Genomic DNA, 57671 nt, shown 5'->3' with positions numbered 1-57671 from the left:
CTCTCCTGCATGGAGCTGCGACAGCAGGAAGAAGGTCGCATGCCCACACGGATCGCGAGGATGAGGGTAGAAACGCGGTTCACGCATGAGCGCTCGCCTCCCGCCGAATCCTGTCACCGTACCGGCGCAGGGCCACCGAGGTCAGGACGCCGGCCGCGAAGACCAGGCCGAACGCGAGTAGATATTCAAGAGGAGAAGGATAGGTGGGCATCGCGGCTCCCGGGAGGTTCGCCAGCACGGGATTGCGCGGGCGGAGCGGGCAGGTTGCTGCCGTGCTCGGAGCGGTGATATATGTCTAATGCTGTTTTCAATCGCTGCCGTGCTGGCATGCCTTAAAATTCAGGGCAAACCGGCACCTGAGTTGTCGTTCAGGTACCGACCCACGTTCCAACCCAAGCCTATGGCAATCAAGAAATCCGACCTTTACTCGTCCCTCTGGGAGTCTTGCGATCTGTTGCGCGGAGGGATGGATGCGAGCCAGTACAAGGACTACGTGCTGGTCCTGCTGTTCATCAAGTACGTCAGTGATAAATACGCCGGCCAGCGCTATGCTCCGATCACGATCCCGGAAGGCGCCAGTTTCGTGGACATGGTGGCCCTGAAAGGCAAGCCGGACATTGGCGACCAGATCAACAAGAAAATCGTCGGGCCGCTGGCGGCAGCCAACAAGCTGTCCGACATGCCTGATTTCAACGATAGTGGCAAGCTCGGCACTGGCGCGGAGATGGTCAGGCGTCTAACCGACCTGATCTCCGTGTTCGAGAGCCCCGATCTCGATTTCTCGAAGAACCGCGCTGACGGCGATGACATTCTCGGCGACGCGTACGAATACCTGATGCGCCACTTCGCCACCGAAAGTGGCAAAAGCAAAGGCCAGTTCTATACGCCAGCGGAAGTTAGCCGCATCATGGCGCAGATCATTGGCATCAGCAGCACGCGCACGAGCAGCGAGACGACCGTGTACGATCCGACGTGCGGTTCGGGCTCACTGCTTCTGAAAGTCGGCGACGCCGCGCCCACGTCAGTCACACTGTACGGCCAGGAAAAGGATTCCGCGACCAGTGGCCTCGCGCGCATGAACATGATCCTGCACGACAATCCCACGGCGCTGATCGGCCAGGGTAATACGCTGACCGATCCGAAGTTCAGGGATGGCGACAGACTAAAGACGTTCGATTTCGTGGTGGCCAATCCTCCATTTTCTGACAAGCGATGGAGCACGGGCTTGGACCCGTTCAACGACCCCTATGGCAGATTCGATACGTTCGGCGTGCCACCGGCCAAGCAAGGCGACTACGCCTACCTGCTGCACATCGTTCGCTCACTCAAGAGCACGGGCAAAGGTGCCTGCATCTTGCCGCACGGCGTGCTGTTCCGTGGAAACGCAGAGGCGGAAATCCGCAAGAATCTGATTCGCCACGGATACGTCAAGGGCATCATCGGTCTGCCGGCCAACCTGTTTTTCGGTACGGGTATTCCGGCCTGCATCATCGTCATCGACAAGAAAAACGCCCAGGCTCGCAAGGGTATCTTCATGGTCGATGCCAGCCAGGGATTTATCAAGGATGGTCCCAAGAATCGCCTGCGCGAGCAGGACATCCATCGCATCGTGGACGTGTTCAACCGCCAGGACGAGAGCGATCCGCGCTACGCCCGAATGGTGGGTCTGGCCGAGATCGAGAAGAACGACTTCAACCTCAACCTGCCACGCTACATCGACAGCAGCGTGGCCGAGGATATTCAGGACATTCACGGCCACCTGCAAGGCGGCATCCCTCTGGCAGACGTGGAAGCCCTGAGCGACTACTGGGCGGTCTGCCCGCAGTTGAGAGGCGCACTGTTCGATCCGCTGCGGGAAGGCTATGCCACGCTGGCCGTGGACAAGACCGCCATCAAGCTCGCCATATTCCAGCACCCGCAGTTTGCTGCTTATCTCGAGAAGATGGGACAACACTTCGGTGCCTGGCGGGCGCAGGCAATTCCCGAGCTGAAGGCGCTGGACAAGGGCTTCCACCCGAAGCAGCTCATTGTGGAGCTGGCCGATGGCCTGCTGAACCACTACGAAGGAAAGCCGCTGATCGATGCCTACGACGTGTACCAGCACCTGATGGATTACTGGGCGGAAACCATGCAGGACGATGCCTACCTGCTGGCAGCCGATGGTTGGGTGGCGGAGACCTATCGCGTCATCGAAAAGATCAAGAAAGGCAAGGGTGAAAACGCAAAGGTAGTCGAAAAGGACAAGGGGTGGGCGTGCGACCTGGTGCCCAAGCAATACATCGTGGCGCGTTATTTCGCTGCCGAGCAAAAGGCGATTGATGAGACGAGCGCCGCGCTGGAAGCTGCCAGCAGCGCTCTGGCCGAGCTAGAAGAAGAGCACAGCGGCGAAGAAGCTGTGTTCAGCGGCTTCGAAAAAATCAATGCGGCGGCAGTGAAGGAGCGCATCAAAGAGATCGGCAGGGAAGAAGACGCTGCCGAGGAACTTGCGGTGTTGAAGCAATGGCAGTCGCTGTCCGATAAGGAAGCCGGGCTGAAGAAGACGCTTAAGACCCTGGAAACCGAGCTGGATGCCAAGGCTTACGCGCAATATCCCAAGCTCACTGTCGAAGAAATCAAGACGTTGGTGGTAGAAGACAAGTGGCTCGCGGCCCTGTCTGCTACCGTGTCGGACGAATTGGAGCGCGTATCGCAAATGCTCACCAGCCGTGTGCGCGACTTGGCATCGCGCTACGAATCCCCGCTGCCAGTGTTGGTTGATGAAGTCGCGGTGTTGTCCGCTCGTGTTGAGGCGCATTTGCGCAAGATGGGGGCGGCATGGAACTGAAGCCGGGCTATAAGCAAACGGAAGTTGGCGTAATTCCTGATGATTGGGGTGTTCGTTGCCTTGGCGATTTGGGAAAATTGGAAATGGGCAAGGGGTTGCTCAAGGATGACATTTCACCTCAGGGAGAAATCCCAGCTATTCCGTATACGAGCCTGTACACTGATTTTTCAGAGGTCATCGATTCGGGCCGCATCAAGTGGTTTGCGGCCGAGCAGGCTGCCCCCTATATTGTGAATTCTCCATGCGTTCTTTTTGCTAGCTCATCCAATGTTTCGGCGAACACTGGAAAAGCTTGCGCACTGATTGACGGGTTTCCAACAGCGGTTGGGAGGGAGGTTATATCCCTCAATACTAAGCAAAACGTGGTTTTTATCTCGTACTTGCTTGGTACAAGAAACTATCGAAAGAAAACGCTTGATCTGGCTAAGGGCATCACAATCAAGCATGTGTACCCGACGACATTTGTCAAATATGCAATTGCAGTTCCATCTATTTCGGAACAATCCGCCATCGCCGAAGCCTTGGGCGATGTAGACGCGCTGCTGTCCAGCCTGGACACCCTCATCGCCAAGAAGCGCGACCTCAAGCAGGCTGCCATGCAGCAGTTGCTCACGGGCAAGACGAGGTTGCCAGGGTTTAAGGGGGAGTGGGCGGTGACACGCCTAGGTGATCATGCGACGCTTATTCGGAACGGCGTGTATAGTCGTGCGGAATTGTCCATCGATGGCAGCATCAAGTATCTGCACTATGGCGATATCCATACTTCCGGGGCTGTTCATCTGAATCCGTCGGAGGCAATCATGCCGTTCCTTCGCGCGGACAAAGCTGTTCGCCTGGGACGGCTGGTTAGTGGTGATCTTGTTTTCGTCGATGCTACTGAAGACTTGGCAGGTGTTGGCAAGTCGGTGGAGGTTGTCGGTGCGGAAGGGACAGAAGTAGTCGCGGGACTGCACACCATCGCTGTGCGTTTCGACAAAAGAATTCTTGCTGATGGATTTAAGGCCTACCTTCAATTCATTCCGGCATTCGGCGCGCATCTGCGCAGTTTGGCTGCTGGAACGAAGGTGCTTTCCACGAACCGTAGTCACATAGCGAGTGCTGAGATCGCGTTACCGTCCATTGCTGAGCAAGCTGCCATCGCCCAAGTCCTCTCCGACATGGATGCCGAATTGGCCGCACTGCAAGCTCGACGCGATAAAACTCGTCTGCTGAAGCAGGGCATGATGCAGGAACTACTGACGGGCAAAACAAGACTGGTGTAGGGGACCCACATGACCGACGAAATCGGCAAGTCAGAAAAAGCCACGCAGAACCGCGTGATCAAGCTGTTCACCGAGCAGTTAAAGTACGACTATCTGGGCGACTGGACCGATCGCGTCGGCAACAACAACGTCGAAGAGGGGCCGCTGACGGCCTACCTGACCGAAGCGGGCTATCGTCCCGCACAGATCAGTCAGGCCATCTATCGGCTCAAAACCGAAGCAAACCACGCGCAGCGCGACCTGAACGCCAACAACGAAGCCGTCTATCAACTTCTTCGCTACGGCATTCCCGTCAAGGTCGAAGGCAACAAGGTCGCGCAGACCGTGTGGCTCATCAACTGGTCGCAGCCAACGCGCAATCATTTCGCGATTGCCGAGGAAGTCACCCTGAAGGGCGAATACGAGCGTCGCCCGGACCTCGTGCTCTACGTGAACGGGATCGCCATCGGTGTCCTGGAGCTAAAAAACAGCCGCGTGAGCATTGGCAACGGCATCCGTCAGAATCTATCGAACCAGAGCCCCGAGTTCAATGCCTGGTTCTTCAGCACCGTGCAATTTATCTTTGCCGGTAACGATTCAGAAGGGCTGCAATACGGCACGACCGGCACGCCGGAAAAATTCTTTCTCCGGTGGAAAGAAGACGAGGCGGATAACAGCGGTTACAAGCTCGACAAGTATCTGTTCAGGATGTGCAGCAAGGCCCGGCTCATCGAGCTAATGCACGACTTCGTCTTGTTCGATGGCGGCGTCAAGAAGCTACCGCGTGTGCATCAGTATTTCGGCATCAAGGCCGCACAAGAACATGTGCGCAAACGTCAGGGCGGGATCATCTGGCACACCCAGGGCGCGGGCAAGAGCATCCTGATGGTGCTGCTGGCTCGATGGATTCTGGAGGACAATCCGCGCGCCCGTGTCGTCGTCATTACCGACCGCGATGAACTCGACAAGCAGATCAAGCGCGTATTCGAGGACAGCGGAGAGACGATTCACCGTACCAATAGCGGCCGTGACCTGATGACGCGGTTAGGTCAGCCGACACCGCGCCTGCTGTGCTCGTTGGTGCATAAGTTCGGTGCGGGTAAGGGACTTGGTGATGGTGACTTCGATGCCTTCATCAAGGAACTCGAGTCGCGGCCCGGGAGTGCCGTAGGCGATCTTTTCGTGTTTGTCGATGAATGCCACCGCACGCAAGGCGGGCGTCTGAACCGCGTGATGAAGGCGATGATGCCGTCGGCCGTGTTCGTCGGTTTCACCGGCACACCGCTGCTCAAGCGCGACGCCGCTACCAGCCTCGAAGTGTTCGGCAGCTACATTCATACCTACAAGTTCAGCGAGGCAGTGGAAGACGGGGTCGTACTTGATCTCGTCTACGAGGCGCGCGACATTGATCAGCAGCTCGGCTCCCAGGACAAGATCGACAAATGGTTCGAATCGAGAACCAAACCGCTGAACGACTGGCAGAAAAACGAACTGAAAAAGCAATGGGGCACGATGCAGCAGGTGCTCAGTTCGCGCTCTCGCATGGATCGCGTTGTCGAGGACATCATCTTCGATTTCAGCACCAAGCAACGACTCTCCAACGAACGCGGCAATGCCATGCTGGTGGCGTCAAGCATCTACGAGGCATGCAAGTATTTCACGCTATTTCAGAAGACGCCGTTCAAGGGAAAGTGCGCGGTTGTTACGTCGTACAACCCGCTAGCCAAGGACGTGACGCTAGAAGAAACCGGCGCAAATACCGAGACCGACAAACAGTTCATCTACAACACCTACACCGAATTGCTAAAGGAGGTGCAGGCCAAGGCGGGGATGTCGAAGACCGAGACGTACGAAGAGCAGGCTAAGGCCCGGTTCATCAACGAGCCGGCCGGCATGAAGCTGCTGATCGTCGTGGACAAGCTGCTGACCGGGTTCGATGCACCGCCCTGCACTTATATGTATATCGACAAGTCCATGCAGGATCATGGACTGTTCCAGGCCATCTGCCGTACGAACAGGCTGGATACCGCTGATAAGGATTTCGGCTACATCGTCGATTACAAGGACCTGTTCAAGAAGGTCGAGAACGCCATCGCGGTATATGCGTCCGAGCTGGACCACAGTGCCGGTGGTGCAGATCCCGAAATCCTGCTCGAGAGCCGGGTCCAGAAGGGTAAGGGGCGTCTGGATGCGGCGCTGGAAGCGATGGCGCTGCTGATGGAGAACGTTGAGCCGCCCAAGGGCGAGCTGGAACACATCCATTATTTTTGCGGCAATACTGAGATAGGCGACGACCTCAAGGCCCGCGAGCCGCTGCGCGTTGCCTTCTATACGGGCGTCGTCGGCTTGCTCCGTGCCTATGCGCTCATTGCTGATGAACTGGATGAGGCAGGCTACAGCGCTTCTCAACAAGTCATCATCCGCCAGGATCTCGATCAGTATGTGAAGCTGCGCGAGTTGATTCGCCTGGCGAGCGGCGAGACGCTTGATCTCAAGCCGTACGAAGCCGACATGCGCCATCTGATCGACACGTACATCGCGGCTAGCGAACCGCGCAAGATTTCCGACTTCGAGAACGTCGGTTTGCTCGACCTCATCGTGAAGACCGGCATCGCCGATGCGATCGCGAAGAAGCTTGGCAGCATTAAGGATAGACAGTCAGTTGCTGAAGCCATCGAGAACAACGTGCGCAGCAAGATCGTCAAAGACCATCTGACCGATCCAGCATATTTTGCAAAAATGTCGGCGCTGCTCGATGAGCTCATTAAAAAGCGCAAAGAGAAAGCCATTGAGTACGAGGAATACCTGAAACAGATGGCCGATCTTGCGGCCCGGGTGCAGGCAGGTAAGTCGGACGATATCCCTCTTACGCTCGATAATGCGGGCAAGCGTGCGTTGTTCAATAACCTGAAAGTTGGCAATAACTGCTCGCCGGAACATGCGTTGGCCCTGTCGCTCGAACTGGACGCCGCCATCAGGCGTGTCCGCCCAGCCGACTGGCGCGGTGTGGTGCCGCGTGAGAATGTCATTAAGCACGCGATGTGGGAGATCCTGAAGGACGAGCAGGAGGTCGAACGGCTGTTTCTCATCGTCTTCGAACAGAAGCAGGAGTATTGAACGTGGAAGTGGGCGAGGTCATCGATCTCGGTGATATTCATGTCGATCTGATAAGGAAGGACATTAAGCATGTCCATCTGAGCGTCTACCCGCCGGACGGGCGTGTGCGGATTTCTGCGCCCTTGCACATGACGCCCGACATCATCCGCGTGTATGCCATCACGCGGCTGGACTGGATCAGGCGACAGCAGCGCAAACTACTTTCGCAGGAACGGGAGACGGCCCGTGAATATCTGGACCGGGAGAGCCACTATGTCTGGGGAAAGCGTTACCTGTTGCGCATTGTGGAGGCCGACTCGGCACCGGCCGTGCGGCTGAAGCATTCGACGCTCGAACTCAGCATACGCGCCGGCAGTGACGCGAGCCGCCGCCGTGAAGCGCTTGACGCCTGGTACCGAGACCAGGTTCGTGCAGTCGTGCCGGCGTTGCTAAAAAAATGGGAGCCGCTCCTGGGCGTCAAAGCCCACCGTGTCCTCGTGCAGCACATGAAAACGCAGTGGGGAAGCTGCAACCCGGTGTCGGGCAACATCCGCCTGAATACGGATTTGGCTCGCAAGCCGTCAGATTGCCTGGAATACATTCTCGTGCATGAACTGCTGCACCTGATCGAGCCGACCCACAATGCACGGTTCCAGTCGTTGATGGATCGGTTCATGCCGCAGTGGCGGCAACTGAAGGATGAATTAAATCGCTTGCCGGTGCGCCATGAGGAATGGGCGTATTAATGCACGACAATCGCAGTCGCGACGTGTGGGTACGTCGCTTGTTTGAAAAGGCAGTACTCGGTTTTGCGTGCGTTGAGCTGCAGCCCATCGGGTGGCGTGTCCGTGGTGGCGCGCATATTGACTGGCAGATGTCGGCGGCGTCCGATGGGATTGCCGAGATTTTGCCGGGCATGATCACCGACATCATCATGGATGATCTCGGCGCCGGTCGCAGACTCGTCATCGACACCAAGTTCACATCGGTTCTCGGTTCGAGCCGTTTTGGCGGTGCGAGTCTGAAAAGCCAATACCTGTACCAGATGTACACGTATTTGCGATCGCAAGAGGGGCTCGACTCGCTATGGGATCAGGCGTCAGGGCTGTTCCTGCATCCAGCAGTCGATGTCCGCATTCGCGAATCGGTCACAATTCAGGGGCATGCCATCGCGTTTGCCACTGTGGACCTGGCGCAGGGAGCGCGAACCGTCCGGGCTGAGCTTTGCGACATATTGTCGGGTACTGACTGGGGAGGTGCCCTCGAACGAGCGAATTGACTACGATCACAGCCAGTTGCGCATAAACGCGACCGTGGCTGGAACGGTCTGCGCCAGATGCTCGAACTGGACGTTTTGGGCTGGACGCTGCATGGACTTTTTACCGTCCTGCTCGTCGTCACCGCAACCGCATTCGGCCCTATCTGAAGCGCGGCCGTATGGTTCGGTGTGGATTAACGTAGACCCAAAATGCCTACGCGGTGCCTACACGAAACCCAGAAAGCAAAAAGCCCAGCCGTGTAGGCTGGGTTAAGTGCTTGATAAATATGGTGGCGAATCAGGGATTCGAACCCGGACCTGCGGATTATGATTCCGCGGCCGACCAGACATCGCGCCAGACAGATAGCCTAGTCGCACCAACTTAGTCGCCCAGTCGCAAAACTGTGGCGCCAGTCGCACTTACTCTGGCGCCCTACGCTACGAGCAAAAATTAAACGTCAATATTCCCCGCCCGCAACGCATTCGACTCAATAAACGCCCGCCGCGGCTCGACGTCATCCCCCATGAGGGTAGTAAAGATCCCATCCGCGGCAATAGCATCCTCGATCTGCACACGCAGCAGTCGCCGCACTGCCGGATCCATCGTCGTTTCCCACAGCTGCCCGGGGTTCATCTCGCCGAGCCCCTTGTAGCGTTGTTTCGAGACGTTCCGCTCAGCATCCGCCAGCAGCCACTTCATCGCGCTCTTGAAGTCGCTCACAGCCATACTGCGCTCACCACGCTTGATGACCGCACCTTCCCCAATAAGCCCCTTGAACGTATTCGCGGTGGTCACGAGCTGTTGATAATCCGCGGTGTGCTGGAATTCCTGGTCGATGACCGAGACCCGCACGTTGCCGTGGTGCGTACGCTCGACATGCAGCGACCGCTGTTCGCGAACCGGGTCATACGAAGGCACGACGCGCACGTCGTTCTTCAAAGCGTCGTCATGCAACGCAGCGTGCAGCGCCTTCGCCGAAGCCTCGGTCGAAGCTTCATTGGAGAGATCGATCGCCACGCCGTCCATGACCGCTTCCAGCGCAGCCGGGTCATACAACCGGCTCAACCGCTCGATCACGCTCTTCGACAGCAGATACGACCGTGCCAGCTCGCCAAGCGCATCACCCGAAATCGGCGCCGCATTCTCCTCAGGCACCAGCTCCGACCCTTGCAGCGCCAACCGCAGCATATGCGCGTTCAGCTCCACGTCGTCCTTCAGATACCGCTCGTCCTTGCCCGCCTTGATCTTGTAAAGCGGCGGCTGCGCGATATACACATAGCCGCGCTCGATCATGTCCGGCATCTGGCGATACAGGAACGTGAGCAGCAGCGTGCGGATGTGCGCGCCGTCGACGTCCGCGTCGGTCATGATGATGATGCGGTGATAGCGGAGCTTGTCGAGGTTGTAGTCTTCCTTGCCGATCCCGCACCCAAGCGCGGTCACGAGCGTGACGATCTGCTCCGACGAAAGCAGCTTGTCGTAGCGTGCCTTCTCGACGTTCAGCACCTTGCCGCGCAGCGGCAGGATCGCCTGGAACTTACGATCACGCCCTTGCTTCGCCGACCCACCTGCCGAGTCACCCTCGACGATGTAGATTTCGCACTTGGCCGGATCCTTCTCCTGGCAGTCCGCGAGCTTGCCCGGCAGGCCGACGCCGTCGAGCACGCCCTTGCGGCGCGTCATCTCACGCGCCTTCCGCGCAGCATCACGCGCTCGGGCAGCCTCAACGATCTTCCCGCAGATGATCTTCGCGTCGATCGGCGTTTCGAGCAGGAACTCTTCCAGCGCCTTCGCGACGACTTCCTCAACCGGCGCACGCACTTCCGACGACACCAGCTTGTCCTTCGTCTGCGAGCTGAACTTCGGCTCCGGCACCTTCACGGACAGCACGCACGACAGCCCTTCGCGCATGTCGTCGCCGGTCGTCTCGACCTTCGCCTTCTTCGCGATCTCGTTGTCGGTGATGTACTTGTTCATGACGCGCGTCATCGCGGCCCGCAGGCCGGTCAGGTGCGTGCCGCCGTCGCGCTGCGGAATGTTGTTCGTGAAGCACAGCACGTTCTCGTTGTAGCTGTCGTTCCACTGCATCGCGACTTCCACGCCCACGCCGTCCTTCTCGCCGGTGGCGAAGAAAATCGTCGGGTGCAGGTTGGTCTTGGTCTTGTTGATGTACTCGACGAAGCCCTTCACACCGCCGGCGAACGCGAAATCGTCTTCCTTGCCCGAGCGCAGGTCGGTGAGACGAATCCGCACGCCGTTGTTCAGGAACGAGAGCTCGCGCATCCGCTTCGCGAGGATGTCGTAGTGATACTCGACCGTGCCGAAAATGGTCGGATCGGCCATGAAGTGCACTTCGGTGCCGCGGTTCTCGGTATCGCCGGTCACGAGCATCGGCGACACTTCCACGCCGTCCACCTGTTCGAGCACGCGCTCCTGCGCGACGCCGCGATGGAACTCCATGTAATGCTTCTTGCCGTTGCGGCGCACGGTGAGGCGCAGCCAGCTCGACAGCGCGTTCACGCACGACACGCCCACGCCGTGCAGGCCGCCCGACACCTTGTAGCTGTTCTGGTCGAACTTGCCGCCGGCGTGCAGCTCGGTCATCACGATCTCGGCGGCGCTGCGCTTCGGCTCGTGCTTGTCGTTCATCTTCACGTCGGTCGGAATCCCGCGGCCGTTGTCGGTCACGGAAATCGAGTTGTCGGCGTGAATCGTTACGTGGATGTCGTTGCAGTAGCCGGCCAGCGCTTCGTCGATCGAGTTGTCGAGCACCTCGAACACGAGGTGGTGCAGACCGGTGCCGTCCGACGTGTCGCCGATGTACATCCCGGGGCGCTTGCGCACCGCCTCCAGACCTTCGAGGATCTGGATCGACGAAGCGCCGTAGCTGCTGTTATCGGGTTGCGAATTGTGCTGTTCACTCATGGATATCTTCCGGTTCTGCGAGGCCACTCTCGTGGCGGCGCGGTGCGTTTCAGCGAGAAATCGCCGGGCCGCTCCAGTTTCCTGGCCCGTCAAAGGTGCCGAAAAGGCACCAAAGGGACGGGTTGTCGGTTCGCCATAAAAACGCCAAAGGGGCTTGTCGCCCCCTGGTGTGTGTCGCGATGTCGAGCGCGTCAGATGCGCATCGGCATCACGACATACTTGAACTCTTCGTTCTCGGGCACGGTGATCAGCGCGCTCGAGCTGGCGTCGCCGAGGCTCACCTGCACGGTGTCGACCTTCAGGTTCGCGAGCACGTCGAGCAGATACGTGACGTTGAAGCCGATGTCGACGGTGTCGCCCTGGTAAGCGATTTCGAGTTCTTCCTGCGCCTCTTCCTGATCGGCGTTGGTCGACATGATCTTCAGCTGGCCCGGCGCGATGATGCAGCGCACGCCCTTGAACTTGTCCGAGGTCAGGATTGCCGCACGTTGCAGCGAACGCTGCAGCTCTTCACGGCCGATCTCGAAGGTGTTCTTGTGCGCCTTCGGGATCACGCGCTGGAAGTCGGGGAACTTGCCCTCGACCAGCTTCGACACGAGCTCGACCTGGCCGAACGTGAACTTGGCCTGGGTTTGCGCGATGTCGATGGTGACGGTGTCGTCGATATCCTCGAGCAGGCGCTGCAGCTCGAGAATCGTCTTGCGCGGCACGATCACTTCCTGGCGGCCGAACGTGCCGCCTTCGAGCTTCATCGACGAGAACGCGAGGCGGTGGCCGTCGGTGGCCACGGCCATCAGCTGGTCGCCGTCGACGACGAGCAGCATGCCGTTCAGGTAGTAGCGGATGTCCTGCTGCGCCATCGCGAAGTGCACCATGCCGAGCAGCTGGCGGAACGACTTCTGCGGGACGGTCAGCGTGGCGCCGAAATCCTTCGCTTGCGCGACGGTCGGGAACTCGTCTGCGGCGAGCGTCTGCAGTGCGAAGCGGCTCTTGCCGGACTGGACGGTGAGGCGCTTGTCGGCGAGCGACAGCGTGACCTGGCCGTCAGGCATCGCGCGCAGGATGTCGAGCAGCTTGCGGGCCGCGACGGTGGTGGCCACCTGGTCGCCGCCGACGCCGAAATCGGCGCGCGTGGTGATCTGCAACTCCAGGTCGGTCGACAGGAATGAAACGTCCGGGCCGTTCTTGGTGATCAGCAGGTTGGCAAGGATCGGCAACGTATGGCGGCGTTCGACGATGCCGCTGACCGTTTGCAGCGGCCTGAGGAGTGTGTCTCGTTCGGTCTTGACCAGTTGCATAGAGTTCCTTCGTTGAGTAACGGCCTGCAGCGCAGCAGCCTCGCAGCGCCCCGTCGGCCGGGCTCTTGGCCCGCCACCACCGGGGCGGTCAAACCTGTATTGTGCCTTAAAACCGAACCGCCCCCCTTAATTTGGGGCGGATGCCGAATTATCAAGCGCGCCCGCGCGCTCAGCCCTTCAACGTCTGTTCCAGCACGTGCAGCTCGTGGTTGAGCTGCGCGTCCTTGCTGCGCTCGTCGGCGATCTTGCGCACCGCGTGCAGCACGGTGGTGTGATCGCGCCCGCCGAACAGCTCGCCGATCTCCGGCAGGCTCTTCTGCGTGAGTTCCTTCGCGAGGTACATCGCGATCTGCCGCGGCCGCGCGATGTTCGCGGGACGCTTCTTCGAATACATGTCGGCGACCTTGATGTTGTAGAAGTCGGCGACGGTCTTCTGGATGTTCTCGACCGAAATCTGCCGGTTCTGCACGGTCAGCAGGTCCTTCAGCGCTTCCTTGGTCAGCTCGATCGAGATCTCGCGGCCGTGGAACTTCGAATACGCGAGGATCTTGCGCAGCGCGCCTTCGAGTTCGCGCACGTTCGAGCGCAGGTGCTTCGCGACGAAGAACGCGACGTCCTCCGACAGGTTCACGCCTTCGGACTGCGCCTTGCGCATCAGGATCGCGACGCGCATTTCCAGCTCGGGCGGCTCGATTGCGACGGTGAGGCCGGAGTCGAAGCGCGAGATCAGGCGATCGTCGATGCCCGAAATCTCCTTCGGATACGTGTCGCTGGTGATGATCACCTGCGCCTTGTTCGCGACGAGCGCCTCGAACGCGTAGAAGAATTCCTCTTGCGTGCGCGACTTGCCGGAGAAGAACTGGATATCGTCGATCAGCAGCAGGTCGAGCGAGTGGTAGTAGCGCTTGAAGTCGTCGAACGCCTTGCGCTGGTACGCCTTCACCACGTCGGACACGTATTGCTCGGCGTGGATGTAGCGGATCCGCGCGCCGGCCTTGTCGAGCAGCAACTGGTTGCCGATCGCGTGGATCAGGTGGGTCTTGCCGAGGCCGACGCCGCCGTACAGGAACAGCGGGTTGTACGAGATGCCGGGGTTGTCCGCGACCTGGATCGCGGCGGCGCGCGCGAGCTGGTTCGCCTTGCCGGTCACGAAGTTGTCGAACGTGAGCACGGGGTTCAGCTTCGAACGTTCGTACATCGAATCGGCTTCGCCGCCGTTCGCGGGTGCCGCACCAGGGCCCGGACGCCACGTGCGGCGGCCGGCCGCCGCTTCGTGCGCGGGCAGGCTCGGCAGATCGATGTCGGCATCGTCGGCGTTCAGGTGATGCGCGGCGGCTGCCGACGGCGTCATCGGCACGTCGGCCGGCGCGCTGGGCGCGGCGCCGGCATTCGCGGCCAGGTTGGCGGCGATCGCGGCGACCGTCGCGGCGGGGCCGGTCGGGGCCAGCGGCGCGCGCGGGGCGGCCGGCGCGGCGGCGGTCGCCGCGCTGCGCATGCCGGCCTTCGGATCGAGGACGAACTGGACTTCGATCGGCTGGTTCCAGAAATCCCGGGCCAGATCGGAGATGCGGCCCGAAAACTGGCTCTTGACCCAGTCCAGCTTGAAGCGGTTCGGCGCGGCGATGGACAGCGTGTTCGCCGACGCATCGAAGGCCACCGGGGCCAAGGGTTTGATCCACGTCACGTACTGCTGGGGCGTCAGCTCGCGCTCCAGCAGTGCGGAACAGTGTTGCCAGAAATCATTCATCAAGTAACTGTCGTTTTTTGCATGCACAGCGCGGCTCGCCGGCGCCCTTGTGGCGGTTGCGCAACAAGGCCCGAAGCGGTCGTGCGAGCGTGCCTCGGACGCCTGCATCACAGTGTTGGAGGGGCAGGCGCGGGCCGAGGCGGCGTGCGGGATTCTTGGAGATAAGGCGAGATTCTACCGCCAAACGCGGCCACAGCGGGACTTATCCACAGGCTCCGGCTGTGGGCCGCGGGGCCGGATCGGACGAGGCCGGCACAGGGGAACGACTCGTAAAGTATTGACCGTCAAGAGAAAAACGGTTTAAATAGCGGGTTCCGCGAAAACCAATCCTGTATTCCCGGCGATTGCGTTCGCCCGAATGCCTCCGGTTAAGGGCACGCGGTCCCCTGAATTTCGACATTCTCGAACAAGTGAGAACATCATGAAACGTACTTACCAACCGTCCGTGACGCGCCGCAAGCGCACCCATGGCTTCCGTGTCCGCATGAAGACGGCAGGTGGCCGCAAGGTCATCAACGCTCGCCGCGCGAAGGGCCGCAAGCGCCTCGCCATCTAAGGCAGGTTGCGCGCTGTGTCCGCCGTCCGCAGTTCTGCGGAAGGTACCGTCGAGCCGGGTGCGAATCCGTCGCAGACGAAAGCCGCCTTCCCGAAAGCTGCGCGACTTCTGAAAACGGATGAATTTTCATCCGTTTTTCGTTTGCGCCCTTGGCGGCGCTCCGCGCACTTCGTGATCTACGGCAAGCCGACCGGCCAGCCTGCCCGCCTGGGGCTCGTCGTCGGCAAGAAGTATGCGCCGCGTGCAGTCACACGCAACCTCGTGAAGCGGCTGGCGCGCGATGCATTTCGCCTGCGCCGGGCCGAATTCGCCGGTTACGACCTGCTGCTGCGGCAGCACACGCGCTTCGACAAGAAAGCGCTGCCGAGCGCGGCTTCCGCCCCGCTCGCGGCGATGTGCGCGGCCGAAATCCGCGAACTGCTCGACAGGGCAGTTCGGGAGATCGCGCGCCGGGCGTCGAAGCCCGCGTCCGAGTGACGCATCCGTCCGTGGTGCGGCGTGCGCGCCTGCCCGGCCGGTTTTGACGCGGCGTCGAACGGCGCCGCCCAAGGTATGGAAACGGTACTGATCGCCTTGCTGCGCTTCTACAAGGTTGCCGTGAGCCCTATGCTCGGCAACCGTTGCCGTTTTTATCCTTCCTGTTCGGATTACGCGCGCGAGGCAATCCAGTATCATGGCGCCGCGCGCGGCACGTATCTCGCCGTCAGGCGCGTGTGCCGATGCCACCCGTTTTCCGCGGGCGGCATCGACCTCGTCCCGCCGCCCACCTCCGACACTCGCGCTCGCGGCGAAGCCGACGCGCGGTCCCATCGACTCTGAGACAACGCATGGATATCAAACGCACCGTCCTATGGGTGATCTTCTTCATGTCAGCTGTCATGCTGTACGACAACTGGCAGCGCGACCATGGACGCCCGTCGATGTTCTTCCCGAGCGCCACGCACACGGCCCCCGCGGCTGCGGGCGGTGCATCGGGCACGGGCGCGACGACGACGACCGCAGGTGACGCACCTGCCGCCGCGGCAGGCGCCGCACCGGCGACGACGGCCCCGGCCGCGCAGGCGCAGCTCGTGAAGTTCTCGACCGACGTGTATGACGGCGAAATCGACACGCGCGGCGGCACGCTCGCAAAGCTGACGCTGAAGAAGCAAGGCGACGGCAAGCAGCCCGACCTGTACATCACGCTGTTCGACCACACGGCCGGCCACACGTACCTCGCGCGCACGGGCCTGCTCGGCGGCGACTTCCCGAACCACAACGACGTCTACTCGCAGGTCAATGCGGGCCCGACGTCGCTGACGGGCGACCAGAACACGCTGAAGCTGTCGTTCGAATCGCCGGTGAAGGGCGGCGTGAAGGTGGTCAAGACCTACACGTTCACGCGCGGCAGCTACGTGATCGGCGTCGACACCAAGATCGACAACGTCGGCACGGCACCGGTCACGCCGACGGTCTACATGGAACTGGTGCGCGACAACACGGCCGTCGAAACGCCGATGTTCTCGCATACGTTCCTCGGGCCGGCGGTCTACACGGACGCGAAGCACTTCCAGAAGATCGACTTCAGCGACCTCGACAAGAACAAGGCGAACTTCGAGAAGGCCGCCGACAACGGCTGGGTCGCGATGGTGCAGCACTACTTCGCGTCGGCATGGATTCCGCAGCAGGGCGCGAAGCGCGACATCTACGCTGAAAAGATCGATCCGACGCTGTACCGCGTCGGCGTGAAGCAGCCGGTCGCCGCGATCGCGCCGGGCCAGTCGGCCGACATTCAGGCACGCCTGTTCGCCGGTCCGGAAGAAGAGCGCATGCTCGAAGGCATCGCGCCGGGCCTGGAGCTCGTGAAGGACTACGGCTGGGTGACGATCATCGCGAAGCCGCTGTTCTGGCTGCTCGAGAAGATCCACGGCGTGGTCGGCAACTGGGGCTGGGCGATCGTGCTGCTGACGGTGCTGATCAAGGCCGTGTTCTTCCCGCTGTCGGCTGCGAGCTACAAGTCGATGGCGCGCATGAAGGAAATCACGCCGCGCATGCAGGCGCTGCGCGAACGCTTCAAGAGCGATCCGCAGAAGATGAATGCCGCGCTGATGGAGCTGTACAAGACCGAGAAGGTCAATCCGTTCGGCGGCTGTCTGCCGGTCGTGATCCAGATTCCGGTGTTCATCTCGCTGTACTGGGTGCTGCTGGCTTCGGTCGAAATGCGCGGCGCGCCGTGGATGCTGTGGATTCACGACCTGTCGCAGCGCGATCCGTTCTTCATCCTGCCGGTGCTGATGGCCGTGTCGATGTTCGTGCAGACGAGCCTGAACCCGACCCCGCCGGACCCGGTCCAGGCGAAGATGATGAAGTTCATGCCGATCGCGTTCTCGGTGATGTTCTTCTTCTTCCCGGCCGGTCTCGTGCTGTACTACGTCGTGAACAACGTGCTGTCGATCGCGCAGCAGTACTACATCACGCGCAAGCTCGGCGGCGTCAAGAAGAAGCCGGCCTGACGCTCGCGGCACACGCGGGCGCCGAGCCGCCCGCGATGCACGTAAAAGAGCCGCATGGTGCGAACCATGCGGCTTTTTCATTTCATGCGGACGCTGCGGGCGTGCGGCGACGTATGCGTACGTTGGCCGCTGCCGGTCAGGCTTTTTTCGCTTCGACTTTCGCGTCGCCGCCGTAGAACTGCTCGATGAGTTCCTGAACGAGGTAACGCTGATGCGGCGCCAGCGCCTCGATCTTCGACGCGAGTTCGATCGTTTCGGGCGTCGGCGGATAGCGCTCGTCACGCGGCAGCGGTTGCGGCGTGATGTGCTCGGTCACGCTCGGCGACGGGCCGTAGTGCAGCCAGTGCAGTTCGACGCGCAACCACTCGGCGAGCGTTTCGAGTTTGTCCGGCGTCGGAATCGTGCGGCCCGTCAGCCACTTGTGCGCGGTTTGCGGCGAAACCGGCTGCGCGCCGCGATGACGCAGATTGAACCGGTTCGCGAGCTCCGTCGCGCCGGTGACCTTGTCCGGGCTGCGCCGCAGGGCGAACTTCAGGCGTTCCGAGAACGCTGCTTTTTCTTCGGGTGTCGGCATGGGGGTGATTGTGCAAGTTCACCAGCACGTCTCAGACAACCATCTAAGCTAAACGTAGCTTATTCGGATGAATCCCAACCTGTCGCGGAGTGTGCGGCACAATTGAGGGCCCCAGTGTCGGGCCACTCCAACAGGCATACTCGTCCGAAACGGGCAGGTCGGGTTCCGCTCGGATTGATACGCGACTTATCCCCGTCGGGATAAATTCGGGCGAGTTCGAAGCCGATGCGGCGTCCGATGGCATGCGGGCCGGCACGCTACAATGCCGGCGTCCCGACGCCAGAACTGTTGCGCGGGCGCACCATTCACCGTCTGCTTACCTGATTCATCCGATTCCCATGCTCGCTACCGATTCCGATCCGATCGTCGCCATTGCCACTGCTGCCGGCCGGGGTGGCATCGGCGTCGTCCGCGTGTCGTTCGGGCGGAGCGGCGAGGCGGCCGCGCTGCCGCTGATCGACGCGTTGTGCGGGCAGCGGCTCGCGCCGCGGCATGCGAGCTACGTGCCGTTCCTCGACGCGCACGGCGCGCCGCTCGACCGCGGGATCGCGCTGTATTTCCCCGCGCCGCATTCGTACACCGGCGAGCATGTGCTGGAGCTGCAGGGGCATGGCGGGCCGATCGTGATGCAGCTGCTGCTGCAGCGTTGCCTCGATGCGGGGCGCGGCTTCGGGCTGCGGCTCGCGGAGCCGGGCGAGTTCACGCGGCGGGCGTTTCTCAACGACAAGCTCGACCTGGCGCAGGCCGAGGCGGTGGCCGACCTGATCGAGGCGAGCACCGAAGCAGCGGCGCGCTCGGCCGGGCGCTCGCTCGACGGCGCGTTCTCGCGGCAGATCCACGCGCTCGTCGAGGACGTGATCACGCTGCGGATGCTGGTCGAGGCGACGCTCGATTTCCCGGAAGAGGAGATCGACTTCCTGGAAGCGGCCGATGCGCGCGGCAAGCTCGGGAGGATCCGCGAACAACTGGCGCACGTGCTCGGCGATGCGCGGCAGGGCGCGCTGCTGCGCGAGGGGCTGTCGGTCGTGCTCGCGGGGCAGCCGAACGTCGGCAAGTCGTCGCTGCTGAATGCGCTCGCCGGCGCGGAGCTGGCGATCGTCACGCCGATCGCGGGCACGACGCGCGACAAGGTTGCGCAGACGATCCAGGTCGAAGGGATTCCGCTGCACATCATCGATACGGCCGGGTTGCGCGAGACGGAGGACGAGGTCGAGCGGATCGGGATTGCGCGCACGTGGAGCGAGATCGAGCGCGCGGATGTCGTGCTGCATCTGCTGGATTCGCGCACGGGGATGACGGCGGACGACGAGACGATCGCGGCGCGGTTTCCGGATGGCGTGCCGGTAGTTCGGGTGTTGAACAAGACGGATCTGACCGGCGTGCCGGCGTGCGTCGAGCATCCGGCGGCGGAAGGCGATCTGACGGAGGTGCATCTGTCGGCGAAGCGCGGCGACGGGATCGACATGCTGCGCGCGGAGCTGCTGCGGATCGCCGGGTGGCAGGCGGGGGCCGAGGGCGTTTATCTGGCGCGGGAGCGGCATCTGATTGCATTGCGGGCTGCGCAGGAACATCTCGCGCAGGCGGCCGATCATGCCGAGCAGAGGGCGCAGTCGCTCGATCTGTTCGCGGAGGAACTGCGGCTCGCGCAGGAGCAGCTCAATGCGATTACGGGAGAGTTCACTTCGGATGATTTGCTGGGGGTGATTTTCAGCAGGTTTTGTATTGGGAAGTAATACGTCACGCGAAAAACCGGCCGGGTTATCGCGGCGATTGCCGCCGCGATCGACCGACTGATCCGGGCCCGGTTTTACCGCGTTATCCCGCCGTATAAAAGACTGGCATTCCCCCGGCCGATCGCGCCGGGATTTGCGCCACCAGCGGGCTGCCGTCTGAATACGCCATGCGTCCGCTGAAACGAGCGGCCATCGTCCCGGGTTGTCAAAATATTTCGCTCCAATTACTGTCTTGTCGACAGCTAATTGTCAGGCGTTATGTCGAGATTTCGTCGCTTCCCATTCCGAGGGGCCGAGGGCGCGTTGCGCGACCGCAATTCGCGCGATGCCGACAAAGCCGTCAATAAAATCAATAAACCCGCAAATAATGGAGACAGCTTTGACTACGCGACGGGCATTTCTTGGGACGCTAGCCCTTTCTCCCTCGATTTTGGTTTCAATGTCGGCCGATGCTCGCTCGGGCGAGCTCGACAAGATGTACATCACCGCGGTCGCCATGGCGACGACCGGGCGGGCGCCGACTGCGGGCGAGAAGGAAAAATGGCAGCGCACGCTGAACACTGGCGGGAAAGAGGCGCTGCTGCGCACTGCGCTGGTCAGCCCGGATTGTTGCCGGTATCTGGTCGCGAATTGCTACCGTTGTTTGCTTGGACGAGAACCCGACGAGGGTGGCTGGCAGACGTTGAGCGAAGTGGCACGCACGAGCGGCCTTGACGATGCTATCGTCGCGATCCTGTCCTCCGACGAGTATTTTCAGGTCCGGGCCGGCAGCAGCAATCGCATGTACGTGACGGCACTCGCGTGCGATCTGCTCGACCGATCGAGCATCGGTGGCATGGACGCAATCGTCGGCAAACTTGACGGAGGGGCGAACCGCGCCGATATCGCCCGACAACTGCTGGGTAGCCGGGCCGCCGTTTCGGCGAAGGTTGCGCACGCAGTCGGTGCCTACCTGTCGCGCGCCACGGTTCCCGCGGATGCCGCACAATTCGGCGGCGAGGGCTCCACGGCGCGCGTGATCGCCGCGGTACTCGCGAGCGATGCGTTCTATCAACGAGCGACGCGCACGTCGTTCGTCGCCGACGACGACAGTGCGCGCATCGTCGGCAGCCTGATGGCCGCCGCGGGCGTCGACTCGCTCGAGCCTGCCGTGCGCGTACGGCTGCAGCATCGCGCCGCACAATACATCAGCGGCGACATCGGCCTGAATGTCGTCGCGTACGAGTTGCTGACCGCAGTGCGGCCGCTGGCGTCGCGATCGTCGCCCCGGCGTCTGAAGCTGGCTGAGCGCGTTGCGTCCGTCAGTCGGCGCGACGCATCGAACGCGCACGCAGCGCGGGCGCCGACCGGCGCACGGATGGTGCGTGCCGCGCAGGTGGCCGAAAGCCGGGCGTCCCGCGCGAAGACGGCAGCCTATCTCGCATCGACAGAGTGCCTCGGATGGGATCCATCGGTCCTGCGCCGGGCGCCGCCAGGCTGGCGGGGCGCGTCGGGCGATCTCAACGTACCGGTCGACACGCAAGGCCCACCGCCGAGCTATCGCAGCGACGAGCGGGTCGTCTGCACGACGTATTTCTACTGGTACGACGTGATCAAGGGCGCAGACTATCTGAAGAACCCGGACGGCGCGCAGGCGAGCGGCGACGAGTATGCGTTCGCGGTTACGCCCAGCGACCTGAAGGGTTTGAGCTATACGTTGCCGGCCTGGCACGACGAGCAACTGCGCGACATCGTGAGCTCCGGCATCGACGTGATCCTTCCGGTGTACTTCGGCTCGCCGTTCGCGAGCGCGGATGACCTGACGCAAGCCGAAGCCGGTGCGAACCGGCCATCGCGCTTCAGCGATCCCGGGCTCGTTCAGATCGTTGCCGCGCTGAACCGGCGCAAGCAGAGCGGGCAGACGGTGCCGCGAGTCGGGATGTTTTACGACACCACGACGCTGACGCCGAACAATGCGAAGTCGTGGCACGTGGATTCGGCGGTGTATGCAGGCAAGGCGTGGTTCTACGAGACGGTCCGAAACTTCTTCTCGATCGTGCCGACCGAGCACTGGGCGTGCATCGACGGACGTCCGGTGATCTACGTGTATCACCCCAGCTTCGCGGCGCGCGTAGGCGAGGATCTCTATCCGTTCGTGCGCCACCGGTTCCAGCTCGAGTTTGGCGTGGATCCCTATATCGTGTCGGCTGCTGAAGAGGAGGCGCCGCGCGTCACAGATCCGCGCGGCCTGAAGTCGATCGCGTCGCGTTTCGTGAACGCGTCCTATCTGGATCAGCTCGCCGAACTGCTCGGTGCGAACGAGTTCTATGGCCGGGCCGGCCAGTCGACGGCCGGCTTCGTCAATCGCCTGTACGAAAAGATCTATCGCCGCGCGCCGACGCAGGATGAGTTGCGGGGGCTTGCGCCGGTCGCGACTGCACAAGGACGTGCCGCGGCGGCGCGCATGCTGTTGAGCACGGCGTCTGCGCGCGTGGCGCTCGCCGCCGATCTCCATGAGCGGTTGATGCCGATCGGGCAGTCGTTCGATTCGCTGCAGAGGCAGCTCGCGTCGCGCGGCTCGGTCCGCCGCTTCGTGCAGGGCGGCGACTACTACGCGCTGCTCGCCGATATCCTGGCGTCGGACGCGTTCTACCGATTCAGCGGTTCGAGCGCCGATGCGCTGGTTGAAGGGGTCTTGCAGCGAGTGTTGTGGCGGTGCACGAATCCCCAGTGCCGAACCTGCTCGACCACGTCGACTGACGGCGCCATGCGTGACGAACTGCGGGTCCGTTTGAAGATGCGGGACCGACGGTCGGCGCTGCTCGCGTTCGTGAAGGAGTATCCGACCGCGGAGGCGCTGGTGTCGTATGTGCTGTTCTACTATCTCGGCCGATTCTATCCCGGCTCGTTCGACAGCACGTTTTACTGGAGCGCGGCGATCTGTCCGACTTTCCGCGGCGTCGTGTCGATCGGGCCCGGCTACAGCCAGAAAAACTTGTCGTCACGTCATCCGATCGAAGTGCCGCGCGAGAAGGGCGCGCTATATCGACGGAACTGGGAGCGCATCCTCGCGATGGATCCGCGGCCGGGGATGGTGCACATCGAGACGTGGAACGAGTTCTTCGAGGGGACGGCGATCTGCGAGAGCAAGGAGTACGGCCGACAGTACATCGAACTCACGGCGGAGTACGCGAAACGGTACAAAGCAATTTGAGCCGGTCGGTGGTCGCAGGCATCGCACGCACCCGTCACCCGGCGATGCCCAGCGACCGGCTTCGGTGGGAACGGGGACAGTCGAAGCGTTCCTCACGCGGTTCCAAGCATGCGGGACGCGAAGGCGAGAACCGGCACCCTCAATCCCAACCCCGATGATGATGGTGGTAATACCCGCCATCACCGTAATACCCGCCACCATCCGGCACCACGATGCAGCCGCTCAGCAACACGGCCACACCGGCAATCAGCAAAAGGGTTTTCTTCATCGCGTTCACCTGCTTGGGGTTCAATATGAAACCCAGCATAGCGAGCACCCACAACACCGGCTGTAAGCGATCGTTTCCCTGCCCCGCAATCCGTAACGGCGGATTATTCCGGTCACAATGACCGTAACAAATCCCCATTCCACAGACGTTTCACGCGACGACGACCCGGTTTCGCCCCGCATCCTTCGCACGATACAGCGCGGCATCGGCGGCTTCGATCAGTGCATCGGGCGTCGATAGATCATCGGGCGACACGGTCGCGCAGCCGACGCTGACGCTCACGCGTCCCGCCGGCGACCCAGGCATCGCGAGATCGAGCCGCAGCACCCCTTCGCGCGCTTCTTCGGCAACCAGCCGCGCACCCCGTGCGCCGGTGTTCGGCAGCACGATCGCGAATTCCTCACCGCCATAGCGCGCGACCATATCCGCCGGGCGCCGCACCGCGCCCGCCAGCGCATGCGCGACCGCGATCAGGCACGCATCGCCCTTCACGTGACCGAACGCGTCGTTGTACGCCTTGAAGTGATCGACGTCGACCATCAACAGCGACAACGGCTCGCCCTGGCGCCGCGCCTGAAGGAACAGCGTGTGAAAGTGATCGTTGAAGTGACTGCGGTTGAACGCGCCGGTCAGACCGTCGCGGGCGGACGAATGAATCAGCGTCGCATGAGCTTCGGACAGTTGCTGATACAACCGGGTCACTTCCCAGGCGAGCACGCACACCAGCACGCCGGGCGTGAACATGCTGAACACGCGCGCAAGATACCAGCCGATCGTGAAGCGGTTGCTGGTCAGCAGGTTCAGCGTGGTGTCGGTGAGGCACGCGAGCACCGCGATCGCGAGCCAAAGGTCGAGCGTCGTGCGCAGCCGGCCCGTTGCCACCACGGTGACGAGCGCGAGGGCATTGAGGACCCACACGGCCAGCGCGATTCCGTCGACGGGCAGCGCGGCCGCATCGCCCGGTTGCTGGAACGCGGGGGGCAGCGCGACGTTGAGCGCGACCACGCACAGCAGCGCGGCCGCGACGGCCGGACCGCCGACCAGCGCGACCGCCCACCTGCGTGTCTGCGTCGCGCCGACCGGCGCACGCGTGAGCCGCTCGCGCGCAACGAGCGCGGCCATCACGAAGCACGGAAAGCCGGCATGCCAGAAGATCCACATCCATGCGGCGGTTTGCGGACGCGCGCCGAACAGTCCATGCGGCGCGAACACGCCGGGAAAGGTGAGCAGCTGCAGGGCGACGGCGAGCGCGGTGAACGCATAAGCGCCGCCGAGGGCGCCAAGCACGGGCTGGCGCGTGACGGTGAACTGCGCAGCGAGGAAGAACGCGGCGATGCTCGCGGTGGTGAACACGGTCAGCGCGCACATCGGCATGAACGGTTCGACGGCCGGCAGCGCGACGTTAGCGCGGGGCACGGCGATCCCGAGCGCCAGCAGGATGACGAGCGCGGTCAGCGCGCCGAACCACAGCTGGCGACGCGTCGTGTGCTGGATCAGGATGCCTTCCATGGATTCCCCCGAGCGCTCGTACGGTCATTCCCGGTCTTGGCGCCGGGCACCATGCGTCCGGCCGCGGTGCGACCGGTGCGGCCCGATCCTATCCTGTTATTGGCCGGCGCTCAAATGCCGAGGCCCGGGCCGAAATTGCCGGCGACCCAACGCGTGACGGCGTCGACGTCCGCGTAGTCCTGTTCGGGCAGGCCGTCGAGCATCGACAGCACCTCGTTGCTCGCGCCCGCGTCGCGCGCGGCGTCGACGAGCGCATCCTTGTTCGCGGGATAGCGGACAGCGGCCAGCACGTCGGCGATCTGCAGATCGATCGCTTCGCCGGGAATGTCGTGGGGAGGGAGCGCGGGTTTGTCGTTCACGTCGGTGTCTCGCGGGTTGGGCGGGAATCGGGTCGTAACGGTTCGTGAGGAGGGCGGTTGCACCGCCCGGAGCGACCCGCATGGGTCGCGATCGCGTCAGTGCCCGCGCCGCACCCGCCGCCACGGATGCTTCCAGTCGATATGCGGTGCGTTTTCGTCGCGCGGATGCTGGCGCCGATGTTCCTGCCATAGTTCGTCGGAGAACAGCGCAGCCACGATCACGAGTGGCAGTACGAGGAAAATGCCGAGTATGACTTGCTCGATCACGATAGCCTCCTTGCGGTGGCAGGAACCCTTGCTCCCATTCTAGGCTCTGAACCTGGCCCGCGGTGAACTTCCTGCAGCGCGGAATGCACCGGTTCGCGGCAGTGCCGCACGGTTGTTTCACGCGCGCGCGGGCCTAAAAAGGACATGAACATGCAACTCCAGAACGACAAGCACACGCTCGCACTCCGGCCGCTCGAGCGCCAGGACCTGCGCTTCGTGCACGAACTGAACAACGACGCAAAGATCATGCGCTACTGGTTCGAGGAGCCGTACGAAACCTTCTCCGAGCTGTCGCAACTGTACGACCGCCACGTGCACGACCAGCGCGAGCGCCGCTTCGTCGCGGTCGATGCGCAGGACGAACTGGTGGGCCTCGTCGAGCTGATCGAGCTCGACTATATCCACCGCCGCGGCGAGTTCCAGATCATCATCGCGCCGCAATGCCAGGGGCGCGGCTATGCGGGTCAGGCAACACGCCTCGCGATCGAATACGCGTTCAAGGTGCTGAACATGCGCAAGCTGTACCTGATCGTCGATACGTCGAATGCAGCGGCGATCCACGTATACGAGAAATGCGGATTCCAGCACGAGGCCGAATTGAAGGAAGAATTTTTCGGAAACGGCGCGTATCACAACGCATATCGCATGTGCATCTTCCAGCGCGATTATTTCGAGCGACCGCAATCGGCGTGAATTACGCCGGGTAAAAAAGATACCAACGAGACATTAACGACAACGCCCGACGGCCCCGCTGCCGCGGGCGTCCGACCGCCTCGGGAAAATACGGGTAAATACGCACGCGCTTATACCTGGCATTTTTCTTGTATCAGGTAAATTCGCTTCCGCACTGCGGTAAATTCATATCGTTTCAAGATGACTTTGTGTGCAATGCATCAAAACGGTTCCGATATTGAAGTGAATTATCCAAACCGTACAGCCGGCGCAATGCAACTTTCCTGAAAGGCTTGCCGGACAACGCTTTGCGCGCGGCGGCGCAGGCTTGTCCGGCGACGGGCATACGCCGCCGCGCGTGCGCGGAGCGCGAAAAACCGGGTGCGCGTGAGGTGCGACAATTCGCCGCTATTGCGATCGCACAACAAATGTGCTTGCTATCGCTTGCCGGTCTTCTAAAGTGAAAAACGCGGGTTCACGATCACCTTTAAACACATAGCTAACCCAGCCTGGTGCCCGCAAGCCTGGAGACAGAACATGATGAAGCGAACCGGTGTCCTCTTTGCCCTTGTCGGTGCATTTTCCGTGGTGTCGATCGCGCAGGCGGGCGGCGATGCGGCTGTCCAGCCGAAGCAGGAAATCCAGCTGACGAAGAATGCGTGGGGCTGTCTGTCGAAAGACAATCTGGACTCCGTACTGAGCCACGAACGTGACGGCAAGTCGCAGGCGAAGCAGCAATACTTCGACGACTACCGTTGCCTGTCGGTGCCGGAAGGGCAGCGTTTCCGCGTGGTGTCGGTCGACCAGGGCGACGTCCAGTTCGTCAGCGCCGACAACAGCGACCAGCAAGGCCTGTGGACCGATTCGCGCTTCGTCAAGCAGTAACGCGCAGCTCTCGCCGACGCACGCCGGCCTGAACGGCCGGCGTTGCGGCCTGAACGCGGCCCGGCCGATGCCGGGCCGTCGTGCTGTGGAGTGCCCGGCGCACGCCGGGCGGCGCGCATTCGGTATCATCACGGCCCGACCGAACCGAATGCCCGCCCGGGCCGTATCCGCATGGCGCTGAAATCCACCATCTACAAAGCCGAGCTGCAAATCGCCGACATGGATCGGCACTACTACGCCGATCACGCGTTGACGGTCGCCCGTCACCCGTCGGAAACCGACGACCGGATGATGGTGCGCATCGTCGCGTTCGCGCTGTTCGCGCACGAGCGGCTCGAATTCTGCAAGGGGCTGTCGGACGTCGACGAGCCCGATCTGTGGCAAAAGGACCTGACGGGCGCGATCGACGTGTGGATCGAGGCCGGCCAGCCCGACGAACGGCGCATCTCGAAGGCGGCCGGCCGCGCCGGCCGGGTCACGGTGATCGCGTACGGCGGCAAGACCTCGGATATCTGGTGGCAGGGCGTGCGCAGCAAGGTCGAGCGGCTGCGCAACGTGCAGGTGCTGTCGCTGGCCGACGGCGTCGCGGCAGCGCTCGGGCGCCTCGCCGAACGCACGATGCGCCTGCAGTGCACGGTGCAGGACGGCGCCGCCTGGATCTCGAGCGCCGACCACGATCCGGTCGCGGTCGAATGGACGGTGGTGAAGCCGTTCGCCGACGCGTGACGGCCGGCGCTCAGCCGAGCGCGGCGGGCGGCCCCTTGAATTCCAGCATGTTTCTTTCGGGATCGAACAGGTAGATCGACGGCCCGTAGCCGCCCGCGCCGTAGCGTTCGGCGGGCGGCTCGGGCCGCGCGCCGAATGCGGCGAAATGCTCGATCAGCGCATCGGGATCGAACGGCTCGACGCGCAGGCACAAATGATCGACGTTGCGTCCGGCGCCGGGCGGCCCGCTGTCGGGACGATCGATCGGGCCGCCGACGGCCAGCAGGTCGATCAGCGCGTCGCCGGCGCGCAATTGCACGAGGCCCAGATCGGGCTGTTCCTTCTCGACGTGGCAGCCGACGGCATCGCAGTAAAAGCGCGTCATCGCAGCCATGTCGCTCACACGCAGCACGACGTGATCGATCGCGCGGATGGTCGGTTTCATGAGCGGGCACTCCCTTCGCGGTGGGTGTGCACCGAGTGTAGCCCTCACCGGCGGCGGATGCCGGAACGCTACACGATCGACGGACGAAAAAAAGCCCGTTCACGCAGAGCGGAACGGGCTTAATCCATATCAGGAGGAGACATGGAGGAGACAGTTCCAACTATACACACGGCGATGGTGCGTTGCAATATTCCGAGTGTAAAAAATGGTCAGGACGGCGATTGGTCGCAGCCGCACTGCAGCAAAACGGTGACGCAATGATGGCGAAAACGGCGTTCCCGCAGCGCTCGCGTGGATTTTCGTCAGATTGATCGATTTCATGCGCGATTTCGGTGCGCGCCCGCGATGTGTCCCCGCGATGTCGCGATATCGGCGGCCCGAATCACAGAGCAAGAATCAGGGCGCGACGGCCCATGCCGATGGCTAGAGTAGGCACCATCTACACTAGAGAGTGCGAGGTTCAGATGAAAACCCCCTATCCGACCGACGATGCCCGCTGGGGCGCCGTGACCGCCCGCGATCAGCATGCGGACGGCGCGTTCTTCTATGCCGTGCGCACGACCGGCGTGTTCTGCCGCCCGAGCTGCGCGTCGCGGCTGCCGCGGCGCGAGCATGTGTCCTTCTTCGCCAGTCCGGCCGACGCGCGCGCGGCCGGCTTCCGCCCGTGCAAGCGCTGTCAGCCGGAAGGACTGCCGCGCGAGCTCGAGATCGTCAATCGCGCGTGCGCGGTGCTCGATGCGCATTCGGAGCGGCTCACGCTGCAGCAGCTGAGCGATGCCGTGCACGTGAGCCCGTTCCATCTGCAGCGGCTGTTCAAACGAGTGGTCGGCGTGTCGCCGCGGCAGTACCAGGCCGCGCAGCGCGGCGCCGCCTTGCGCGACGCGCTGCAAAGCGGGCAGCCGGTCACGCAAGCGGCCGTCGACGCCGGGTTCAATTCGCCGTCGCGGCTCTATGCATCGGTGCCGCGCGAGCTGGGGATGGCGCCGTCCGCGTTCCGTCGCCAGGGCGCCGGCCTGCGGATCGACTATGCGACCGCAGCGACACCGCTCGGCGCGGTGCTCGTCGCCGCGACCGGACAGGGCATCTGCCGGATCGCGTTCGGCGACGCACCGTCGGTGCTGGTCGACGAGCTGAAGGATGCGTTCGCGCGCGCCGAGCTGGTTGAAGCGCCGTCGCGGCTCGCGCCGTTCGTCGCGCAGATCCACGCGTACCTGGACGGAACGCGGCACGCGTTCGACCTGCCGCTCGACATCGCGCCGACCGCGTTCCAGCAGCGGGTGTGGGAAGCGCTCACGCACATCCCGTACGGCGAAACGCGCAGCTACTCGGAGATCGCCGAGGCGCTCGGCTCGCCGCGTGCGGTGCGGGCCGTCGCATCGGCGTGCGCCTCGAACCCGGTCGCACTCGCCATTCCGTGCCACCGTGTCGTGCAGAAGGGCGGCGCGCTGGCCGGCTATCGCTGGGGCGTGCGGCGCAAGGCGACGCTGCTCGCGTCCGAGGCGCGTCATGTGCGCGACGATGAAACCGAAGCCGTTGCGGAGGGCAACGCAGTTTGAGCATCGATAACACCGAGATCACGTCGATCGAAGACGGCGGCCGCGTGCCGCCGTCCGCGCAGATGGAGCTGCGCTTCAAGGCGCCGTACGACTGGGCGCGCGTGCTGCGTTTCTTCAGCGGCCGGGCGATTCCGGGCGTCGAGCAGGTCGCGGACGGCGCGTATCGCCGCATCGTCGACCTGAACGGCGACGCGGGCCGGCTTACCGTCACGAAGCATCCGCGCCGGCATTGCCTGATCGCCACCGTCGAAGGCGCGGCCGCGCGTCACGTCGACGATGCGTTCGCGCGCCGCGTCGCGTCGATGTTCGACCTCGGCGCGGATCCGGCCGCGATCGGCGGCGGGCTCGCGCGCGATCCGTGGTTCGCGCCGCTCGTCGAAGCCGCGCCGGGGCTGCGTGTGCCGGGCGCCTGGTCGGGATTCGAGCTGGCGGTGCGTGCGATCGTGGGTCAGCAGGTGAGCGTGAAGGCGGCGACGACGATCGTCGGCCGGCTCGTCCAGCGCGCAGGCGAGCGCGTCGTGCACGGCGACGACATGCCGGCGCCGGATGGGGCCCCCGCGTGGCGTTTCCCGACGCCGGACGCGCTCGCCGCATGCGATCTCGAGAAGATCGGGATGCCCGGCAAGCGGGCCGCCGCGCTGACGGGCATGGCGCGCGCGGTGGCGGCCGGTCACGTGCCGCTCGATCCGGCGCACGCCGATCTCGCGACACTGCGCAGCGCATGGCTCGATCTGCCCGGCATCGGCCCGTGGACCGTCGAATACATCGCGATGCGTGCGTGGCGCGACCCCGACGCGTGGCCGGCGTCCGATCTCGTGCTGATGCAGTCGATCACCGCGCGCGATCCGTCGCTCGACCGGCTCGCGAGCCAGAAGCGCCGCACCGAAGGCTGGCGGCCGTGGCGCGCGTACGCGGCGCTGCATCTGTGGAACGACGTGGCGGACCGGGCCGGCGGCGCGCGCGGCGGATGAGGATCGACGTCGCCGGCCGGTAGGCGCGACCGGGCAGGGTCGCGATGCGGGCGCGGGCCCGAGTGTGATCCCGAGCGCGATCGGTCGGTGGTCCTCATGGTTGCGACGTTTGATGGCGATCGATCCGCGTCGGCTTCCGTCGCCTTTGGTGGACGGTCGGCTCGACCGCGACGGTGCCGCATCACGGGTTCAATTGCGCGGGTTGCACCCGCCGGTGCGACTGCGCGTAGCGTGCCCTTCCTTCGGACGAATTCGCTCTGATCGCCACATTTGGCGCTGCCCATGGCCGCCGGCCGCGCACGCGTCGATCACCGCGATTGGCCTCCCCCAGCGGGCCGCCCGGCGGCCCGCAGCGGCCGTCAGGCACCGCGCTGAGCCACCTCAAGCGCGTGTGACGGCGAGATGTTAAAGTGCCCGCTACCAACGAAGCGACCAATAATCCAGCCGGCCGTGCGCGGCATTCCGCGCGCGGCCGTCACGCACTTGCGTCTCCATGTCGAACACCATGACTCACCGCCAGTCCGAACTGCTGCTGAATCGTCTCGAAGCGCTGAGCTCGGGCCCGACGCGGCAGCATCTGCCCGACGGCCTGCGCGGCATCGAAAAGGAAAGCCTGCGCGTGACGCGCGACGGGATGATCGCGTTCACGCCGCATCCGCGCGCGCTCGGTTCGGCGCTCACGCACCCGTCGGTGACGACTGACTATTCCGAAGCGCTGATCGAACTGATCACGCCGGCGGAACCCGACGCGTCGATCACGCTCGAACGCCTCGACGATCTGCACCGCTACGTGTATGCATCGCTCGGCGACGAGATGCTGTGGAACGAGTCGATGCCGGGCCTGCTGCCGGCCGACGATGAAATCCCGATCGCGAACTACGGCACGTCGAACATCGGCCGCCTGAAGACGGTGTATCGCCGCGGCCTCGCGTATCGCTACGGCCGCACGATGCAGTGCATCGCCGGCATTCACTACAACTACTCGCTGCACGAGGAAGTGTGGCGGCGGCTGCATGCGGAAGAGGGCTCGACGGCCACGCTCGTCGATTACCAGTCGGAGCGCTATCTCGCGCAGATCCGCAACTTCCGTCGTCGCAGCTGGCTGCTGATGTACCTGTTCGGCGCGTCGCCCGCGCTCGATACGAAATTCCTGCGCGGCAAGCCGCACAAGCTCGACACGTTCGATGCCGACACGCTGTACCGCCCGTATGCGACGAGCCTGCGGATGAGCGACCTCGGTTACTCGAACACGACCGCGCAGGCCGCGCTGCACGTCGACTACAACACGCTGTCCGGCTATCTCGATGCGCTGTCGAAGGCCGTGAGCGAACCGTATCCGGCTTACGAGGCGATCGGCACGCATCGGGACGGCGAGTGGATCCAGATCAACACAAACGTGCTGCAGATCGAGAACGAGTTCTACTCGACGATCCGGCCGAAGCGCATCACGTATTCGGGCGAACGGCCGCTGCATGCGCTCGCGTCGCGCGGCGTGCAGTACATCGAAGTGCGCTGCCTCGACATCGATCCGTTCGAGCCGACCGGCATCGCGCTCGACACCGCCCGCTTCATCGACGCATTCCTGCTCGCATGCGCGCTCGACGAGAGCCCCGCGCTCGACTGCGACGCGTACAAGGAAGCGAATGCGAACTTCGGCAGCGTGACGATGGACGGGCGCAAGCCGGGGCTCACGCTGACGCGCGACGGCCAGCCGGTGACGCTGCAGGCGTGGGCGGACGACCTGATGACCGATATCGAAACGGTCGGGCGCCGTCTCGACGAGATTCGCGGCGGCGACGAGCATGCGCGTGCGATCGCCGCGCAGCGCGAGAAGCTCGCCGATCCGGAACGCACGCCGTCGGCGCGCGTGCTGCGCACGATGCGCGAAAACGGGCAGTCGTTCCTCGCGTTCGCGCTCGCGCACAGCGAAGCGCATGCCGCGCACTTCCGTGCGAACCCGCCGTCGGCGGAGACGCTGCGCACCGAGCAGGCGCTCGCGGCGAAGTCGCTGGCCGAGCAGGCCGACCTGGAAGCAAAGGAGGCCGGATCGTTCGATGCGTTCGTCGCGGCCTATCGTGCCTATACGCTGAACCGCTTCAGCGTGTGATCGCCGCCGCCCGCTGCGCGGCGCGCGGCGGGCATGCCGGCTGCGGGACGGATCGTCGCGCGTTCACGCGCGCGGCGCCGGTTTCACCCGCTTCAGTGATGTCCTTCAGTGATGCGCGTACGTGTCGCGATCGACCGCGTGCGGCAACGCCGGCTTGCCCGATTCCCCGTTTGCATGGCCATCGCTGCCGTAGCCGGCCGCGTCGCCGCGTGTCTGTGCGGCACGCTGCATGATTGCCTGCATGTTCTGCGGAAAGTCGGGACTACTGGCGAGGCTGGCCCGGTAGCCGGCAGCCTGCAATTCCACGAGTTCCTGGCGAACGTCCGCACGCGTCAGCGTCGACGCGGCGTGGGCCTGGGCGGCGACGGCCGAGCCGATCAGCAGTAACGTGCAGGCCGCAAGTTTCATGGTTTTCATCGTGTGTGCTCCGTGAGGTTTCCGGCGCCGCGTCTGCGTTTGCGTCTGTGTCGCCGCGGGCGGAATCGATGCAGGCAGTCTAGGCTTCGGCCGCCAGACGAAACACCCCGCTCGCCGTCAGTCACCTTTGCCTGCTGCGCAACATTGCACCTCACCTGCACCTGCGCCTTTCCTGGCGTGCGCGCCAGCCGGCCGCCTGTTGCCGTTCAACGTGCGGCGGAGGCGTTGTATCGACGACGCGCGCATCGGGCTTGCCCTCCTTGTGAAAGCGCGATGCGCCTCCTAACCTTTTTTAAGCGACCGATCGGTCGGCGCTGCCGCATGGTTGCATGCGCAAGCGTCGGCCCGATCCTTGCCGCCGTGGAACGCACGTTTGATACGAGACCGGGCAAGCGCCGAAGCGCCGACTCCGATCCACAACGGAGACACGACACACGATGAATCCCACCGCAGCCCTGCCGCCCGGCATCCTGTTCGCGCAGCCGTTGACGCCCGTCGCCAACTCGCTCTTGCTGTCGTTCCTCGTCGCCGTGATCCCGATCGCGGTCGCGCTGATCGCGCTCGGCGTGCTGCGCCGGCCGGCGTGGCAGGCGTCGCTGGCCGGTCTCGTCGCCGGCCTCGCGGTCGCGATCGGCGCGTGGGGCATGCCGGCCGGCCTCGCATTCGACGCGGTCGGCGCCGGCATGGCGCTCGCGGTCGTGCCGGTGATGTGGATCGTGTTCAACGCCTTGCTGCTGTACAACATCGCGGTGAAGTCGGGCCGCTTCGACCAGTTCCGGCAGTGGATGCTCGACAACCTGCCCGACGACCGCCGCCTCGTGCTCCTCGTCGTCGCGTTCTCGTTCGGCTGTCTGCTCGAAGGGATCTCCGGGTTCGGCACGCCGGTCGCGATCACCAGCGCGCTCCTGATCGCGCTCGGCTTCCCCGCGCTCGAAGCGCTGACCTACACGCTGCTGTTCAACACAGCGCCGGTCGCGTTCGGCGCGCTCGGCGTGCCGATCACCGTGCTCGGCGCGGTCACGTCGCTGCCTCCCGCGACGCTCGGCGCGATGGTCGGCCGGCAACTGCCGTTCTTCGCGCTGCTGCTGCCGTTCTACGTGGTCGGCACGTACGGCGGCCTGCGCTCGATCGCGAAGTTGTGGCCCGCGCTGCTCGTGTCGGGCGGCAGCTTCGCGATCGCGCAGTTCGTCACGTCGAACTTCCTCGGCTACCAGCTCACCGACGTGCTGTCGTCGCTCACGTCGCTGATCGTCACGATCGGCTTCCTGCAGATGTGGAAGCCGCAGCCCGATCCGGAATTCGCGCTCACGCGCAGCGTGCCTGCGACGGCCGGCGCCGCGCGCGCGGGTTTCGGCGGCTGGCTGCCGTGGATCGTCGTGTCGGTGATCGTGATCGTCTGGGTGCACGCGAACATCGCGGCGATCGGCGACGTGAAGATCAAGTGGCCGGGCCTGCACAACACGGTGTTCGTGTCGCTGTATCACAAGCCGTATGCAGCGATCTGGGACTTCCAGCCGCTCGGCACCGGCACCGCGATCCTCGTGTCGGCGATCATCACGGCCGTGCTGACGCGCACCGGCATCGGCGCGTTCTTCGAATGCGTGGTCAAGACGTGGCGGCAGACGTGGATCGCGATCGTCACGGTGATGATGATCGTCGGGCTCGCGTACCTGCTGAACTACTCGGGGATCAGCTACACGCTCGGCACCGGCGTCGCGTCGACCGGCGCGCTGTTTCCGCTCGTGTCGGCGTCGCTCGGCTGGATCGCGGTGTTCCTGTCCGGCAGCGACACGTCCGGCAATGCGCTGTTCGGCAACCTGCAGGTCGTGGCCGCCCGGCAGCTCGGCTTCGATCCGGTGCTGATGGCCGCGACCAACTCGTCGGGCGGCGTGATGGGCAAGATGATCTCGCCGCAGAACATCGCGACGGGCGTGTCGACGACCGACCTGAAGGGGCAGGAAGGCGTCGTGTTCGCGCGCACGTTCTGGCACAGCGTGATCCTCACGCTGCTGCTCGGCGTGCTCGTGTTCCTGCAGCAGCACGTGTTGACGTGGATGATTCCCGCGCTGCCGAAGTGAACTCGGGTGGGGCGGCGGGCAGCAACAGCGAAACCGCTGAACGCTCGGCGGCTCAGCGCGCGTTCACCGGCGACGTGGCGCCAGTCGCGGTCGCGGTTGCACGCGCCACTTCGCCCGCCGCCTGCTGCGCTGGCAGGATGCACGCGAGGAACGCATCGATCGCGGGGCTGTGGCGGCGCGCCTTCAGGTAGTACACGTATTCGTCGATCGTCGTGTCGACGCCGCGCAGCGCGACGACCCGCAGGTCCGGATGGCGCTCGGCCTCGCCGCGTGGAAAGAGGCTCCCGCCCACGCCGTGCAGGATCGCCTCGCGGATCGCTTCGCGGCTGCCGATTTCGGCGACCGACGTGGCCGCGACGCCGGCCGCCGCGAGGATCGTCTCCGTGCAGCGGCGCGTGACCGACCCTTCCTCGCGGATCAGGAGCCGCACGTCGGCGAGCTGCGCGGCGGCGATCGCGTCGAAGCGCGCGAGCGGATGATCGCGGTGCACGACGAGCACGAGCGGATCGGTCGAGATCACCTTGCGCTCGAGGCCGTCCGCATCATTGCGCTGCGACGACACCGCGAGGTCGATGCGGAACTCCTGCAGCGCCTGCAGGATTTCCTCGGAATTGCCGATCCGGCACGTGAGCGCGATCGACGGATGCGCATGCGAGAAGCGGCCGACGGCGTCCATGATGTAGTAGGGCCCCGTCGCGCCGATCCGCAGGTGCCCTTCGAACAGGCCGCCGACGTTGCGCAGCATGATGTCGGCCTGCGCCTCGAGCGCGATCATCTTCTCGACGAGCGGCAGCAGCTCGATCCCGGTCTCGGTGACCTCGAGCTTGCGGCCGCTGCGGTAGAACAGCTCGACGCCGTACAGCTGCTCGACCTGCCGGATCTGCGCGGCAATCGTCGGCTGGCTCACGCCCAGGTGGCGCGCGGCGCGCGTGATGCTGCCCTGCCGGACGGTCGCGTGGAACGCCTTCAGCTGATCGAACACGGCTCGGCTTCTCCCCCCTCTTCATCGCGCGTCAGCGTAGCGTATGCATGTGTCGGCCGGATGAAGGGCGCTGCGTGCGCCGCTTCGAAAAAAAGCTGGGGGTGAGCGCAAGAAACCTGCTGGAACCGGTCACGGTGGGGACACGCCGATGCGGAGTAATAACGGCAACCCACCGACCGCCGGCCCCGCTCGACCGGCGCCACCCTCATCGACCCACAGGATCCTCTTCATGTCCGCCACCAATCGACGCGATTTCCTGCGCCTCGCCGCCCAGTCGGCCGGCGCGATGGCCGCCTATGCCGGCTTTCCGCCGGCGATCCGCAAGGCCCTCGCGATGCCGGCCGCGTATCGCACCGGCACGATCCGCGACGTCGAACACGTCGTGATCTTCATGCAGGAAAACCGCTCGTTCGACCACTACTTCGGCGGGCTGCGCGGCGTGCGCGGCTTCAACGACCCGCGCCCGCACCTGCTGCCGAGCGGCGCGCCGGTGTGGCAGCAGCCGCCGGCATCGGTGTTCACGAAGAACTACCATTCGCGCGGGCTCGACCCGGCCGCGCCGTACGTGCTGCCGTTCTACCTCGATCCGAAGCAGACGACCGAATTCCAGCCCGGCACCAACCACGGCTGGAGCAGCGGCCACCTGTCCTGGAACAACGGCCAGTGGGACCAGTGGGTGAACCAGAAGCAGGACGTGCTGACGATGGGCTACCTGAAGCGCCAGGACCTCACGTACCACTACGCGCTCGCCGACGCGTTCACGATCTGCGATTCGTACTTCTGCTCCGCGCACGCCGACACGGCGCCGAACCGCATCTATCTGTGGACCGGCACGATCGACCCGCGCAACATCTACGGCAACCCGCCGAACGGGCCGGGCATCGGCGAGCGCGACGACGTGAACGGCTACACGTGGACGACCTACGCGGAACGCCTCGAGAACGCGAAGATCAGCTGGAAGGTGTACCAGGGCGGCACCGGCATCCCGGGCGACCCGACCGACAACTACACCGACAACTCGCTGATGTTCTTCAAGCGCTTCCAGGTGAAGGAAGGCGCGAGCGGCCCGCTGGTCGACAAGGGTGCGTCGGACCACACGCTCGCCGAGTTGAAGGCCGACGTGCAGGCGAACCGCCTGCCGCAGGTGTCGTGGATCGTGTCGCCGTACAAGTACAGCGAGCACCCGCAGGCGTCGCCGACCGACGGCGCGTTCTACATCAACATGGTGCTCGAAGCGCTGACGTCGAACCCGGAGGTATGGGCGAAGACGGTGTTCATCCTCAACTACGACGAGAACGACGGGCTGTTCGACCACGTCGTGCCGCCGGTGCCGCCGGTCACGAGCGGCGTGGGCGGGCAGGGCATCGTGTCGTCGAACCTGCTGTCGAACCTGGGCGACGAACTGCTCGACCTGAACAAGTACCCGGGCGAGATGAGCCCGCTGGTGCCGGGCGCGGACCCGGGCGGCATCCAGCCGATCGGCCTCGGGCCGCGCGTGCCGCTGATCATCATCTCGCCGTGGACGAAGGGCGGCTGGGTCTGCTCGGAGACGTTCGACCACACGTCGGTGCTGCGTTTCCTCGAAGCGCGCTTCGGCGTGCAGGAGCCGAACATCAGTGCGTGGCGCCGGTCCATCTGCGGCGACCTTACGTCGGCGTTCGATTTCTCCGCGCGGCCCGATACGCGCACGGTGAGCTTCACGGTGCCGCAGCACATCCAGACGGCCGGCCACGCGTATCAGGTGCCCGCGCAGCAGTCGATGCCGGCGCAGGAGCCGGGCACGCGTCCGGCGCGCGCGCTGCCGTACGAGCTGTTCGTGCATGCCCGCGTGAACGGCCGCGACGACAGCGTGTCGCTCGATTTCGCGAACTCGGGCGACGCGGGCGCCGCGTTCTACGTGTACGACCGCCGCAATCCGGCGACGCCGCCGCGCCGCTACGCAGTCGCCTCGCACGACCGCTTCGCCGATACGTGGAGCACGTCGGCCGCGCGCGGCGACTACCATCTCGCCGCCTATGGCCCGAACGGCTATCTGTGCGAATTCCAGGGCAACACGCGGCTGGCCGCGGACGGCCGCCACGCGAACCCCGAAGCGAAGATCGGCTACGACGTGCGCAACCGCCACGTGTACCTGCAGCTGCGCAACAGCGGCCGGGCAACCTGCCGCGTGGTCGTCGACAACGCGTACAGCCATGCGCAGGCACGCACCTACACGCTGGAGCCGGGCGAACGCGTCGAGGATCACTTCGAGCTGTCGTCGAGCCACGGCTGGTACGATCTGACGCTCACCGCGACGACGCTGCGCGGCGGCGACGACAAGGTCGTGCGGCGCTTCGCGGGCCACGTTGAGACGGGCCGGCCGAGCCAGAGCGACCCGGGGCCGGTGAAGCAGACGGCCTGACGAACCGGCTCGCGTCGTGCGGCACGGTGTGCTCATGCGGGCCGCACGACGCCCCGTTTCACGCACGTGGAACGGGTTTTTGGAAACTGAAAACTGTTGACAATGTGTCGGGCCGAGGGTATATAACGATCATTCGCCGATATGGCGCCCTCGTTTTCACCGCGGCTTCGCTGCCTGCCCGACCATGACTGCCCCGAACGCGCTCAACGCCATCGAACTCCTGCAAAGCCAGTCGCTCGCGATGATTGTCCAGGACATGCTCGAGCGCGCGATCGTATCCGGCGAATACGCGCCGGGCGAAAAGCTCAACGAAGTCGACATCGCGACCAGGCTGAACGTGTCGCGCGGCCCCGTGCGCGAGGCATTTCGCGCGCTCGAGCAGGCCGGTCTGCTGCGCAACGAGAAGAACCGCGGCGTGACGGTGCGCGTCGTGCCGCTGCGCGAGGCCGAGGAAATCTACGAAGTGCGCGCAATGCTCGACGAGTCGGTCGCACGCGCGCTCGCGAAGCGCATTTCGCCCGACACGCTGAAGGTGCTGAAGGGCATCATCCAGTCGATGAAGGATGCGGCGAAGACGCGCGACGTCACGCGCTACACCGAGCTGAACGTGCAGTTCCACGACGCGATGGTGGTCGGCGTCGGCAATACGCACCTCACCGATACCTATCGCCGGCTCGTGCGCCAGCTCGGGCTGCTGCGCCAGGCCGCGATCGAGGCCGAGGAGGATGCGATCGCGGTGTCGGCGGCCGAGCACGACAAGATCGTGCAGGCGCTTGCGAGCGGCGACGAGGAGAAGGCCGTCGCGCTCGTGCGCGAGCACGTCGCGCACGGCCTCGCGCGGATGCGCCGCACGCACGAGCAGGGGCTGCCCGGGACGGGCAAGGCAGCGCGGGAGAAAGCCGAGCGCGTGTAACGCCGCTGCACGGGCCGCCGCGGCAACAGCAAAGGGACGCTTCGCAGCGTCCCTTTTGCATTGCGCGTCACGTCATCGCATCGGCGCGTCGTTACGTCTATGCGGCGTCACGCCTTGTCGGCCTTGCCCGCCGCGCTCGCGAATTTAGCGAGCCACGTGTCGACCATAGCCGGCCGCCGGCTCTCGTCTTCCGCACGCTCCTTGCGGCGGATCGCATTGCGCACGACGTGCGCGCCGACATAGCGGATCGGCTCCGGCGGGAAATGGCCGAGCGGGCCGCGTACGATCGGGCTGCGTGTCCATGCGTTGTCGAGGCCGAGCACCAGCGACGACAAAATCTGCCCGCCCATGTAGGTCGGCCCGACGCCGTTGCCTGAATAGCCGAAGCCGTAGAACACGTTCGGCGCGTCGTCGAGGCGGCCGAAGAACGGGAAGCCCGTCACCGATCGGTCCGACGGGCCGTTCCAGCTCGCGGTGACCGGCACGCCCGCGAGCGACGGGAAGAACTCGCGCAGGCTCTGCGTGAGCTGCGCCTCGTACGGCGAGCGCCGGTCGAACACCGGTGCGATGCGGCTGCGCCACGAGAACGTGTTGCCGCCCTTGCCGAGCATCAGCCGGCCGTCGGCGGTCGTGCGGTAGTAGTACACGAAGATCCGCGAATCGAGCACCGATACGCCATCGACGAGCCCCGTCCTTTCCAGCAGCGCCGGGCATTTCTCGGTGATGACCATGTCGCTCGACACGACCGCGATCGTGCGCTCGAACTGCGGAAAGCGGCTCGCCATCCACGCGTTGATCGCGAATACCAGCTTGCCTGCGCGCACGCTGCCGGAGGGCGTTTGCACGACGGCCGGCTGACCCGGCGTGAAGTCGACGAGCGGGGTGCGCTCGTAGATCCGGATTCCCATGTCGAGCGCGACGCGGCGCAGCCCGCGCACGAGCTTGCCCGGATGCACGGTCGCGGCGATCGGCGAGTACACGCCGTCGAGATTGCGGGTGGAGCCCGAACGGCGTACGACTTCGGCGGCCGGCAGCGGCTCGTAGCTGTGGATGCCGCACGCGGCGAGCGCGTCGAGCACCGGCGCGAGCGTGCCGACCTGCGCGCGCGACGTCGCGGTGTACAGCGTGCCGTCGAGCCGCAACTCGGCATCGATGCGATGCGCGCGGCAGAAGTCGGCGATGTGCTGGACCGCCGCTTCCGACGCCTTCACGAGCCGGATCGCCTCCGCTTCGCCGAACAGGCGGCGCAGCGTCAGGAATTTCGCGGACCACGTGAGCAGGCAGCCGCCGTTGCGTCCGCTCGCGCCGGCGCCGCACAGGTCGGCCTCGAGTATCGCGATGTCGAGCGCCGGGTTCTGCTGTTTCGCCTGGATCGCGGTCCAGAGCCCGGTGAAGCCGCCGCCGACGATACAGACGTCGGCCTGGGTCGCGCCCTGCAGCGCGGGTGCGAGATCGCCGTCATTGAACAGCGCTTGTTCGATCCAGAAGGGTCGCATCGGATGTCGTGCCAGTAAGGGTCGAAGATTGCCGTGCCGCACACACGGCGAAAAACCAGCTTCACCACGACGCGCGGCGGCGGGGCCGCGCACCGTGGTGCGGCTGGGTTGGTCGCGTCAGGCCGCTGCTTGCGCGGACACGCGCCGCACGCCCATCGCCTTCAGCGTATCGGCGATCGCGGCGACCGCGCCCGGAATGCCGGCTTCGCCGAAGTGGCCGATGCAGCCGACCCGGAACGTGTCGACTTCGGTCAGCTTGCCCGGATACAGAATGTAGCCGCGCTTTTTGACCTCCTGATAAAAGCGCTTGAAGTCGTAGTTCGGATCGTCCGGCGCGTGAAACGTGACGATGATCGGCGCCTGGATCGCCGGATCGAGGAACGGCCGGAAACCGAGCGCGCGCATCCCGTCGATCAGCGCGCGCGTGTTGCGCTGGTAGCGCCCGCCGCGCGCGGCGAGCCCGCCTTCGTCGACGTACTGCGCGACGGCCGCGTCGAGCGCCGCGACCACGTGCGTCGGCGGCGTGAAGCGCCATTGCGTCGTGCGCTGCATGTAGACCCACTGGTCGTACAGGTCCATCGCGAGCGAGTGGCTGTTGCCTTCGCAGCGCTCGAGCGTCGCGCGCTTCGCGATCACGAAGCCGAGGCCCGGCACGCCTTCGAGGCACTTGCCGGACGCCGCGATCACCGCGTCGAACGGCGTCGTGCGCGCGTCGATATCGATCGCGCCGAACGAGCTCATCGCATCGACGATCAGCCCGCGGCCGTGCTTCGCGACCACTTGCGCGACGTCGTGCAGCGGATTCAGCACGCCGGCGCCGGTTTCGCAGTGCACGAGCGCGACGTGCGTGATCGACGGATCGGCCGCGAGCGCACGCTCGACGTCGGCCGGATCGACGCGGCGGTCTTCGGTGTAGTCGATCGTCGTGAGCTTGCGGCCGAGCACGCGGCAGATCTTCGCGAGGCGCTGGCAGTACGCGCCGTTGTTCGGCACGAGCACGTGGCCGTCGCGCGGCACGAGCGTGCCGATCGCGGCCTCGACCGAGAACGTGCCGCTGCCCTGCAGCGGCACGCATTCGTGCGTGCCTTCGCCGTGCACGATCTGCAGCAGCCGTTCGCGCAGCCGCGCGGTGATCGCGTTGAAGTCGCTGTCCCACGAACCCCAGTCGCGCAGCATCGCGTCGCGCGTGCGGTCCGAGGTCGTCAGGGGGCCGGGGGTGAGCAGGATGGGCTGGGGGGCGAGCGTCATGGTGTCTCCTTGGTGAAGTCGGGACGTCACGTGAATGCGGCGAAAGGATCAGCGGCGATGCGTGTTGCGCCACGCCTGCGTGCGGCGCAACAGGCGGTGCGAGATGCATGCGAACAGCACGCAGGCGAACGACGAGGTCGCGAGCACGAGCGTCGCCATCGCGGCGGCCGGGCCCATCTGGCCCGCGTCGTCGAGGTTCAGGATCGCGACGGAGGCCGGCTGCGTGTCGGGCGAGTACAGGAACGCGACGGCGGAAACCGTCGTCATCCCGTTGACGAACAGGTAGCGCGCGATCAGCAGGATCGCCGGCAGGCACACGGGCACGGTCACGCGCACGAAGGTCTTGTAGAACGGCACCTTCAGCGAGGCGGATACGGCCTCGAACTCGCTGTCGATCTGCCGCAGCGCGGTGACGGCCGTGAGGTGGCTCGACGCGTAGTAGTGGACGACCGTGACGATCGCGAGCAGCCACAGCGACCCGTACAGCCCGTTCAGCGGATTGCCGGGTGCGTTGAACAGGAAGATGTAGCTGATGCCGAGCACGAGGCCCGGCACGCCCATCGGCAGGATCGCGCACAGGCTGATGAAGCCGCGCAGCCAGCGCGCGCCGCGGGTCTTCTCGATCAGGTAGGCGCCGCCGAACACGACGATCGTGCCGCCGAGCGCGACCGTCGCGGCCATCCGCAGGCTGTTCTTGTACGCATCGAAGATCCCGGCGCCGATCAGCCCCATCTCGTAATGCTGCAGCCCGAGGGTCATCTGGTACGGCCAGAATTTCACGAACGACGCGAACACCGAGATGCCGACCACCGCGATGAAGAACGCGCACACCAGCGCGCAGTACGCGAGCATCGCGGCGTCGAAGCCGCGCGACGGCTTCGGCTGGTACGGCGTCGAGCGCGCGCCGAGCTGCGACTGCTGGCGGCGGCGGATGAAGAAGTCGACGCCGAACGCGACGAGGGCCGGGCACAGCAGCATCAGGCTCACGACCGCGCTGCGGTTGAAGTCCTGCAGCCCGATGATCAGCTTGTAGATGTCGGTCGACAGCACGTTGTACGAGCCGCCGATCACCACCGGCACGCCGAAGTCGTTGATGCACATCGTGAACGCGACCATCGTCGCGCTGATCAGCCCGTACTTCGCGCCGGGCAGCGTGATCGTGAAGAACTTGCGCGTGCGGCTCGTGCCCATCGCGTCGGCGGCTTCGTACAGTCGGCCGTCCGCGAGCGACAGCGCGGTCACGAGGATCATCAGCACGTGCGGGAACGATGCATACACCATGCTCGCGACGATCCCCGGCAGCCCGTAGATCGAGTGGCCGTGCAGCAGCGGCTTGAGCAGCCCCGCGTTGCCGAACCAGTAGATGAACGACACGGCGGACAGCAGCGTCGGCGCGAGCAGCGGCAGCAGCGCGATCGTGCGCGCGGCGTTCTTCAGCGGCATGCACGAGCGCGTCAACGCATACGCGAACGTGAACGCCATCGGCACGACGATCGACGTGACGAGCGCGCCGACCGTCAGCGAATGGAGCATCGAGCGCAGCACGCCGCTGTCCTCGAGATAGTCGACGAAGTTGCGCGCGCCGACGAAACGGCCGTCCGCATCGACGAAGCATTTCTGCACGACGAGCGCGAGCGGCACCAGCAGGAACAGCGACATCAGCGCGGCCATCGCGACGAGCGCGAGCTGCGCGATGCGGTCGTGCCAGTGCGTGATCTGCCGCACGTCGGCGGGGGCGGCCGCGCCGCGGCGGCGTTCGGTGAGGACGGTGCTCATTGCAGTCGCTCCTTCGCGCTCGGGAACACGCGCACATGCTCGCGATCGAGCGCGAGGTCGATGCGCGCGCCGGCCTGCACGCCGGTGCGATCGACGTCGTGATACGACAGGTCGGCGACGATCTCCTGGCCGTCGAGCCCGTCGATCCGGAAGCTCACGCGGCAGAACGCGCCGAGGAATTCGAGCTTTTCGACCCGGCCGGCCAGCACGTTGTCGGCCGTCTCGCCCGGAATGCGGATGCGCAGGTCCTCGGGCCGCACGTAGACCGACACGGCCGCGCCCTGGGCCGGCCGGGTGGTGCCGTGCCGGCAGTCGAAGCCGACGCCGCCCGCGCGCAGCGTGCCGTCCTGCGCGACTTCGGCGGGGATCGTGTTGACGCGGCCGATGAAGTCCGCGACGAACGGCGACGCGGGCTGCCGGTAGATTTCGAGCGGCGTGCCGATCTGCTCGATCACCCCCTGGTTCATCACGACGATGCGGTCGGCCATCGACAGCGCTTCTTCCTGGTCGTGCGTGACCATGATCGTCGTCACGCCGAGCCGCTGCTGCAGCGCGCGGATTTCCTGGCGCAGCCGCACGCGCACGCGCGCATCGAGCGCCGACAGCGGCTCGTCGAGCAGCAGCAGGCCGGGGGACGTGGCGAGCGCGCGCGCCAGTGCGATGCGCTGCTGCTGGCCGCCGGACAATTGACCGGGATGCTTGCGATGGCTGTCCGGCAGGCCGACCAGCGCGAGCAGCGTGTGCACGCGCTCGTGGATCGCGTCGCGCTTCATCTTGCGGTTCACGAGCCCGTACGCGACGTTGTCGAACACGGTGAGGTTCGGAAACAGCGCGTACGACTGGAACACGATCCCGTAGTCGCGCAGTTGCGGCGGCAGCCGCGAGATGTCGCGGCCGTCCTGCATGATGTGGCCGGCGCTTTGCGCCTCGAGCCCCGCGATGATCCGCAGCAGCGTGGTTTTCCCGCAGCCGGACGGCCCCAGGAAGCAGATCATCTCGCCCTTCATCACGCTCAGGTTGATGTCGGTGAGGACCTGTGTGTCGTTGTACCGCTTTTCGATGCGTTCTACGCTCAGATAGGGTGCCATGCACGCCTCCACGCTGCGGGCGGCCCGGACGCGGGCCGGATACGACGATCGGAAGGATGCGGGGCGGCGCGTCGCGCGGCCCCGCGGCCGGTTGCGGCGTTATTGCCGCGTCAGTGCCGTGTCATTGCTGTGCCTTCGCCCCGTAGCGCTTCTGCCAGTTGTCGAGGATCGATTGACGGTTCTTCGCGGACCACACGAAGTCGTTCTTCACGAGCAGATCCGAATAGTTGTCGGGGATGCCGCTCAGCTTGCGCGCGACGCCCGGGTACGCGACGATCGCCCACCAGCGCGCGGTGATCTGGTTCGCGTCCTTGCTCGCCATGAAGTCGGCGAGCTTCTTCGCGGCGTCGGGTTGCTTCGTCGTCTTCATGATCGCCGTGCCTTCCATGTCCCACCCGAGCCCTTCCTTCGGGAACACGAGGTCGATCGGCGCGCCCTGCGCCTGCAGTTCGTGGCCGCGAAACTCGAACGAGATGCCGATCGGGAATTCGCCGGTGCCGGCGAGCGTGCACGGCTTCGAGCCCGAGTGCACGTATTGCGCGACGTTCTTGTCGAGCGCGTCCATGAATTTCCAGCCCTTGTCGTCACCGAAGGTCTGCAGCCATGCGGTCACGTCGAGGTAGCCGGTGCCCGACGACACCGGGCTCGGCATCACGATCGCGCCTTTGTAGACCGGCTTCGTCAGGTCTTCCCACGACGTCGGCTTCGGAATGTTCTTCGCCTGCGCGGCGACGCGGTTGTAGCAGATCGTCGCGCCCCACACGTCCATGCCGACCCAGTGCGGCGGCGTGTTCGCGTCGCTGTACTTGCGCGTGAGCTGGTCGAAGCCCTTCGGCGTGTACGGCATCAGCATCCCCTGCAGGTCGAGCAGCGTGAGGCTCGATGCGGCGAGGCCGAGGATGACGTCCGCGCGCGGATTGTTCTTCTCCGCGAGCAGCTTCGCGGTGACCGAGCCGGTCGAGTCGCGCACCCAGCGGATCTCGATGTCGGGGTTCGCCTTCTCGAACGCGTCCTTGTAGGGCTTCATCGCCTCGTCTTCCAGCGCGGTGTAGACGAGCAGCGACGTCTTCCCGTGCGCCGCCTGCGCGGCGCCGAGTGCGACCGCGGCGGCCAGCGCCAGACGGGCCGCGCCCGTCGCCCATCCATTGAAACGCTTGTGTACCGGCACTTCGTTCATCTTCAGACCCCTTGACTGTGGCGCCGCGGCACGCGGCGGATGAGTGGAGACCAGCCCTCTTCCTGCTGCTTCGTGTTTTCGTTTTTTGCTTTCTGTTCTTTGCATGTTGTTGACAATCTACAAATCATCAATTTTAATGTCAAGCATGGAAAACACCTCCTCGGCGCGGCGCGGGCGCCGACAGCTCAACCCCCTTCGAACCGAAAGGACTGAACGTCATGACTGAAACGCCTGTATCCGTGGAAGTGAACGGCCGCCGCTACAACTGGATGAGCCGCCCCGTGGTGGTGGTCTGCGTCGACGGCTGCGCCTATGAATATCTCGAGATGGCGGCCGAGGCCGGCGTCGCGCCGTTCCTGCGCACGCTGCTGAAGCCGGGCACGGCGCTCAAGGGCGAGTGCGTGGTGCCGAGCTTCACGAACCCGAACAACCTGTCGATTGTTACCGGCGTGCCGCCGGCCATCCACGGGATAAGCGGCAACTACTTCTACGATCGCGACACCGGCGCCGAGGTGCTGATGAACGATCCGAAGTACCTCGTCGCGCCCACCGTGCTCGCGACCTTCGCCGAACAGGGCGCGCGCGTCGCGGTCGTCACCGCGAAGGACAAGCTGCGCCGCCTGCTGGGCAAGGGGCTCAAGGGAATCTGCTTCTCGTCGGAGAAGGCGGACGAGGCCAGCATCGAGGAAAACGGCATCGACAACGTGCTCGAGCTGGTCGGCAAGCCGGTGCCGAGCGTGTACAGCGCGGACCTGTCGGAGTTCGTGTTCGCGGCCGGCGTGCGCCTGCTCGAGACGCGCCCGATCGATCTGATGTACCTGTCGACGACCGACTACGTGCAGCACAAGTGCGCGCCCGGCACCGACGGCGCGAACGCGTTCTACCAGATGATGGACAAGTACCTGAAGCGGCTCGACGAGCTGGGCGCGATCGTCGCGATCACGGCCGACCACGGGATGAACGCGAAGCACGACGGCGAGACCGGCGAGCCGAACGTGATCTACCTGCAGGAGCTGTTCGACGAGTGGCTCGGCCACGATGCGGCGCGCGTGATCCTGCCGATCACCGATCCGTACGTCGTGCACCACGGCGCGCTCGGCTCGTTCGCGACCGTCTACGTGCCGGACGGCGCCAATACCGACGCACTGCGCGCACGGCTCGCCGCGGTGGACGGCATCGAAGTGGTGCTGACGGGCGCCGAAGGCTGCGCACGCTTCGAGCTGCCGCCCGCGCGGATGGGCGACCTGATCGTGATCTCGAAGCAGGACGTCGTGCTCGGCACGCGCCGCATCAAGCACGACCTGTCGGGCCTCGACGTGCCGCTGCGCTCGCACGGCGGGATCTCCGAGCAGCTCGTGCCGCTGATCTTCAGCAAGCCGGTTGCCACCGACGTCACGGGCCGCGCGCGGCTGCGCAACTTCGACATCATCGACATCGCGCTCAACCATCTGCAGTGACGCGGACGCATCCGCCAGGAGACACTCATGAACGCCATTGCAGAATCGACGGATGTGCGCACGCTTCATCGTGAAGCACTGCGAATCGACGGTGAAAAGATCTACCGCGACGCGGTGATCGAAGTACGCAACCCGTACGACGGCTCGCTCGTCGGCACCGTGCCGAAGGCGACGCTCGACGACGTGCGGCGCGCGTTCGCGGTCGCGCGTGCGTACCGGCCGTCGCTCACGCGCCACGAGCGTGCGGCGATCCTGCGCCGCGCGGCCGACATCGTGCGGGCGCGCACCGCCGAGATCGCGGCGCTGATCACGGCCGAGGCCGGGTTGTGCATCAAGGATTCGACGTACGAAGCCGGCCGCGTCGCCGACGTGCTCACGTTCGGCGCGGGCGAAGTGCTGAAGGACGACGGGCAGATCTTCTCGTGCGATCTGACGCCGCACGGCAAGAAGCGCCGCGTGTACACGCAGCGCGAGCCGCTGCTCGGCGTGATTTCCGCGATCACGCCGTTCAACCATCCGATGAACCAGGTCGCGCACAAGGTCGTGCCGTCGGTCGCGACCAATAACCGGATCGTCGTGAAGCCGTCGGAGAAGGTGCCGCTGTCGTGCTATCTGTTCGCGGACATCCTGTACGAAGCCGGCCTGCCGCCGCAGATGCTGCAGGTGCTCACCGGCGACCCGAAGGACATCGCGGACGAACTGATCACGAACCCGGCAATCGACCTGATCACCTTCACCGGCGGTGTGTCGATCGGCAAGTCGATCGCGTCGCGGATGGGCTACCGGCGCGCGGTGCTCGAGCTCGGCGGCAACGATCCGATCATCGTGATGGAAGACGCCGATCTCGACGAAGCGAGCACGCTGGCCGTGTCGGGCTCGTACAAGAACTCGGGGCAGCGCTGCACCGCGATCAAGCGGATGCTCGTGCACGAGGCGGTGGCCGATCACTTCACCGAGCTGGTCGTCGAGAAAACCCGCGCGTGGGCGTACGGCAACCCGGCCGATCCGTCGGTCGACATGGGCACCGTGATCGACGAAGCGGCCGCGAAGTTCTGCGAGCAGCAGGTGAACGATGCGATCGCGCGCGGTGCGCGGCTGCTGGTGGGCAACGTACGCGACGGCGCGCTGTATTCGCCGACCGTCATCGATCGCGTGACGCCCGACATGCCGCTCGTGAAGTACGAGACGTTCGGGCCCGTGTCGCCGATCATGCGCTTTCGCGACATCGACGAGGCGATCCGGATGTCGAACAGCACCGACTATGCGCTGTCGTCGTCGGTCTGCACGAACCGCTTCGACAACATCACGCGCTTCATCACCGAGCTGGAAGTCGGCAGCGTGAACGTGCGCGAGGTGCCGGGCTACCGGCTCGAACTGACGCCGTTCGGCGGCGTGAAGGATTCGGGCCTCGGCTACAAGGAAGGCGTGCAGGAAGCGATGAAGAGCTTCACGAATACGAAGACCTATTCGCTGCCGTGGTAAGCGGCGCGTAATGTGCGCGCACCTGCGCCCGCACCGGCCCCACGGCCGCGGCGGGCGTTATTCGATCGGCTCATATCGATAGCCGATTTGCGTTTTTGCCGGGCCTCGACGCGTCGGTAGAATTCGCGGACCTCTCGCACGGCACACGTGTGCCGCCGGGATCACACCCACCAATCATTCGGGGTCCGCACCATGAAAATCCTCCGCTCCCTCCTGGTCGTCGCGATGCTGCAGGCCGTCGCGGCCACGAGCGCACTCGCTGCCGACGACCTGTCGCAGATCAAGTCGGCCGGCGTGTTCCGGGTCGGCACCGAAGGCACGTATGCGCCGTTCACGTATCACGACGCATCGGGCAAGCTGACCGGCTTCGACGTCGACATCGCGACCGCGATCGCGCAGCGGCTCGGCGTGAAGCCCGAGTTCATCGAAGGCAAGTGGGACGGACTGATCGCGGGCCTCGACGTGAACCGCTACGACGCGGTCGTCAACGAAGTGTCGATCACCGATGCGCGCAAGGCGAAATACGATTTCTCGACGCCGTACATCACGTCGCATGCGGTGCTGATCGTGCGCGCGGACAACACGTCGATCCGCTCGTTCGACGACCTGAAGGGCAAGAAATCCGCGAACACGCTGACCAGCAACTTCGGCAAGCTCGCGGCCGCACACGGCGCGGACGTGGTGCCGGTGCAGGGCTTCAACGAATCCATCGATCTGCTGAGCTCGGGGCGCGTCGACGCGACGATCAACGATTCGCTGTCGTACCTCGATTTCCGCAAGCACAAGCCGGACGCGAAGCTGAAGATCGCGGCGACCGACACGACGGGTGCCGGCGATGCGTCGGGCGTGCTGCTGCGCAAGGGCAATCCCGCGCTGGTGGCCGCGGTCGACAAGGCGCTCGCGGACATCAAGGCCGACGGCACCTACGCGAAGATCTCGCAGAAGTACTTCGGCCGCGACGTGTCGCAGCCGTGACGCGAGGCTGATCGATGCCGCCCTGGCTTCAACTGATGGCGGAATCGCTGCGGCCCCTGCTGGTGGCGGGGCTCGTGTTCACGGTTCCGCTCACGCTCGCGTCGTTCGCGATCGGCCTCTTGCTCGCGTTCGGCGCGGCGCTCACGCGCCTGTTCGGGCCGCGCTGGGCGCAGGCCGGTGTGCGTTTCTACATCTGGCTGTTTCGCGGCTCGCCGCTGCTCGTGCAGCTGTTCGTGATCTTCTACGGGTTGCCGAACGTCGGCATCGTGCTCGATCCGCTGACCGCCGCCGTGATCGGTTTCTCGCTGAACGTCGGCGCGTACAACGCCGAGGTGATCCGCGGCGTGATCGAATCGATCCCGAAAGGGCAGTGGGAAGCTGCGTACTCGATGGCGATGACGCGCGCGCAGGCGCTGCGCCGCGCGATCCTGCCGCAGGCCACGCGCGTCGCGCTGCCCGCGCTGTCGAACTCGTTCATCTCGCTCGTGAAGGACACGTCGCTCGCGGCCGTGCTGACCGTGCCCGAGATCTTCCAGGCCGCGCAGCGCATCGCGGCCGTTACCTACGAGCCGTTGATCCTCTATACCGAAGCCGCGCTGATCTATCTGCTGTTCAGTTCGGTGCTCTCATCGCTGCAACGTCGGCTCGAGCTTCGCTTCGGCCGGCACGCGCTGTTCCATGCGGAGTTGCGATGATTCGTCTCGAACGCATCGACAAGTCGTTCGGCGCGCACCGCGTGCTGAGCGGAATCGATCTCGCCTTGCAGCCGGGCAGCGTGACCGCGTTGATCGGGCCGTCGGGCAGCGGCAAGAGCACGCTGCTGCGCTGCGTGAATCTGCTCGAAGTGCCGGAGACGGGCACGCTGACGGTCGGCGACGCGCGTATCGACTTTGCAGCCGGGCAGCGGCCGTCGCGCGATGCCGTGTTCGCGGTGCGCCGGCAGACCGGCATGGTGTTCCAGAACTTCCAGCTGTTCCCGCACCTCACCGTCGTGCAGAACGTGATGGAAGGGCTCGTGACCGTGCAGCGCTGGCCGCGCGAGCAAGCGCGTGAACGGGCCCTCGCGTTGCTGGACAAGGTCGGCATCGCCGACAAGGCCGACGCATGGCCGGCGACGCTGTCGGGTGGCCAGCAGCAGCGCGTCGCCATTGCGCGTGCGCTCGCGCCGTCGCCGCAGGTGTTGTTGTGCGACGAGCCGACGTCGGCGCTCGATCCCGAGTTGTCGGTCGAAGTCGTCGAAGTGCTGCGCCAGCTCGCTCGGGAAGGCACGACGATGCTGATGGCCACGCACGACCTCCGCCTCGCCGCGTCGGTCGCGCACGATGCGGTGTTTCTCGCGGAAGGGCGGGTCGTCGAGGCCGGCGCATCGCGCGAACTGTTCGGGCGACCGCGCGACCCGCGCACCGCGAAGTTCGTCGCCACGCTCGCGCAGGGCGTGCCGGCGTTCTGACGACACGACGCGATGCCGGCGCGCTCAGCGCTGCGCGTGCGCGTCGAGCACGGCGGCGACGATCGCTTCCGGCGCATCTTCCTGGACGAGATGGCCCGCGCGCGGCACGCGGATCAACTGGCCGCCTGCGATGCGATCCGCGAGCGCCTGCCCTTGTTCGAGCGGAATCCACGCATCGTCCTCGCCCCAGACGATGCGCACCGGAAAGTCGGGCCGCGCATAGCGGGCCTCGGCTTCCTCGATGTAGCGCTGGCGCATCTGCGCGATCTGCCGATAGAACGCCGACTGCCCGGCCGGCGTGAGCCACGGAGCACGGTAGATCGCTAGCGCATCGTCGCTCAGTGGCCGCGCGACCGCATTGCCGATATAGGCCGACACGAGCGCGTGGTGCGCATACGCGGGCAACCCGGTGAACGCCGCTTCGTGCTGCGCGACGTGCCGCACGAACGGCGAGCCTTGTGGTGCGATCGCGACCGGGTTCACGAGCGTCAGGTCCGAATACGCGATGCCGTCGAGGAAATGCGCGCGCAGCACGGTTGCGCCGCCGTAGTCGTGCGCGAGCACGCGCGGGCGTGAAAGGTTCCATTCGTCGAGCAGCGCGCCGAACAGCACGTTCTGCCGGCCGAGCGAGACATCCGCGTCGGGCATGTCCGACTGGCCGTAACCGAGCAGGTCGTAGAAGAACACGCGATGACGCCGCGCGAGCCACGGCGCGATCCGGCGCCACACCTGCGACGAAAACGGCGTGCCGTGCACGAGCACGAGCGGCGGCCCTTCACCGAGCACACCCCAGGCGATCCGGTGACCTTCGAAAGTGAAGCGATGGGCGAGATCGAGCATCGGTTCCTCCGTGATAACCTGTTATGGTTGTTAACAGGTTACGCCGGTTTGTCCGGATATGAAACCGATAGGTGGAAATAAATGGTTACTCGACATGAGCCTGCGCGAGCGGCGCACGCGTGGAGCGCGGCCGATTTCGTCGGCGGCCATCCAGCGCTCGACTTCCTGAACACGGTGGCCGACACGGGCAAGACGCGCGACGACGACAAGCTCGTCGACTGGCCGGCCGTGCGTGCGTGGGCCGCGCAGTCGGGCTTGCTGGCGGAGGCCGATCTGACGCGGTTTCTGCGTCAGTCGCGGCAGGACGGCGCAGGCGAACTCGCCGCGCTGCACGGCTTTCGCGAGGACGCGTATGCCGCGCTCGCACATTTGACGGCCGGAAACGGCGAAGGCGGCGAAGGCGGCAGCGCCGGCGCGCGAGCGGCGAACCGGCTCGCGGAGGCGATTCGCGCGGCGATCGGGCGCAGCACGTTTGACGCGGTCGATGGCCGTTTCGCGTGGCGGCCGGACGCGCGCGCGGCGTCGCGTTGGGTCGATGCGGCGGCGCTCGGGTTCGAGCATCTGCTGCGCAGCGACGATTTCGCGCGTGTGCGGCAGTGCGGCCGCTGTACGTGGTTCTTCGTCGACCGCGGCCGCGGCGTCGGGCGACGCTGGTGCGACATGCGCACGTGCGGCAACCGCGCGAAGGTGGAGGCGTTCAGGGAGCGATGACGTGTGCGCCGCGGCGTCGATGGCTCGACGCGGTGCGCGTCATTCGGCGATTTCCAGCGGCCGATGCTCGGGCCACAGGGTGCCGGCGACGAACAGCCCGGCGACGAGGAACGGCGTGCCGATCGCGAACAGGATTGCCGTGAGCGCCCAGCGATCCCAGAACTGGTCGATGACCGCGCGTTCGGGCGTGACGGGGTCGTACAGCACGTTGACGATTTCGCCTTCGTAGAGCGTAGGGCGCGACGATGCCGAGCCTTGCGCGAACGTGACCGGGCGGCCGCTGTCGGTCGTGAACGCGACGATCGCCGAATAGAGCGGCGAGCGCGCGCTGGGCGACTGGGCGGTTTCGGCGATCTCGACGACATGGCCGGTCGAGTGCGCGTAGTGGCGGGCGACCTGCCACTGACGCAGTCCTGCCGCACCTGCGCCGGCGAGGAAGCCGGTGCCGATCGCGATCGGAATCAGCACCATCGCGATGTTCCAGCGGCGCCGGGTCGTCTTGCGCGCGGCCCGTGTGGAAAGCGTGTCGACGTGCCGGCTGCGGCGCTCGTTCGCGACCAGCAGGCTGCCCATCGCAAGCGACGCGACCGCGAGCAATGCCGGCACCGCGACGGGAAACCAGCGTTGCGCAAAATCGTCGATCAGCGCGGGGCGGCCCGGATGGTCCGGATCGACCAGCACATCGACGCTTTCGCCGATGTCGTACGCCGGGACCGTCGATGCGGTATTGCCGGCGACCTCGCGGCGCCGGCCGTCGTTCGCGAGATAAGCGACGATCGGGCGATAGGCGCGCATCGCGTCACTGTCCTGCACGATGCGCACGACCGTGCCCGGCGTGCGGACCAGATGGCCGGCCGCGCGGCTCGCGGTGACGGCGAGCGCGGCGGCCACGACGAGCAGCGCGATGCCGAGCGCGAATACGACGAGGGCGTCCTTACGCTGCATGACCGGATCCGCAGTGCGCGTCGTGCGACGGATCCGGATGCGATCGGGGTGAGGGCGCGACGCGACGTGCGCGCCGATATTGGCGTGACGATACCCTCTCAATGGTTGCGTCTCGTTCACATGCTTCCATGTCTGACGTCCCATGTTCTCTCAGTGCCGGTGGCGATATTCGGCGTTCGCCTGCCGGTCGTGTGATTATTTATCGGACGATTCTAGCGGAAAGCGCATCGGCAAGGCATCAATGTGATGGCCTGTCGCGAGGGAGACGGGGAGAAGCCGGGCGGCGCCGGAAATGGCCGGAAGCGGCCGCAAATGGAAAAAGGCCGGTCAGCTTGCGCTGACCGGCCTTTGGAATTCCTGGTGGGGCGTGAGTGACTCGAACACTCGACCTACGGATTAAGAGTCCGCTGCTCTACCAACTGAGCTAACGCCCCCAACAGAAGAAAGATTATGCATGGGTATTTCGGTCTTGGCAAGTCCTTTCTCGAAATTTCCTCAAAATATTTCGTCGGGGCAACGGCGGCTGTCGACGCGGTAACGAGCCATCGCAGTTGGCCCGCTCCCGGTATGATGACGTCCACCTGTTGCGCGGCGGTCGCGCAACGCTTTCTGGGCATTCGAAGATGGACGAAAACGCAGTCCGCGAATTGCTGGATCGCCTGCTGGCCCCGTGGGTCCGCTCGCTGGGTCTGGTCCCCGTATCGATCGGCGACGACAGCGTCACGATGCGCCTGCCGTTCTCCGGCGAATTCCGTCACTCGGGCGGCATCATCTGCGGCCAGGTATTCACGGCCGCCGCCGACACCGCGATGGTGGTCGCGATCTCGGTTGCGCTTGGCGAATTCAAGCCGATGACGACCGTGTCGCTGAACACGAACTTCATGCGGCCGGTGCGCAAGGGCGACGTGCTCGTCACCGCGCGCGTGCTGCGCATGGGCCGCAACCTGGTATTCGGCGAAGTCGAGCTGTTCGACGAGGACGGCAAGATGGCCGTGCACGCGACGTCGACCTACGCGCTCGTCAGCTGAGCGGCGCGATGTTCGACCAGATCGTGTTCGCGGGCGGCGGCAATCGCTGCTGGTGGCAGGCCGGCTTCTGGGACGTCGCGCGCCCGGCGCTCGCGCTGCGTCCGCGCGTGATCGCCGGCATCTCGGCCGGCGCGGCGACCGCCTGCATGCTGTACACGCGCGACGCCGCGTGGGTGATGCGCTATTACGAAGAAGCGCTGCGCCACAACCGCAAGAACGCGTACTGGGGCAACCTGTTCGGGCGCGAGCCCGTGTTTCCGCATTACCGGATCTACCGGCAGGCGCTGCTCGACATCTACGGTGAGCCGTTCGCGCAGCTCGCCGACGCGCCGGAGATCCGCATCGGCGTGTCGCACGTGCCGCGCTGGCTCGGTGCGCGCAGCGCGGTCGCGGCGGGCCTCGTCGCGTACAACATCGAAAAGTACCTGCGCAAGACGCTGCATCCGACGCTCGGGCGGTCGCTCGGCTTTCGCCCCGAGTTCGTGCGCGCGCAGGCCTGCACGAGCGTCGACGAACTCGCCGACCTGATCCTGCAATCGTCGTGCACGCCGCCGTTCACGCCGGTGCTGCGGCGCGACGGCCGGCCGGTACTCGATGGCGGGATGGTCGACAACGTGCCGGTCGATGCGCTCGACGCGTCGCCGGGCGACGTGCTGGTGCTCGTCACGCGGCTGTATCCGCGCCCGCAGATGTTCACGGTCGCGCACGGCGACCAGCGGCGGCTCTATGTACAGCCGTCGAGCAAGGTGCCGATTTCCAGTTGGGATTACACGAGTCCGTCGCAGATGCGGCATGCGTACGATCTCGGACGGCGCGACGGCGAGCATTTCCTCACGCGCGTCGATGCGCTGACGGGCGGCCGCGTGGTCGCCTGAAGAGGGGCGGCGCCAGCCGGCGGACGGGCCGCGGCGAGCGTGGCCCGCGCCGGTCGACTCGGGTCGACTCCGGTCAGCGCACGCGGCGCGGCGTCAGCGCTTCCGGATTGACGACGCTCGACATGTCGCCCTGGTCGAATGCGAGGATGTTCCTGAACGCCGCGCTGAAATACAGCTCGTAGCTTTCGCGCTCGACATAGCCGATGTGCGGCGTGCAGATCACGTTTTCCATCCGCAGCAGGCTGTAGCCCTGCAGGATCGGCTCGCTCTCGAACACGTCGATCGCGACCATCCCCGGGCGGTTGTGCGACAGCGCGTTGACGAGCGCGTTTTCCTCGAGCAGCTCGGCGCGGCTCGTGTTGACGAGCAGCGACGTCGGCTTCATCCGCATCAGGTCTTCCTGCTTGACGATCCCGCGCGTGTCGTCGTGCATGCGCAGGTGCAGCGACAGCACGTCGCTCTGCTCGAACAGGGCTTCGCGGCTCTCGGCGGCCGTGTAGCCGTCGGCGCGCGCGGCCTCGAGCGAATGCTCGCGGCCCCAGATCAGCACGTTCATCCCGAACGCCTTGCCGTAGCCGGCGACCAGCCGGCCGATCTTGCCGTAGCCCCAGATGCCGAGCGTCTGGCCGCGCAGCACCTGGCCGAGGCCGAAGTTCGGCGGCAGTGCCGACGTCTTCAGGCCCGACTGCTGCCATGCACCCTGCTTCAGGTTCGCGACGTACTGCGGAATGCGGCGCTGGGCGGCCATCACGAGCGCCCAGGTCAGTTCGGCCGGCGCGACCGGCGAGCCGGTGCCTTCGAGCACCGCGATGCCGCGGTCGGTACACGCTTCGAGGTCGATGTGGGTCGAGATGCGGCCGGTCTGGCTGATCATGCGCAGGTTCGGCAGCTTGGCGAGCAGTTGCGACGAAATCGGCGTGCGCTCGCGAATCAGCACGAGCGCCTCGACTTCCGCGAGACGGCTCGCGAGTTGCCCCAGGCCACGCACCGTGTTGTTGAAGACCTTCACGTCGTGCTCGGCGAGCATCTCGAAGCAGTTCAGCTTGCGGACGGCGTCCTGGTAGTCGTCGAGGATGGCAATTTTCATGGTCAGCAGGAGTCGCGCGTTGAAAGCGGCAGGGGCGGCGGCGCAGGTCGCGCACCGTCCCGCCCGGCCGGGGCCGACATGATGCTACGCCGGGCTCCGTCGTGGTGTCTTTTTAACAGGTTGTTACGCTCCGCCGCAATCGGCGCCGGCCTGATCCGGCGCCGCTTCCGGCCGATGCGGCGGGCTGCGCTGTTGTGTCGCATCAAACAGGTCCTTTCTGATTCGACCGTTAACGCGACCAGGTTCACCCAATTGTTGCTTCAATCAGAATAATTGGATCATCCCTTCGCGATGGGTGAGGATTTTTGACTATTTTTATCGCTAACACCTACGTTGTTGAGCAACTCTGCATCATTTCCGCTGTCGTAGGAGAATTACGCATTTGCTTCATCTTTTTGAAGTTGTAACAGCGGCAGGAGTCGTTATGGATCATTTGCAGTCGATGCGCGTGTTCGTCAAGGTTGCAGATCTCGGCAGTTTTGCGCGGGCCGCGAGTGCAATGGATATCTCCAACGCGGTCGCGACGCGTCACGTCGCCGACCTGGAAGGCCGGCTGGGCACGC

The 57671-nt window shown here is 65.0% G+C and carries 49 protein-coding genes and 1 tRNA gene (2 of these 50 only partly in view); 29 read left to right on the top strand and 21 right to left on the bottom strand.

The window, feature by feature from the left end:
- On the bottom strand, positions 1 to 87 hold the 5' portion of the coding sequence (locus tag C7H84_RS25310; protein WP_240462092.1) for a hypothetical protein. The gene continues 414 nt to the left of window position 1, outside the view; only the first 87 of its 501 coding nucleotides appear in the window; it begins with the start codon at positions 85 to 87; its stop codon lies off the left edge, out of view.
- Between the two features lie 313 nt (positions 88 to 400).
- Here C7H84_RS25310 and C7H84_RS25305 point away from each other — a divergent pair, with 313 nt between their 5' ends.
- The 5 genes from C7H84_RS25305 to C7H84_RS25285 are packed head-to-tail and all read left to right on the top strand — an operon-like array spanning position 401 to position 8440.
- Positions 401 to 2824: a class I SAM-dependent DNA methyltransferase gene (locus tag C7H84_RS25305; RefSeq protein WP_121861352.1), complete on the top strand. Its 2424-nt coding sequence runs from the start codon at positions 401 to 403 to the stop codon at positions 2822 to 2824.
- Positions 2815 to 4086, top strand: coding sequence for a restriction endonuclease subunit S (locus tag C7H84_RS25300; RefSeq protein ID WP_121861314.1), 1272 nt, complete (start codon positions 2815 to 2817; stop codon positions 4084 to 4086). Before C7H84_RS25305 ends, C7H84_RS25300 begins: the two co-directional genes overlap by 10 nt.
- A gap of 9 nt (positions 4087 to 4095) precedes the next feature.
- Positions 4096 to 7182 (top strand): HsdR family type I site-specific deoxyribonuclease, encoded by a 3087-nt coding sequence (locus tag C7H84_RS25295; RefSeq protein WP_121861313.1) that lies wholly within the window; start codon positions 4096 to 4098, stop codon positions 7180 to 7182.
- Positions 7183 to 7184: 2 nt separating this feature from the next.
- The gene (locus C7H84_RS25290) at positions 7185 to 7907 is read left to right on the top strand and encodes a SprT family zinc-dependent metalloprotease (RefSeq protein WP_346428394.1); all 723 of its coding nucleotides are present in this window, start codon (positions 7185 to 7187) and stop codon (positions 7905 to 7907) included.
- Positions 7907 to 8440 carry a restriction endonuclease gene (locus C7H84_RS25285; RefSeq protein ID WP_121861311.1) on the top strand — a complete coding sequence of 178 codons (534 nt, stop codon included), beginning with the start codon at positions 7907 to 7909 and terminating at the stop codon, positions 8438 to 8440. Before C7H84_RS25290 ends, C7H84_RS25285 begins: the two co-directional genes overlap by 1 nt.
- A gap of 430 nt (positions 8441 to 8870) precedes the next feature.
- Here C7H84_RS25285 and gyrB read toward each other — a convergent pair whose 3' ends face one another.
- From gyrB to dnaA, 3 genes are all read right to left on the bottom strand, one after another.
- On the bottom strand, positions 8871 to 11345 hold the full coding sequence (gyrB, locus tag C7H84_RS25280) for a DNA topoisomerase (ATP-hydrolyzing) subunit B (protein ID WP_121861310.1): 2475 nt from the start codon (positions 11343 to 11345) through the stop codon (positions 8871 to 8873).
- Between the two features lie 191 nt (positions 11346 to 11536).
- Complete coding sequence (dnaN, locus tag C7H84_RS25275; protein WP_006750113.1) at positions 11537 to 12643, bottom strand: DNA polymerase III subunit beta; 1107 nt, start codon at positions 12641 to 12643, stop codon at positions 11537 to 11539.
- 169 nt (positions 12644 to 12812) lie between these two features.
- A complete protein-coding gene (gene dnaA / locus C7H84_RS25270; protein WP_240462091.1) occupies positions 12813 to 14390 on the bottom strand; it encodes a chromosomal replication initiator protein DnaA in 1578 nt (525 codons plus the stop codon).
- 421 nt (positions 14391 to 14811) lie between these two features.
- Here dnaA and rpmH point away from each other — a divergent pair, with 421 nt between their 5' ends.
- The 4 genes from rpmH (at position 14812) to yidC (ending at position 17438) form a co-directional block, all read left to right on the top strand.
- Positions 14812 to 14946, top strand: coding sequence for a 50S ribosomal protein L34 (rpmH, locus tag C7H84_RS25265; RefSeq protein ID WP_004198824.1), 135 nt, complete (start codon positions 14812 to 14814; stop codon positions 14944 to 14946).
- 15 nt (positions 14947 to 14961) lie between these two features.
- Positions 14962 to 15423 (top strand): ribonuclease P protein component, encoded by a 462-nt coding sequence (rnpA, locus tag C7H84_RS25260; RefSeq protein WP_121861308.1) that lies wholly within the window; start codon positions 14962 to 14964, stop codon positions 15421 to 15423.
- Between the two features lie 75 nt (positions 15424 to 15498).
- Positions 15499 to 15765, top strand: coding sequence for a membrane protein insertion efficiency factor YidD (gene yidD, locus C7H84_RS25255; RefSeq protein WP_205611456.1), 267 nt, complete (start codon positions 15499 to 15501; stop codon positions 15763 to 15765).
- An 8-nt stretch (positions 15766 to 15773) separates the two neighbouring features.
- Positions 15774 to 17438, top strand: coding sequence for a membrane protein insertase YidC (gene yidC / locus C7H84_RS25250; protein WP_121861306.1), 1665 nt, complete (start codon positions 15774 to 15776; stop codon positions 17436 to 17438).
- Positions 17439 to 17574: 136 nt separating this feature from the next.
- Here yidC and C7H84_RS25245 read toward each other — a convergent pair whose 3' ends face one another.
- Positions 17575 to 18012, bottom strand: coding sequence for a helix-turn-helix transcriptional regulator (locus tag C7H84_RS25245; protein ID WP_121861305.1), 438 nt, complete (start codon positions 18010 to 18012; stop codon positions 17575 to 17577).
- A 338-nt stretch (positions 18013 to 18350) separates the two neighbouring features.
- On the opposite strand from C7H84_RS25245, the gene mnmE reads away from it, so the two are divergent.
- Together mnmE and C7H84_RS25235 are read left to right on the top strand one after the other, a co-directional pair.
- Complete coding sequence (gene mnmE, locus C7H84_RS25240) at positions 18351 to 19745, top strand: tRNA uridine-5-carboxymethylaminomethyl(34) synthesis GTPase MnmE (protein ID WP_121861304.1); 1395 nt, start codon at positions 18351 to 18353, stop codon at positions 19743 to 19745.
- A gap of 325 nt (positions 19746 to 20070) precedes the next feature.
- Entirely contained in the window at positions 20071 to 22938 is a 2868-nt protein-coding gene (locus C7H84_RS25235; protein ID WP_162999355.1) for a DUF5010 domain-containing protein, read from the top strand.
- Between the two features lie 139 nt (positions 22939 to 23077).
- Here the strand turns inward: C7H84_RS25235 and C7H84_RS37590 are convergent, their stop codons facing one another.
- The 4 genes from C7H84_RS37590 to C7H84_RS36530 form a co-directional block, all read right to left on the bottom strand.
- On the bottom strand, positions 23078 to 23206 hold the full coding sequence (locus tag C7H84_RS37590) for a hypothetical protein (protein WP_276208414.1): 129 nt from the start codon (positions 23204 to 23206) through the stop codon (positions 23078 to 23080).
- A 150-nt stretch (positions 23207 to 23356) separates the two neighbouring features.
- Complete coding sequence (locus C7H84_RS25230) at positions 23357 to 24715, bottom strand: sensor domain-containing diguanylate cyclase (protein ID WP_121861302.1); 1359 nt, start codon at positions 24713 to 24715, stop codon at positions 23357 to 23359.
- A gap of 110 nt (positions 24716 to 24825) precedes the next feature.
- A complete protein-coding gene (locus C7H84_RS25225; protein ID WP_121861301.1) occupies positions 24826 to 25074 on the bottom strand; it encodes a DUF2795 domain-containing protein in 249 nt (82 codons plus the stop codon).
- Between the two features lie 96 nt (positions 25075 to 25170).
- Entirely contained in the window at positions 25171 to 25341 is a 171-nt protein-coding gene (locus tag C7H84_RS36530; protein WP_006489933.1) for a hypothetical protein, read from the bottom strand.
- 150 nt (positions 25342 to 25491) lie between these two features.
- Between C7H84_RS36530 and speG the strand changes: the two genes are divergently transcribed.
- The 3 genes from speG (at position 25492) to C7H84_RS25210 (ending at position 27624) form a co-directional block, all read left to right on the top strand.
- Positions 25492 to 26034: a spermidine N1-acetyltransferase gene (speG, locus tag C7H84_RS25220; protein ID WP_121861351.1), complete on the top strand. Its 543-nt coding sequence runs from the start codon at positions 25492 to 25494 to the stop codon at positions 26032 to 26034.
- 516 nt (positions 26035 to 26550) lie between these two features.
- Positions 26551 to 26898: a hypothetical protein gene (locus tag C7H84_RS25215; RefSeq protein WP_044848669.1), complete on the top strand. Its 348-nt coding sequence runs from the start codon at positions 26551 to 26553 to the stop codon at positions 26896 to 26898.
- Positions 26899 to 27069: 171 nt separating this feature from the next.
- On the top strand, positions 27070 to 27624 hold the full coding sequence (locus C7H84_RS25210) for a YaeQ family protein (RefSeq protein ID WP_121861300.1): 555 nt from the start codon (positions 27070 to 27072) through the stop codon (positions 27622 to 27624).
- Positions 27625 to 27634: 10 nt separating this feature from the next.
- On the opposite strand, the gene C7H84_RS25205 is transcribed toward C7H84_RS25210, so the two are convergent.
- Positions 27635 to 28048 carry a VOC family protein gene (locus tag C7H84_RS25205; RefSeq protein ID WP_121861299.1) on the bottom strand — a complete coding sequence of 138 codons (414 nt, stop codon included), beginning with the start codon at positions 28046 to 28048 and terminating at the stop codon, positions 27635 to 27637.
- Positions 28049 to 28512: 464 nt separating this feature from the next.
- On the opposite strand from C7H84_RS25205, the gene ada reads away from it, so the two are divergent.
- From ada to gshA, 3 genes are all read left to right on the top strand, one after another.
- A complete protein-coding gene (ada, locus tag C7H84_RS25195) occupies positions 28513 to 29604 on the top strand; it encodes a bifunctional DNA-binding transcriptional regulator/O6-methylguanine-DNA methyltransferase Ada (RefSeq protein WP_121861298.1) in 1092 nt (363 codons plus the stop codon).
- Positions 29601 to 30575: an AlkA N-terminal domain-containing protein gene (locus tag C7H84_RS25190; RefSeq protein WP_121861297.1), complete on the top strand. Its 975-nt coding sequence runs from the start codon at positions 29601 to 29603 to the stop codon at positions 30573 to 30575. The genes ada and C7H84_RS25190 overlap by 4 nt, the downstream gene beginning before the upstream one ends.
- 493 nt (positions 30576 to 31068) lie before the next feature.
- On the top strand, positions 31069 to 32682 hold the full coding sequence (gshA, locus tag C7H84_RS25185) for a glutamate--cysteine ligase (RefSeq protein WP_162999354.1): 1614 nt from the start codon (positions 31069 to 31071) through the stop codon (positions 32680 to 32682).
- Positions 32683 to 32787: 105 nt separating this feature from the next.
- On the opposite strand, the gene C7H84_RS25180 is transcribed toward gshA, so the two are convergent.
- Positions 32788 to 33099, bottom strand: coding sequence for a DUF4148 domain-containing protein (locus tag C7H84_RS25180; protein ID WP_121861295.1), 312 nt, complete (start codon positions 33097 to 33099; stop codon positions 32788 to 32790).
- Positions 33100 to 33536: 437 nt separating this feature from the next.
- On the opposite strand from C7H84_RS25180, the gene C7H84_RS25175 reads away from it, so the two are divergent.
- Positions 33537 to 35177 (top strand): L-lactate permease, encoded by a 1641-nt coding sequence (locus C7H84_RS25175; RefSeq protein ID WP_121861294.1) that lies wholly within the window; start codon positions 33537 to 33539, stop codon positions 35175 to 35177.
- Between the two features lie 52 nt (positions 35178 to 35229).
- Here the strand turns inward: C7H84_RS25175 and C7H84_RS25170 are convergent, their stop codons facing one another.
- Positions 35230 to 36159, bottom strand: coding sequence for a LysR family transcriptional regulator (locus C7H84_RS25170; RefSeq protein ID WP_240462090.1), 930 nt, complete (start codon positions 36157 to 36159; stop codon positions 35230 to 35232).
- Between the two features lie 229 nt (positions 36160 to 36388).
- On the opposite strand from C7H84_RS25170, the gene C7H84_RS25165 reads away from it, so the two are divergent.
- Both C7H84_RS25165 and C7H84_RS25160 read left to right on the top strand, forming a co-directional pair.
- Positions 36389 to 38560, top strand: coding sequence for a phospholipase C, phosphocholine-specific (locus C7H84_RS25165; protein ID WP_121861293.1), 2172 nt, complete (start codon positions 36389 to 36391; stop codon positions 38558 to 38560).
- A 184-nt stretch (positions 38561 to 38744) separates the two neighbouring features.
- Positions 38745 to 39473, top strand: a complete 729-nt coding sequence (locus tag C7H84_RS25160) for a phosphonate utilization associated transcriptional regulator (RefSeq protein ID WP_121861292.1) — start codon at positions 38745 to 38747, stop codon at positions 39471 to 39473.
- A 107-nt stretch (positions 39474 to 39580) separates the two neighbouring features.
- Here the strand turns inward: C7H84_RS25160 and C7H84_RS25155 are convergent, their stop codons facing one another.
- The 5 genes from C7H84_RS25155 to C7H84_RS25135 form a co-directional block, all read right to left on the bottom strand.
- The gene (locus C7H84_RS25155; RefSeq protein WP_121861291.1) at positions 39581 to 40969 is read right to left on the bottom strand and encodes an FAD-dependent oxidoreductase; all 1389 of its coding nucleotides are present in this window, start codon (positions 40967 to 40969) and stop codon (positions 39581 to 39583) included.
- A 117-nt stretch (positions 40970 to 41086) separates the two neighbouring features.
- A complete protein-coding gene (locus tag C7H84_RS25150; protein WP_121861290.1) occupies positions 41087 to 42217 on the bottom strand; it encodes a 2-aminoethylphosphonate--pyruvate transaminase in 1131 nt (376 codons plus the stop codon).
- A gap of 48 nt (positions 42218 to 42265) precedes the next feature.
- Positions 42266 to 43993 carry a putative 2-aminoethylphosphonate ABC transporter permease subunit gene (locus C7H84_RS25145; protein WP_121861289.1) on the bottom strand — a complete coding sequence of 576 codons (1728 nt, stop codon included), beginning with the start codon at positions 43991 to 43993 and terminating at the stop codon, positions 42266 to 42268.
- On the bottom strand, positions 43990 to 45081 hold the full coding sequence (locus tag C7H84_RS25140) for a putative 2-aminoethylphosphonate ABC transporter ATP-binding protein (protein ID WP_121861288.1): 1092 nt from the start codon (positions 45079 to 45081) through the stop codon (positions 43990 to 43992). Before C7H84_RS25140 ends, C7H84_RS25145 begins: the two co-directional genes overlap by 4 nt.
- A 121-nt stretch (positions 45082 to 45202) precedes the next feature.
- Positions 45203 to 46258, bottom strand: a complete 1056-nt coding sequence (locus tag C7H84_RS25135) for a putative 2-aminoethylphosphonate ABC transporter substrate-binding protein (protein ID WP_121861287.1) — start codon at positions 46256 to 46258, stop codon at positions 45203 to 45205.
- 218 nt (positions 46259 to 46476) lie between these two features.
- Here C7H84_RS25135 and phnA point away from each other — a divergent pair, with 218 nt between their 5' ends.
- The 5 genes from phnA (at position 46477) to C7H84_RS25110 (ending at position 51622) form a co-directional block, all read left to right on the top strand.
- Positions 46477 to 47715: a phosphonoacetate hydrolase gene (gene phnA / locus C7H84_RS25130; RefSeq protein ID WP_121861286.1), complete on the top strand. Its 1239-nt coding sequence runs from the start codon at positions 46477 to 46479 to the stop codon at positions 47713 to 47715.
- A gap of 27 nt (positions 47716 to 47742) precedes the next feature.
- The gene (phnY, locus tag C7H84_RS25125; RefSeq protein WP_121861285.1) at positions 47743 to 49197 is read left to right on the top strand and encodes a phosphonoacetaldehyde dehydrogenase; all 1455 of its coding nucleotides are present in this window, start codon (positions 47743 to 47745) and stop codon (positions 49195 to 49197) included.
- A gap of 192 nt (positions 49198 to 49389) precedes the next feature.
- Entirely contained in the window at positions 49390 to 50172 is a 783-nt protein-coding gene (locus tag C7H84_RS25120) for an amino acid ABC transporter substrate-binding protein (RefSeq protein WP_121861284.1), read from the top strand.
- 14 nt (positions 50173 to 50186) lie between these two features.
- Entirely contained in the window at positions 50187 to 50867 is a 681-nt protein-coding gene (locus tag C7H84_RS25115; RefSeq protein WP_121861283.1) for an amino acid ABC transporter permease, read from the top strand.
- Positions 50864 to 51622: an amino acid ABC transporter ATP-binding protein gene (locus tag C7H84_RS25110; RefSeq protein WP_121861282.1), complete on the top strand. Its 759-nt coding sequence runs from the start codon at positions 50864 to 50866 to the stop codon at positions 51620 to 51622. Before C7H84_RS25115 ends, C7H84_RS25110 begins: the two co-directional genes overlap by 4 nt.
- A 24-nt stretch (positions 51623 to 51646) precedes the next feature.
- Here C7H84_RS25110 and C7H84_RS25105 read toward each other — a convergent pair whose 3' ends face one another.
- Entirely contained in the window at positions 51647 to 52462 is an 816-nt protein-coding gene (locus C7H84_RS25105; protein ID WP_121861281.1) for an alpha/beta fold hydrolase, read from the bottom strand.
- 81 nt (positions 52463 to 52543) lie between these two features.
- On the opposite strand from C7H84_RS25105, the gene C7H84_RS25100 reads away from it, so the two are divergent.
- Entirely contained in the window at positions 52544 to 53173 is a 630-nt protein-coding gene (locus tag C7H84_RS25100; protein ID WP_121861280.1) for a CGNR zinc finger domain-containing protein, read from the top strand.
- Positions 53174 to 53212: 39 nt separating this feature from the next.
- Here C7H84_RS25100 and C7H84_RS25095 read toward each other — a convergent pair whose 3' ends face one another.
- Positions 53213 to 54262 carry a DUF3592 domain-containing protein gene (locus C7H84_RS25095; RefSeq protein ID WP_121861279.1) on the bottom strand — a complete coding sequence of 350 codons (1050 nt, stop codon included), beginning with the start codon at positions 54260 to 54262 and terminating at the stop codon, positions 53213 to 53215.
- A 214-nt stretch (positions 54263 to 54476) separates the two neighbouring features.
- A tRNA-Lys gene (locus C7H84_RS25090) sits at positions 54477 to 54552 on the bottom strand.
- 189 nt (positions 54553 to 54741) lie between these two features.
- Between C7H84_RS25090 and C7H84_RS25085 the strand changes: the two genes are divergently transcribed.
- Both C7H84_RS25085 and C7H84_RS25080 read left to right on the top strand, forming a co-directional pair.
- The gene (locus tag C7H84_RS25085) at positions 54742 to 55146 is read left to right on the top strand and encodes a PaaI family thioesterase (protein ID WP_121861278.1); all 405 of its coding nucleotides are present in this window, start codon (positions 54742 to 54744) and stop codon (positions 55144 to 55146) included.
- Positions 55147 to 55154: 8 nt separating this feature from the next.
- On the top strand, positions 55155 to 56021 hold the full coding sequence (locus tag C7H84_RS25080; protein ID WP_121861277.1) for a patatin-like phospholipase family protein: 867 nt from the start codon (positions 55155 to 55157) through the stop codon (positions 56019 to 56021).
- Positions 56022 to 56094: 73 nt separating this feature from the next.
- Here C7H84_RS25080 and C7H84_RS25075 read toward each other — a convergent pair whose 3' ends face one another.
- Positions 56095 to 57108, bottom strand: a complete 1014-nt coding sequence (locus tag C7H84_RS25075) for a D-2-hydroxyacid dehydrogenase family protein (RefSeq protein ID WP_121861276.1) — start codon at positions 57106 to 57108, stop codon at positions 56095 to 56097.
- A gap of 424 nt (positions 57109 to 57532) precedes the next feature.
- On the opposite strand from C7H84_RS25075, the gene C7H84_RS25070 reads away from it, so the two are divergent.
- Positions 57533 to 57671, top strand: the beginning of a protein-coding gene (locus C7H84_RS25070) for a LysR family transcriptional regulator (protein ID WP_121861275.1). 911 nt of this gene lie beyond the right edge of the window; 139 of the gene's 1050 nt are visible here — the first part of the coding sequence; its start codon is at positions 57533 to 57535; its stop codon lies off the right edge, out of view.

The sequence above is a fragment of the Burkholderia sp. Nafp2/4-1b genome, from assembly GCF_003635165.1.
GTDB lineage: Bacteria > Pseudomonadota > Gammaproteobacteria > Burkholderiales > Burkholderiaceae > Burkholderia.
Note: the sequence above shows the minus strand (reverse complement) of the source record. Positions and strands in the feature narration are given on the sequence as shown.

Bases quoted from the DNA above. Each gene is read 5' to 3' on its own strand.
- yidC (WP_121861306.1), top strand. From the start codon at position 15,774: ATGGATATCAAACGCACCGTCCTATGGGTGATCTTCTTCATGTCAGCT.
- ada (WP_121861298.1), top strand. From the start codon at position 28,513: ATGAAAACCCCCTATCCGACCGACGATGCCCGCTGGGGCGCCGTGACC.
- C7H84_RS25155 (WP_121861291.1), bottom strand. From the start codon at position 40,969: ATGCGACCCTTCTGGATCGAACAAGCGCTGTTCAATGACGGCGATCTC.
- C7H84_RS25180 (WP_121861295.1), bottom strand. From the start codon at position 33,099: ATGAAAACCATGAAACTTGCGGCCTGCACGTTACTGCTGATCGGCTCG.
- C7H84_RS25120 (WP_121861284.1), top strand. From the start codon at position 49,390: ATGAAAATCCTCCGCTCCCTCCTGGTCGTCGCGATGCTGCAGGCCGTC.
- C7H84_RS25145 (WP_121861289.1), bottom strand. From the start codon at position 43,993: ATGAGCACCGTCCTCACCGAACGCCGCCGCGGCGCGGCCGCCCCCGCC.
- C7H84_RS25235 (WP_162999355.1), top strand. From the start codon at position 20,071: ATGCCGACAAAGCCGTCAATAAAATCAATAAACCCGCAAATAATGGAG.
- mnmE (WP_121861304.1), top strand. From the start codon at position 18,351: ATGCTCGCTACCGATTCCGATCCGATCGTCGCCATTGCCACTGCTGCC.
- gyrB (WP_121861310.1), bottom strand. From the start codon at position 11,345: ATGAGTGAACAGCACAATTCGCAACCCGATAACAGCAGCTACGGCGCT.
- dnaA (WP_240462091.1), bottom strand. From the start codon at position 14,390: ATGAATGATTTCTGGCAACACTGTTCCGCACTGCTGGAGCGCGAGCTG.
- C7H84_RS25215 (WP_044848669.1), top strand. From the start codon at position 26,551: ATGATGAAGCGAACCGGTGTCCTCTTTGCCCTTGTCGGTGCATTTTCC.
- C7H84_RS25100 (WP_121861280.1), top strand. From the start codon at position 52,544: ATGGTTACTCGACATGAGCCTGCGCGAGCGGCGCACGCGTGGAGCGCG.
- C7H84_RS25230 (WP_121861302.1), bottom strand. From the start codon at position 24,715: ATGGAAGGCATCCTGATCCAGCACACGACGCGTCGCCAGCTGTGGTTC.
- C7H84_RS25285 (WP_121861311.1), top strand. From the start codon at position 7,907: ATGCACGACAATCGCAGTCGCGACGTGTGGGTACGTCGCTTGTTTGAA.
- gshA (WP_162999354.1), top strand. From the start codon at position 31,069: ATGTCGAACACCATGACTCACCGCCAGTCCGAACTGCTGCTGAATCGT.
- speG (WP_121861351.1), top strand. From the start codon at position 25,492: ATGCAACTCCAGAACGACAAGCACACGCTCGCACTCCGGCCGCTCGAG.
- C7H84_RS25085 (WP_121861278.1), top strand. From the start codon at position 54,742: ATGGACGAAAACGCAGTCCGCGAATTGCTGGATCGCCTGCTGGCCCCG.
- C7H84_RS25175 (WP_121861294.1), top strand. From the start codon at position 33,537: ATGAATCCCACCGCAGCCCTGCCGCCCGGCATCCTGTTCGCGCAGCCG.
- C7H84_RS25115 (WP_121861283.1), top strand. From the start codon at position 50,187: ATGCCGCCCTGGCTTCAACTGATGGCGGAATCGCTGCGGCCCCTGCTG.
- phnA (WP_121861286.1), top strand. From the start codon at position 46,477: ATGACTGAAACGCCTGTATCCGTGGAAGTGAACGGCCGCCGCTACAAC.
- C7H84_RS25095 (WP_121861279.1), bottom strand. From the start codon at position 54,262: ATGGGACGTCAGACATGGAAGCATGTGAACGAGACGCAACCATTGAGA.
- C7H84_RS25295 (WP_121861313.1), top strand. From the start codon at position 4,096: ATGACCGACGAAATCGGCAAGTCAGAAAAAGCCACGCAGAACCGCGTG.
- C7H84_RS25080 (WP_121861277.1), top strand. From the start codon at position 55,155: ATGTTCGACCAGATCGTGTTCGCGGGCGGCGGCAATCGCTGCTGGTGG.
- C7H84_RS25205 (WP_121861299.1), bottom strand. From the start codon at position 28,048: ATGAAACCGACCATCCGCGCGATCGATCACGTCGTGCTGCGTGTGAGC.
- C7H84_RS25075 (WP_121861276.1), bottom strand. From the start codon at position 57,108: ATGAAAATTGCCATCCTCGACGACTACCAGGACGCCGTCCGCAAGCTG.
- C7H84_RS25110 (WP_121861282.1), top strand. From the start codon at position 50,864: ATGATTCGTCTCGAACGCATCGACAAGTCGTTCGGCGCGCACCGCGTG.
- C7H84_RS25140 (WP_121861288.1), bottom strand. From the start codon at position 45,081: ATGGCACCCTATCTGAGCGTAGAACGCATCGAAAAGCGGTACAACGAC.
- yidD (WP_205611456.1), top strand. From the start codon at position 15,499: ATGGAAACGGTACTGATCGCCTTGCTGCGCTTCTACAAGGTTGCCGTG.
- C7H84_RS25160 (WP_121861292.1), top strand. From the start codon at position 38,745: ATGACTGCCCCGAACGCGCTCAACGCCATCGAACTCCTGCAAAGCCAG.
- C7H84_RS25210 (WP_121861300.1), top strand. From the start codon at position 27,070: ATGGCGCTGAAATCCACCATCTACAAAGCCGAGCTGCAAATCGCCGAC.
- C7H84_RS25245 (WP_121861305.1), bottom strand. From the start codon at position 18,012: ATGCCGACACCCGAAGAAAAAGCAGCGTTCTCGGAACGCCTGAAGTTC.
- C7H84_RS25300 (WP_121861314.1), top strand. From the start codon at position 2,815: ATGGAACTGAAGCCGGGCTATAAGCAAACGGAAGTTGGCGTAATTCCT.
- C7H84_RS37590 (WP_276208414.1), bottom strand. From the start codon at position 23,206: ATGAAGAAAACCCTTTTGCTGATTGCCGGTGTGGCCGTGTTGCTGAGC.
- C7H84_RS25150 (WP_121861290.1), bottom strand. From the start codon at position 42,217: ATGACGCTCGCCCCCCAGCCCATCCTGCTCACCCCCGGCCCCCTGACG.
- rpmH (WP_004198824.1), top strand. From the start codon at position 14,812: ATGAAACGTACTTACCAACCGTCCGTGACGCGCCGCAAGCGCACCCAT.
- phnY (WP_121861285.1), top strand. From the start codon at position 47,743: ATGAACGCCATTGCAGAATCGACGGATGTGCGCACGCTTCATCGTGAA.
- C7H84_RS25105 (WP_121861281.1), bottom strand. From the start codon at position 52,462: ATGCTCGATCTCGCCCATCGCTTCACTTTCGAAGGTCACCGGATCGCC.
- C7H84_RS25165 (WP_121861293.1), top strand. From the start codon at position 36,389: ATGTCCGCCACCAATCGACGCGATTTCCTGCGCCTCGCCGCCCAGTCG.
- dnaN (WP_006750113.1), bottom strand. From the start codon at position 12,643: ATGCAACTGGTCAAGACCGAACGAGACACACTCCTCAGGCCGCTGCAA.
- C7H84_RS25135 (WP_121861287.1), bottom strand. From the start codon at position 46,258: ATGAACGAAGTGCCGGTACACAAGCGTTTCAATGGATGGGCGACGGGC.
- C7H84_RS25305 (WP_121861352.1), top strand. From the start codon at position 401: ATGGCAATCAAGAAATCCGACCTTTACTCGTCCCTCTGGGAGTCTTGC.